Source organism: Flagellimonas olearia, assembly GCF_009184425.1.
In the GTDB taxonomy this organism is placed as follows: domain Bacteria; phylum Bacteroidota; class Bacteroidia; order Flavobacteriales; family Flavobacteriaceae; genus Flagellimonas; species Flagellimonas olearia.
Map to the genome: position 1 here is coordinate 1,151,214 of NZ_WELG01000002.1, position 57,671 is coordinate 1,208,884.

Annotated in this window: 50 protein-coding genes and 1 tRNA gene (2 of these 51 cut by a window edge); 29 read left to right on the forward strand and 22 right to left on the reverse strand. The window is 44.5% G+C overall.

All coding sequences use genetic code 11. The annotated features are described in order from the left end of the window. From F8C76_RS14575 to F8C76_RS14595, 5 genes are all read right to left on the reverse strand, one after another. Positions 1-258, reverse strand: the 5' end (the start) of a protein-coding gene (locus F8C76_RS14575; RefSeq protein ID WP_152132412.1) for an SDR family NAD(P)-dependent oxidoreductase. It extends 513 nt beyond the left edge of the window; 258 of the gene's 771 nt are visible here — the first part of the coding sequence; its start codon is at positions 256-258; its stop codon lies off the left edge, out of view. A 13-nt stretch (positions 259-271) separates the two neighbouring features. Beyond that, entirely contained in the window at positions 272-1,879 is a 1,608-nt protein-coding gene (locus F8C76_RS14580; protein WP_152132413.1) for a sulfatase family protein, read from the reverse strand. Continuing rightward, positions 1,876-3,216 (reverse strand): alpha-L-fucosidase, encoded by a 1,341-nt coding sequence (locus F8C76_RS14585; protein WP_152132414.1) that lies wholly within the window; start codon positions 3,214-3,216, stop codon positions 1,876-1,878. Before F8C76_RS14585 ends, F8C76_RS14580 begins: the two co-directional genes overlap by 4 nt. Continuing rightward, complete coding sequence (locus tag F8C76_RS14590) at positions 3,213-4,529, reverse strand: L-fuconate dehydratase (RefSeq protein WP_152132415.1); 1,317 nt, start codon at positions 4,527-4,529, stop codon at positions 3,213-3,215. Before F8C76_RS14590 ends, F8C76_RS14585 begins: the two co-directional genes overlap by 4 nt. A gap of 103 nt (positions 4,530-4,632) precedes the next feature. Further along, on the reverse strand, positions 4,633-5,502 hold the full coding sequence (locus F8C76_RS14595; protein WP_152132416.1) for an AraC family transcriptional regulator: 870 nt from the start codon (positions 5,500-5,502) through the stop codon (positions 4,633-4,635). 400 nt (positions 5,503-5,902) lie between these two features. On the opposite strand from F8C76_RS14595, the gene F8C76_RS14600 reads away from it, so the two are divergent. From F8C76_RS14600 to F8C76_RS14610, 3 genes are all read left to right on the forward strand, one after another. Then, complete coding sequence (locus tag F8C76_RS14600; RefSeq protein ID WP_129655754.1) at positions 5,903-7,624, forward strand: GMC family oxidoreductase; 1,722 nt, start codon at positions 5,903-5,905, stop codon at positions 7,622-7,624. 3 nt (positions 7,625-7,627) lie between these two features. Continuing rightward, positions 7,628-8,341: a gluconate 2-dehydrogenase subunit 3 family protein gene (locus F8C76_RS14605; RefSeq protein WP_152132417.1), complete on the forward strand. Its 714-nt coding sequence runs from the start codon at positions 7,628-7,630 to the stop codon at positions 8,339-8,341. A gap of 137 nt (positions 8,342-8,478) precedes the next feature. Beyond that, positions 8,479-9,447 carry a sialidase family protein gene (locus F8C76_RS14610; RefSeq protein ID WP_249042427.1) on the forward strand — a complete coding sequence of 323 codons (969 nt, stop codon included), beginning with the start codon at positions 8,479-8,481 and terminating at the stop codon, positions 9,445-9,447. 4 nt (positions 9,448-9,451) lie between these two features. On the opposite strand, the gene F8C76_RS14615 is transcribed toward F8C76_RS14610, so the two are convergent. Beyond that, positions 9,452-10,183 (reverse strand): LytR/AlgR family response regulator transcription factor, encoded by a 732-nt coding sequence (locus tag F8C76_RS14615; RefSeq protein WP_129655750.1) that lies wholly within the window; start codon positions 10,181-10,183, stop codon positions 9,452-9,454. Further along, a complete protein-coding gene (locus F8C76_RS14620) occupies positions 10,180-11,262 on the reverse strand; it encodes a sensor histidine kinase (RefSeq protein ID WP_152132418.1) in 1,083 nt (360 codons plus the stop codon). Before F8C76_RS14620 ends, F8C76_RS14615 begins: the two co-directional genes overlap by 4 nt. Positions 11,263-11,457: 195 nt before the next feature. Here F8C76_RS14620 and F8C76_RS14625 point away from each other — a divergent pair, with 195 nt between their 5' ends. From F8C76_RS14625 to nagB, 5 genes are all read left to right on the forward strand, one after another. Then, positions 11,458-12,552, forward strand: a complete 1,095-nt coding sequence (locus tag F8C76_RS14625) for a carbohydrate-binding family 9-like protein (RefSeq protein WP_249042428.1) — start codon at positions 11,458-11,460, stop codon at positions 12,550-12,552. A 72-nt stretch (positions 12,553-12,624) separates the two neighbouring features. Next, entirely contained in the window at positions 12,625-13,044 is a 420-nt protein-coding gene (locus tag F8C76_RS14630) for a glycoside hydrolase family 20 zincin-like fold domain-containing protein (protein ID WP_170284038.1), read from the forward strand. 557 nt (positions 13,045-13,601) lie between these two features. Next, positions 13,602-16,718 (forward strand): SusC/RagA family TonB-linked outer membrane protein, encoded by a 3,117-nt coding sequence (locus F8C76_RS14635; protein ID WP_152132420.1) that lies wholly within the window; start codon positions 13,602-13,604, stop codon positions 16,716-16,718. A gap of 13 nt (positions 16,719-16,731) precedes the next feature. Next, positions 16,732-18,423, forward strand: a complete 1,692-nt coding sequence (locus F8C76_RS14640) for a SusD/RagB family nutrient-binding outer membrane lipoprotein (RefSeq protein WP_152132421.1) — start codon at positions 16,732-16,734, stop codon at positions 18,421-18,423. A 301-nt stretch (positions 18,424-18,724) separates the two neighbouring features. After that, positions 18,725-20,647, forward strand: coding sequence for a glucosamine-6-phosphate deaminase (nagB, locus tag F8C76_RS14645; RefSeq protein WP_152132422.1), 1,923 nt, complete (start codon positions 18,725-18,727; stop codon positions 20,645-20,647). A gap of 71 nt (positions 20,648-20,718) precedes the next feature. Here nagB and F8C76_RS14650 read toward each other — a convergent pair whose 3' ends face one another. The 8 genes from F8C76_RS14650 to dnaE all read right to left on the reverse strand — a co-directional run bounded on the left by F8C76_RS14650 (position 20,719) and on the right by dnaE (position 29,345). Beyond that, a complete protein-coding gene (locus tag F8C76_RS14650; protein WP_249042429.1) occupies positions 20,719-21,381 on the reverse strand; it encodes an NAD(P)H-dependent oxidoreductase in 663 nt (220 codons plus the stop codon). A 1-nt stretch (position 21,382) separates the two neighbouring features. Beyond that, positions 21,383-22,114, reverse strand: coding sequence for a GNAT family N-acetyltransferase (locus F8C76_RS14655; protein ID WP_152132423.1), 732 nt, complete (start codon positions 22,112-22,114; stop codon positions 21,383-21,385). After that, on the reverse strand, positions 22,111-22,560 hold the full coding sequence (locus tag F8C76_RS14660) for a DMT family transporter (protein WP_152132424.1): 450 nt from the start codon (positions 22,558-22,560) through the stop codon (positions 22,111-22,113). Before F8C76_RS14660 ends, F8C76_RS14655 begins: the two co-directional genes overlap by 4 nt. Positions 22,561-22,595: 35 nt before the next feature. After that, positions 22,596-23,219, reverse strand: a complete 624-nt coding sequence (locus F8C76_RS14665; protein WP_152132425.1) for a Crp/Fnr family transcriptional regulator — start codon at positions 23,217-23,219, stop codon at positions 22,596-22,598. Between the two features lie 108 nt (positions 23,220-23,327). Continuing rightward, a tRNA-Asp gene (locus F8C76_RS14670) sits at positions 23,328-23,401 on the reverse strand. Between the two features lie 125 nt (positions 23,402-23,526). Further along, positions 23,527-24,456, reverse strand: a complete 930-nt coding sequence (locus tag F8C76_RS14675) for a DUF58 domain-containing protein (protein ID WP_152132426.1) — start codon at positions 24,454-24,456, stop codon at positions 23,527-23,529. Between the two features lie 82 nt (positions 24,457-24,538). Further along, positions 24,539-24,856 (reverse strand): thioredoxin, encoded by a 318-nt coding sequence (gene trxA, locus F8C76_RS14680; protein ID WP_067037576.1) that lies wholly within the window; start codon positions 24,854-24,856, stop codon positions 24,539-24,541. A 103-nt stretch (positions 24,857-24,959) separates the two neighbouring features. Next, complete coding sequence (gene dnaE / locus F8C76_RS14685) at positions 24,960-29,345, reverse strand: DNA polymerase III subunit alpha (RefSeq protein ID WP_152132427.1); 4,386 nt, start codon at positions 29,343-29,345, stop codon at positions 24,960-24,962. Between the two features lie 152 nt (positions 29,346-29,497). Between dnaE and F8C76_RS14690 the strand changes: the two genes are divergently transcribed. The 6 genes from F8C76_RS14690 (at position 29,498) to F8C76_RS14715 (ending at position 35,569) form a co-directional block, all read left to right on the forward strand. Next, positions 29,498-30,922 (forward strand): sulfatase family protein, encoded by a 1,425-nt coding sequence (locus F8C76_RS14690; RefSeq protein WP_152132428.1) that lies wholly within the window; start codon positions 29,498-29,500, stop codon positions 30,920-30,922. Positions 30,923-31,039: 117 nt separating this feature from the next. Beyond that, positions 31,040-31,609 carry a 30S ribosomal protein S16 gene (locus tag F8C76_RS14695; RefSeq protein WP_152132429.1) on the forward strand — a complete coding sequence of 190 codons (570 nt, stop codon included), beginning with the start codon at positions 31,040-31,042 and terminating at the stop codon, positions 31,607-31,609. A gap of 10 nt (positions 31,610-31,619) precedes the next feature. After that, positions 31,620-32,150, forward strand: coding sequence for a ribosome maturation factor RimM (gene rimM, locus F8C76_RS14700; protein ID WP_152132430.1), 531 nt, complete (start codon positions 31,620-31,622; stop codon positions 32,148-32,150). A 47-nt stretch (positions 32,151-32,197) separates the two neighbouring features. After that, positions 32,198-33,628, forward strand: coding sequence for a sulfatase family protein (locus F8C76_RS14705; protein ID WP_152132431.1), 1,431 nt, complete (start codon positions 32,198-32,200; stop codon positions 33,626-33,628). After that, the gene (locus tag F8C76_RS14710) at positions 33,621-34,340 is read left to right on the forward strand and encodes a tRNA1(Val) (adenine(37)-N6)-methyltransferase (protein ID WP_152132432.1); all 720 of its coding nucleotides are present in this window, start codon (positions 33,621-33,623) and stop codon (positions 34,338-34,340) included. The genes F8C76_RS14705 and F8C76_RS14710 overlap by 8 nt, the downstream gene beginning before the upstream one ends. A gap of 50 nt (positions 34,341-34,390) precedes the next feature. After that, complete coding sequence (locus F8C76_RS14715) at positions 34,391-35,569, forward strand: acyl-CoA dehydrogenase family protein (protein WP_152132433.1); 1,179 nt, start codon at positions 34,391-34,393, stop codon at positions 35,567-35,569. 6 nt (positions 35,570-35,575) lie between these two features. On the opposite strand, the gene F8C76_RS14720 is transcribed toward F8C76_RS14715, so the two are convergent. Together F8C76_RS14720 and F8C76_RS14725 are read right to left on the reverse strand one after the other, a co-directional pair. After that, positions 35,576-37,873, reverse strand: coding sequence for an FdhF/YdeP family oxidoreductase (locus tag F8C76_RS14720; RefSeq protein ID WP_152132434.1), 2,298 nt, complete (start codon positions 37,871-37,873; stop codon positions 35,576-35,578). 6 nt (positions 37,874-37,879) lie between these two features. After that, entirely contained in the window at positions 37,880-38,248 is a 369-nt protein-coding gene (locus F8C76_RS14725; protein WP_129655714.1) for a DUF7009 family protein, read from the reverse strand. Between the two features lie 48 nt (positions 38,249-38,296). Between F8C76_RS14725 and F8C76_RS14730 the strand changes: the two genes are divergently transcribed. After that, positions 38,297-39,556, forward strand: coding sequence for a Y-family DNA polymerase (locus F8C76_RS14730; protein WP_152132435.1), 1,260 nt, complete (start codon positions 38,297-38,299; stop codon positions 39,554-39,556). Next, a complete protein-coding gene (locus F8C76_RS14735; RefSeq protein ID WP_129655710.1) occupies positions 39,553-40,002 on the forward strand; it encodes a LexA family protein in 450 nt (149 codons plus the stop codon). Before F8C76_RS14730 ends, F8C76_RS14735 begins: the two co-directional genes overlap by 4 nt. A gap of 163 nt (positions 40,003-40,165) precedes the next feature. Here F8C76_RS14735 and hutG read toward each other — a convergent pair whose 3' ends face one another. The 4 genes from hutG to hutH form a co-directional block, all read right to left on the reverse strand. Beyond that, the gene (hutG, locus tag F8C76_RS14740; protein ID WP_152132436.1) at positions 40,166-41,131 is read right to left on the reverse strand and encodes a formimidoylglutamase; all 966 of its coding nucleotides are present in this window, start codon (positions 41,129-41,131) and stop codon (positions 40,166-40,168) included. Positions 41,132-41,135: 4 nt separating this feature from the next. After that, positions 41,136-43,145 (reverse strand): urocanate hydratase, encoded by a 2,010-nt coding sequence (gene hutU / locus F8C76_RS14745; RefSeq protein ID WP_152132437.1) that lies wholly within the window; start codon positions 43,143-43,145, stop codon positions 41,136-41,138. 108 nt (positions 43,146-43,253) lie between these two features. Beyond that, positions 43,254-44,483, reverse strand: coding sequence for an imidazolonepropionase (hutI, locus tag F8C76_RS14750; protein ID WP_152132438.1), 1,230 nt, complete (start codon positions 44,481-44,483; stop codon positions 43,254-43,256). Between the two features lies 1 nt (position 44,484). After that, positions 44,485-46,062, reverse strand: a complete 1,578-nt coding sequence (hutH, locus tag F8C76_RS14755) for a histidine ammonia-lyase (RefSeq protein WP_152132439.1) — start codon at positions 46,060-46,062, stop codon at positions 44,485-44,487. A 218-nt stretch (positions 46,063-46,280) separates the two neighbouring features. Here hutH and F8C76_RS14760 point away from each other — a divergent pair, with 218 nt between their 5' ends. Then, positions 46,281-47,168, forward strand: coding sequence for a LysR substrate-binding domain-containing protein (locus tag F8C76_RS14760; RefSeq protein WP_152132440.1), 888 nt, complete (start codon positions 46,281-46,283; stop codon positions 47,166-47,168). Positions 47,169-47,216: 48 nt separating this feature from the next. Then, a complete protein-coding gene (locus F8C76_RS14765; RefSeq protein ID WP_152132441.1) occupies positions 47,217-47,771 on the forward strand; it encodes a nitroreductase family protein in 555 nt (184 codons plus the stop codon). Here the strand turns inward: F8C76_RS14765 and F8C76_RS14770 are convergent. Then, positions 47,768-48,280 (reverse strand): DUF456 domain-containing protein, encoded by a 513-nt coding sequence (locus F8C76_RS14770; protein ID WP_152132442.1) that lies wholly within the window; start codon positions 48,278-48,280, stop codon positions 47,768-47,770. The two genes, F8C76_RS14765 and F8C76_RS14770, sit on opposite strands and share 4 nt — an antisense overlap. Positions 48,281-48,466: 186 nt before the next feature. Between F8C76_RS14770 and F8C76_RS14775 the strand changes: the two genes are divergently transcribed. The 11 genes from F8C76_RS14775 to F8C76_RS14825 form a co-directional block, all read left to right on the forward strand. Then, positions 48,467-48,853 (forward strand): hypothetical protein, encoded by a 387-nt coding sequence (locus F8C76_RS14775; protein ID WP_152132443.1) that lies wholly within the window; start codon positions 48,467-48,469, stop codon positions 48,851-48,853. Positions 48,854-48,962: 109 nt separating this feature from the next. Further along, positions 48,963-51,188, forward strand: coding sequence for a TonB-dependent receptor (locus F8C76_RS14780; RefSeq protein WP_152132444.1), 2,226 nt, complete (start codon positions 48,963-48,965; stop codon positions 51,186-51,188). A 123-nt stretch (positions 51,189-51,311) separates the two neighbouring features. Next, positions 51,312-51,674, forward strand: coding sequence for a BlaI/MecI/CopY family transcriptional regulator (locus F8C76_RS14785; protein ID WP_129655690.1), 363 nt, complete (start codon positions 51,312-51,314; stop codon positions 51,672-51,674). Further along, a complete protein-coding gene (locus tag F8C76_RS14790; protein WP_152132445.1) occupies positions 51,671-53,557 on the forward strand; it encodes a M56 family metallopeptidase in 1,887 nt (628 codons plus the stop codon). The genes F8C76_RS14785 and F8C76_RS14790 overlap by 4 nt, the downstream gene beginning before the upstream one ends. Before the next feature lie 104 nt (positions 53,558-53,661). Further along, positions 53,662-54,138 (forward strand): hypothetical protein, encoded by a 477-nt coding sequence (locus tag F8C76_RS14795; protein WP_152132446.1) that lies wholly within the window; start codon positions 53,662-53,664, stop codon positions 54,136-54,138. 4 nt (positions 54,139-54,142) lie between these two features. Further along, positions 54,143-54,694 carry a crossover junction endodeoxyribonuclease RuvC gene (gene ruvC, locus F8C76_RS14800; protein WP_152132447.1) on the forward strand — a complete coding sequence of 184 codons (552 nt, stop codon included), beginning with the start codon at positions 54,143-54,145 and terminating at the stop codon, positions 54,692-54,694. A 51-nt stretch (positions 54,695-54,745) separates the two neighbouring features. Beyond that, positions 54,746-55,102 carry a four helix bundle protein gene (locus tag F8C76_RS14805; RefSeq protein WP_152132448.1) on the forward strand — a complete coding sequence of 119 codons (357 nt, stop codon included), beginning with the start codon at positions 54,746-54,748 and terminating at the stop codon, positions 55,100-55,102. Between the two features lie 34 nt (positions 55,103-55,136). After that, positions 55,137-56,270, forward strand: a complete 1,134-nt coding sequence (gene hemW / locus F8C76_RS14810) for a radical SAM family heme chaperone HemW (protein ID WP_152132449.1) — start codon at positions 55,137-55,139, stop codon at positions 56,268-56,270. Further along, positions 56,267-57,016, forward strand: a complete 750-nt coding sequence (locus tag F8C76_RS14815) for a cyclase family protein (protein WP_152132450.1) — start codon at positions 56,267-56,269, stop codon at positions 57,014-57,016. Before hemW ends, F8C76_RS14815 begins: the two co-directional genes overlap by 4 nt. Next, on the forward strand, positions 57,016-57,375 hold the full coding sequence (locus F8C76_RS14820) for a DUF4260 domain-containing protein (RefSeq protein WP_152132451.1): 360 nt from the start codon (positions 57,016-57,018) through the stop codon (positions 57,373-57,375). Before F8C76_RS14815 ends, F8C76_RS14820 begins: the two co-directional genes overlap by 1 nt. Then, positions 57,368-57,671, forward strand: partial view of a DUF4230 domain-containing protein gene (locus tag F8C76_RS14825; protein ID WP_129655671.1) — the beginning only. The gene runs 320 nt beyond the window's last position; 304 of the gene's 624 nt are visible here — the first part of the coding sequence; its start codon is at positions 57,368-57,370; the stop codon falls past the right edge of the window. Before F8C76_RS14820 ends, F8C76_RS14825 begins: the two co-directional genes overlap by 8 nt.

The window sequence follows — 57,671 nt, forward strand, 5'->3', positions numbered from 1 at the left end:
GACCAAAATGTTCACTTGGGGAATCCCGTTGATGACTTGCTTTACCTGTTGGTGATTGGAAACATCGCATTGATGAAAATATGCAGTGCCTCCCAAATCCTGGATTTCTTGGGCGGTTTTCTCTCCTTCTTCACTGTTGTACTCTAAAAGGTGGACCGTGGCCCCATTCTCGGCAAACTTTAGGGAAATAGCCTTTCCAATACCACTGGCACCACCGGTGATCAAAGCTATTTTTCCTTTTAAATTGAATGCGCTCATCTGTAAATTGGTTTTAGTTTGAAGCCGAACTGTTCGCGTCGGTAAATTGTACTATCTGTTTCCAAAGCTTCCCATTCAAAGGCATTTCGTTGGATTGGGTGTTGCCTGGCGTGCTTCGTCCATTGGCGATCAAGGATATCATCTCCGCTTTTAGTTCTTTCACAACCTCAGGATATTTTTCTTGAAGGTTTTCTTGTTCTGATATATCCGTGGTCAGGTCATATAATTGATACGCCGGAAGACCTTCCTCTTCTTTTGAATTTGGTTTAGGCGAACTCCACCCTCCCGAACCGGGGGCAAAAATCAATTTCCATTTTCCTTTTCGTAGGGCAAAACTCCCGTTTATGGAATGATGGACGATTGATGTGCGTCCGTAGTCGGATGAAGGGGAATCCAATAATAAGGGCAGCATGGAAAAACTGTCCTCACCTTCATTTTCCTGAAGTTGGATCCCAGTGATTTCTGCAGCAGTTGCGAAGAAATCCGTGGTGCAGATAGTCTGGTCCGAAGAGCTTCCCGGCTGCACTTTTTGGGGCCATTTTACAATGAAGGGAACCCGATGGCCTCCCTCATAGATATCGGCCTTATGACCCCGGAACACATAGCTGGGGTCGTGTCCTTTTTCAGCCAAAACGGCAAAATCCGCTTGGGGGGAACACCCATTGTCGCTGGTAAAGATGACCATGGTTTCCTCTTCAATCCCGGTTTCCTTTAAAACTTGGGCCAGTTGCCCCATATAATCATCGATCATCATCATGAAATCCGCGTAGGGATTGATGTTGCTCTTTCCTTGCCACTCCTCAGTGGGAAGGATGGGGGTATGTGGTGAAGGCAAGGCCAGATATAAAAAGAAAGGTTCTTCTTTGTTGGCTCTTTCCTTGATATGCGCGAAAGACTTTCTGAAAAAATTGGGAGTCACATCTTCATGGATGAAATCCTTGGAGGTAGGACCCTTGCGCCACCAGGTGTATTTGCCGGTATCTTCCGTGATGGAGTTCGGAACCATGGTGGCCTTCCCATTTTCAACGTAGACATAGGGGGCCATATCCAAAGAGCCCGAATGGCCATAAGTATAATCAAAACCAAGGCTGTTGGGGCCGTTGGTAATCGGTTTTGAAAAATCGATGTTGCTGAAATCTTCGTGGTTCCATCCTTCCCCAAGCGTGCTGTCGGTCGATTGAAGTGCCCAATCCCAGCCCAAGTGCCATTTTCCGATGAATGCGGTGTGGTAACCCTGTTTTTTGAGCAAGGAGGCCACGGTAGTCCTTTCGTTAGGAATGAGTGCTTTTGAAGCCCCGGTGAGCACGCCGCTTTTCAATGGGCTTCGCCAGTTGTATCGGCCAGTGAGAATGCTATAACGGGTTGGTGTGCATACCGCCGATGAGGTATGGGCATCGGTAAATTTCATTCCCTCTGCGGCCAGTTGATCTATGGCCGGGGTCTTTATTTTCCCATGCGGGTTAAAGGCCCCAATATCCCCATAGCCCAAATCATCCGCCAACACATAGATGATGTTGGGGCGTACCTGAACTTCACTGCTCTCCTTTACGGTCTTTTTGCAACCTAGGATGGGCAAAGCCAATAGCAGCAGTGTGGTTATATGTTTGCCATAGGTGATCATCTGAGGGTTATTTCCAAGATAGTATCTATGGGGTCTTGACGGTCTTCCGGAATTTTCAACAAAAGGCCATAATCGTTGAGTTCATGGGTCACTTTTTGCTGGGTACCGTAATAGGTTATCTGCTTGATCCGTTGGTTGAATCCTTCCATAAAGACCACGTCCTTGTTCTGCAACAGGTGCACGTAGATCGTTTTCCCTTTTTGGGTGGTAGCGTATTCATCGGTTGGGCCCGAAGGTCCCGCTTTGGTCCCGTAAATGGTCTCTCCATTTTTACGCAACCAGTCTCCCATTTGTTTTAGGGATTCCTTGTGCTCATCCTGGATTTTTCCATTGGGCATTGGTCCTACGTTCAGCAAAAGATTGCTACCATAACCGGCGGCTTTTACAATGTACTGTACCAGCTCTTTTTCGGATTTGTGTTTTCTGTCCTGAAGGTTGAAACCCCACGATCCATTGATGGTCTCACAAACTTCAAAGGGCAGTTGGCCTATGTCGGATTCCGAGGTGCCAAAGCCTGTGGTGTTTCTTCCGGGAAGGTCTTTTTCGAACATTTGAAAGTCTTCTCCTTCAATGGGGGCAATGTGGTGGTTGTTCCCGATCAGACATTGGGGTTGAAGGTCATGGATTAGTTTATAAATTTCATCATAGTGCCAATCCACCTTTAGTTTTCCAAATTTCTTGCCGTCCCATTCTTTTTGGTCCCAATGGCCATCAAACCAAATTCCACCGATATCGCCGTAATTGGTCAAAAGCTCTGTTAGCTGGGCCTTCATGAATTCAATATAGTCGTCCCATTCCCCTTCACCTCTTCCAGGAATGCCATTGCCTGTTCTTCCCCTTGGATAGTAATCATCCCGGTTCCAATCTAATAGGGAGTAATAGAAAAATAGTTTGATATCCTGTTTTCTGCACGCCTCGGCCAATTGCTTCAACACATCTTTTCCATAGGGAGTGCTGTCCACAATGTTGTAATCGCTTGCCTTGGTATCGAACATGGAAAAGCCATCATGGTGCCGGCTGGTGATGGTGATATACTTCATACCGGCATCCTTGGCCATTTTTACCCACTCGTCAGCATCAAAATCTATCGGGTTGAAAAAAGCAGGCAATTTTTCATAGGCATCAACGGGAATGTTCTGATTGTTCATGACCCATTCGCCATCGCCTAGAATGCTGTAGACTCCCCAGTGCACAAACAATCCAAACTTGGCTTCTTGGAACCATTGTCTGGCCTCAAGGTTTTCGGGAGAAGGTTGATAGTTTTGTTGACCTTGGCCATGGCCCAGCAGGCTACAAAAAAGGATTAGGGCAGTACAGATTTTTGCTAGATGTTTCATAGGGTTGAGGTTTGAAGGGTGTTCCACACTTTTCCATTGGGGAAGGCATGGTCTTCCAAAGATTGTTCTTTCATTTGGATGCTATACCCAGGCATACTGGGGGGCATGTAGGCCCCGTTTTTAATGACCACAGGGTCCAAGAAATGTTCGTGGAGGTGGTCCACATATTCAATGACCCGGCCTTCCATGCTACCACTAATGCAGATGTAGTCTATCATGGAGAGGTGTTGCACATACTCGCATAGCCCCACTCCACCGGCATGGGGGCACACGGGAATATTGAATTTGGCGGCCATGAGCAATATGGCCAGGTTTTCATTGACGCCACCGACCCGGCAACTGTCTATCTGGCAAATATCAAAAGACCCGGCCTGCATCAATTGTTTAAAAATGACCCGATTTTGGCAGTGTTCCCCCGTGGCTACTTTGATAGGGGCAACGGCCTTGGCGATTTTGGCATGTCCCAAGATATCATCTGGGCTTGTAGGCTCCTCGATCCAATATGGGTTGAACTTTTTGAGTTGGGCCATATTATCGATGGCTTCCTGCACATCCCATTTTTGGTTGGCGTCCATCATCAATTTAAGGTCATTCCCAATTTCTTCCCGGATAAGTGCCGCCCTACGCATATCGTCCTGTAGGTCGGAACCTACTTTCATCTTCATATGGGAAAAGCCTTCTTCTTTGGCTTCTCGGCATAGGCGTCTCACTTTTTCATCGGAATAACCCAACCAACCTGCTGAGGTGGTATAGGCAGGGTAGCCATCGCTCAATAGAGCATCAATGCGCTCTTTCTTGGTGGACTCCTGTTTTTTCAAGATCTCCAAGGCCTCTGCAGGCGTAATGGCATCGGTAATGTATGTGAAATCAACACAGGAGAGCAGTTCTTCTGGGCTCATATCCGCAATGAGTTTCCAAAGTGGTTTCCCCTCTGTTTTTGCATACAGGTCCCAAACGGCATTGACCAAAGCCCCGGTTGCCAGATGTATGACTCCTTTTTCAGGTCCCAGCCATCGCAATTGGCTGTCACCTGTGACCATTTTCCAAAAAGCGCCCATGTTGGCCGTAAAGCTTTCCAAGCTTTTGCCCACAACCAAATGGGACATGGCTTGGATGGCGGCGGCGCAGATTTCATTGCCCCGACCTATAGTAAAGGTAAGCCCATGGCCTTCCAGGTTCTTGGGATGGTCTGTTTTTAAAATGACATAGGCCGCCGAATAATCGGGGTCAGGATTCATGGCATCTGAACCATCCAGTGATTTGCTGGTAGGAAAGCGGATATCGCGCACTTCTAGGGCTGTTATTGTAAGCATAAAGATTAAACTAGTGTGAATCTTACCAAAATTAGAAGTGCTAGGGCTTATACGCTACCTCAAAAAGTACCGAATTCAGTACTTTTTTTGCCTTAATACAAAATCAACCGGATTTTTTGTAGGATTTGATGTAATCAGTAGGGGAAATGGCTTTTATGGCTTTGAACTGTCGATTAAAGTTGGAAATGTTATTGAACCCTGATTCATAAGCGGCTCCCGCAATGCTGTTCTCACTTTCAAGCAATAGCTTGCAGGCATATCCAATGCGTATTTCGTTGAGATAACGGGTAAAAGGTTTTCGGTGGATCCTTTTAAAGAATCGGCTGAATGCGGATGGGTTCATCCCGACCAATTCGGCCACATTGTTTAAGTTGACATCACTCTTGAAATTGTCAAAAATGTATTCGTATACTTTGCGGAGTCTTTCATTTTCAATTTGTCCAAAGCTGTTCACATATCCAATGCTGGACAATAACTCATATTCTTTATGTCTGGCCAATTGGTTCAGCAGCTCGATGAGGGCTATGGCTTTGGAAAAGGGGTCCAAGGAAAGCATGTTTTCAAAGGATTCGTAAATGGCTGCTGGAATGGTATGGAACTTAATACCCCTCAACGCGGTACGAAGCATGAGTCCAATATGTGAAAATTCAGGGGACTTGAATAAGTGGTCACCTAAAAAATCCTCGGTAAAATGGATGGATATGGCTTCGGCGGCATCAGGGACATCTTCCTCAAAATAGGATTCATCGTTTAACCACATATGGGGTAGGTTCTTCCCCAAGAGCACTACTTCTCCCACTTGGAATTTTTGGATGCTGTCACCGATAAACCGCGTGCCCGTACTCTTCTTGATCATCACCAGTTCCAACTCCGCATGATAGTGCCAAATCTTTAAAAAATGGGGATACCGGTTGTGCGTGATGGTAAAGGAAGAACCGGTATTGCTCCTGCGGTTTAGCAAGTGAAGTTTCATGGGATATCAATATCAATGCGCATAAATATACATATTATATAAAAACAAACCTGTTTAGGTAAAAAAAGTACACTTGAATAACCTTTGTAGGGAGGTGAATAGGATTGTTGTGGTTGGAGTCGGTAGAGGATTTTAATGAAAATTTATGTAAGCTGCTTTTTAAAGGTTTTATATACTTTTTTTATGCGTTAATCTATTTGAACCCGTCGTTGGTCTAAAAAATTAAAGATGCTTTGTTGAAAATTGGGAATATTATCAATATGCCATAAAAAAGTTGTTTTGGCTGTGAAAATTCAGGATTTTGATGTGCAATTATTGCCGTATTGAATTTTTACCCCTATTTTTCGTTCTTGGGGAGCCAATTCCTACATTTAATTCATAAAAAAGAAGTTTTGACGCAATGCAGATAATAGAAAATTCAACAGTCTATGATGCCATAATCGTGGGCTCTGGTGCAGGTGGAGGTATGGCCACAAAAGTATTGGCCGATGCTGGCCTGAAGGTGGCCGTGGTTGAGGCAGGTCCGTTTTTTGATCCTGCCGATCCAGAACAGAAAACCCAGCTAAGATGGCCCTATGAGTCACCCAGAAGGGGAGCCGGTACGGTACGTCCCTTTGGGGATTTTGACTCTGCCTACGGAGGTTGGGAAATTGAAGGTGAGCCCTATACCCATAAGGATGGGACCAAGTTCGATTGGTTCCGTTCACACATGTTGGGAGGGCGTACCAATCACTGGGGACGTATCTCTTTGCGTTTTGGCCCTGATGACTTTAAACATAAAAGTATTGATGGTCATGGAGATGATTGGCCCATAAGCTACGATGATGTAAAGCCTTACTACGACAAGGTAGACAAAATGATCGGAGTGTTTGGAACCAAGGAAAACATCCACAACAATCCTGATGGTTTTTTCCTTCCTCCCCCAAAACCAAGACTACACGAACTTTTCTATATCAAAGGAGCAAGAAAAACCGGTGTTCCGGTATATCCTTCCCGGATGTCCATGCTTACCAAGCGGATCAACAATGATAGAGGGGTCTGTTTCTACTGCGGGCAGTGTAGCCGTGCCTGTCAGGTATATGCCGATTTTTCGGCAGGGACCTGTTTAATTTTCCCAGCCCAAAAGAGTAGGGGACAGGTGGACCTGTTCGTGAACTGTGTGGTTCGTGAAGTAACGGTTGATGATGAAGGTAAGGCAACCGGAGTTTCCTATATCAATAAAGAAGATAGAAAAGAATATAAGCTCAAGGGCAAAGTGGTGGTATTGGGGGCTTCTGCCTGTAGTACTGCCAGGATCTTGATGAACTCCAAGAGTCCGCAACACCCCAACGGATTGGGGAACAGTAGTGATATTGTGGGTAAATATCTCCATGATTCCACAGGTGCGGATAGAATGGCTTTCGTTCCAGATTTGATGAACCGAAAGGTGTCTTACAATGAAGATGGGGTAGGAGGAATGCATGTGTACTCACCTTGGTGGGGCGATAATTCCAAATTGGATTTCCCAAGGGGCTACCATATTGAAATATGGGGTGGTATGGGTATGCCTAGTTATGGTTTTGGCTTCAATGTCAACGAGTTCAATAAATTCTTCGGAACTAAAGTCGGTGGATATGGGGATGTACTCCGTAGTGATGCCAAAAAATACTATGGTGCCTTGGTGGGCCTAAGTGGACGTGGGGAGTCCATCGCCTATAAGGATAACTATTGTGAGATAGACCCCAACACCGTGGATGAATGGGGTATCCCTGTATTGCGTTTCCATTATAAATGGTCGGAATATGAGCATAAGCAAGCCATTCACATGCACGATACCTTTGAGCAAATACTGACCAATCTAGGTGGAGAGGTGCTTGGAAGCAAGCCTGGAAAAGAGGCGGATTACGGTCTGCACACCCCGGGACGTATCATCCACGAAGTGGGAACCACCCGTATGGGAGACGACCCAAGAACATCGGTAACCAATAAGTACCAACAACTGCACGATGCGGACAACGTTTTTGTGGTGGATGCCGGACCTTTTGTGTCCCAAGCCGACAAAAACTGTACGTGGACAATTTTGGCACTCTCATGGAGGGCTTCAGAGTATATAGTAGACCAATTGAAAAAACAAAACCTATAGGACATGGATAGAAGGAAAAGTTTAAAATCGATTGTATTGGGTTCTGTGGCCGGAGGTTTGGCCATCAACGGATGTAAGCCCGGAGCAGAGGCCCCATTGGAAGAAGCTGCCATCGATTCCACAGCCGTAAAATGGCGTACCGATAGGGAAAATGAACATGTGGCCGAGTTGGAGCGGGAACGCTTTTTCAACGACCATGAAGCGGCCACCATGACCGTGCTTTGCGATTTGATCTTACCAGGCGGTTCTGAGTTTAAAAGCGCTTCAGATGCCGAGGTGGTTCCCTTCATTGAGTTCATGGCCAAAGATCTTCCGCAAATGCAGGTGGATCTTAGGGGAGGATTGATGTGGTTGGATCACAAGAGCAATACCGAATTTGGAACGGAATTTAAGTCGGCCACTGAAGAACAGCAAAAGAGTATTCTGGATGGGATTGCCTATTACGATCCAGATGTGCCTTCCAGTGAAAGACCCTTTGAGGTGAACTTCTTTTCTTTGGTTAGGAACCATACCATGACAGGATTCTATACCTCAAAAATTGGAATTGAGGAACTGGGTTATAAAGGAAACATGCCCAATGTTTGGGATGGTGTTCCCCAAGATGTCCTTGATCAGCATGGAGTGTCCTACGAACCTGAGTGGTTGGCCAAATGTGTGGACCAAAGCAAACGAAACATTGTTGCTGAATGGGACGAGGAAGGTAATCTCATTAGCTGATTTTGTTTTCACTAAATAATTCTTTAGCCTTGCACCATGCAGGGATATATAAAATAATAAGGCCCGGTATATGGACATTTGTATGTCTGTTCTGGGCCTTTGGTTTTTCCCAGGATCTTCCTGCTCCGAAAGTGAAGGTGCTTTCGGAAGAATTTATTTTTATAGAAGCTCCTTTTGCCCAGTGCCATGCTTCCACTTTAATTGGGATGGGCAATGGCTCGGTGATGGCTGCTTGGTTCGCGGGCACCCATGAAAGACACCCTGACGTAGCCATTTATACCAGCTCCAACACCAGCGGAAATTGGAGTTACCCAAAATTAGTTGCCGATGGGGTGGTCAACGATACCCTTAGATACCCTTGTTGGAATCCTGTGTTGTTTAAAAATAATCGGGATGAGGTTGTATTGTTCTACAAAGTAGGGCCTTCCCCTTCCACTTGGTGGGGCATGTACTCCATCATGGATGTCAATAAAGAGGCTTGGTCCAAATCCCATCGATTACCTGAAGGAATATTGGGCCCCATCAAGAATAAGCCTATTCAAGTTGGTGATGAACTTGTTTTGAGTCCGTCAAGCGTAGAAAGTGAAGAGGGTGCCATTTGGAAATCCCATGTGGAAATATCCGCTGATGGCGGCGCTACGTGGACCAAGTCCCATATCCCCTCAGAGGAAGGCGTTAAAACCATTCAACCTACATTGTTGCAACTCCCGAATGGAAATATAAAAGCATTGCTGCGTAGTAATCAGGATGTGATCATGGAGAGTGTGAGCAGTGATTCCGGGTTGACCTGGTCCATGGCGTCCACAACTTCCGTTCCCAATCCCAATAGTGGTATAGATGCGGTTTCGTTAAAGAAAGGGGGGTATTTAATGGTGTATAACCCCGGTGTTAGTGGTGAAGATTGGTCCAATGGCCGGGAAAAACTACATCTGGCGTATAGTGTTGATGGCAATGAATGGGCCGATGTCCTAATACTGGAAGACCATAAAGAAGGGGAATACAGTTATCCGGCCATCATCCAAGATGACCAAGGGATTATTCATATATCCTATACCTACGATAGGTCAAAAATCAAGTACATAAAACTACAGGTGGACCAGCAATAGTAATCTAATCGGTTGAATCCGATTTATTTCCTGGAGAGATGGATTGGTCTAAAATACGGGCCTTTACATCTTCAAGATAACTTCTGCCAATTACATATCGCTTTCCTCCGATTTCCACACTATTCCCTTCCAAGGCTTCGATTTTGTCCAAGGATACGGTGTAGGACCGGTGGATTCGTATGAACCTTTCGTTGGAAATCTCATCGGTAAAGGCACTTAGGGTTTTGTGCACCACATGGTTGCCATTGGTGGTCACAATCTTGATATAGTCCTTGAGACTTTCCACAAGAATGATCTCATCCAAGTGAATTTTCTTCATTTTTTTCTTATCCACCTTTACAAACACATGCTCCCGCAAGCCTTCCCATTTTGGATGTTTTTGGACATGGGCCACAGCTTTGTTCACAGCTTTGATGAATCGTGGCAAGGCAATGGGTTTTACCAAATAGTCCAATACTTCCAAGTCAAAACCTTTGGCGGCATGCTCGGCGTGGGCCGAGGTGATGACCACCATGGGTTTATTGTCCAAGCTGTCCAAAAAACTGAAACCGTCAATAATGGGCATGTTGATGTCCAAAAAGAGCAAATCGGGTTTGTGTTCCCTAATAAAGGGAAGACTGTCAATGGCATTGTTGAAAGACTTTATTTCCTCCAATTCCTTGATTTGGGAAATGTAGTTCTGTATCACCTTTACAGCCAAAGGTTCATCATCTATTATTACACATTTGAGCTTCATCTGAGCTTTAGCTTTAGGTTTACAATATATTCATCCAATTCTTCATGGATACCCAATTGGTATTCATCATCACCATATCGCAATTTCAATCTTTTCTCCACATTGGAAAGTCCAATACCCCCTGTTTTCTTTTTGATGGGCAACACAGGATTTTTGGGTCTTGTATTGCTGACCCTAAAGTGTAGAAACGTATCCTCTATCTTGATTTGGATGCTTATCCGAACTTTTCCAATGTTTTGGTTGGCTCCATGTTTAAAGGCATTTTCAATGAATTGGACCAATAACATGGGTGCAATTTTTTTTCCTTTGGGATTACCTATGACCTCAAAATCAAGTTGCAGGTTTTGGGTGTAGCGTATTTTTTCCAAGTCCAAGTAGTTTTGTATAAATACAATTTCCTTGGATAAACTTTGGTCCTTGTCCTTGGTCTCATACAATACATAGCGCATAAGATCGGAAAGTTTTATGATGGTCTCCGGGGTTTTGTCGGACTTTTCCAAGCTAAGGGAGTAAATGTTGTTTAAGGTGTTGAAAAAAAAGTGTGGCGATATCTGCGCCCTTAAAAATCGTAGCTCAGTTTCCAACTGTTCTTTTTCCAATTTGGCCACTCTTCCGGTCTCCCGTAACCAGTCCATGGTCAGTTTAATGGAGGTCACAAAAGAGATTACGTAGAGTTCCCCCAGCATCATAACTATAGTGAAGTTTAATGTGAGACTGTAAGTTGCAGGGCCCTCTGGCCAAACATTGTGACTGATCAGATAATAGGTGAGCAGGTATTTTATGTACACCATTAAAAAAATACTGGATACCAAGATGATAATGAAAGTGAAAAATTTTCGCTTGAATATGAATTTTGGAATCAGATAGTAAATGGTAAAGTAGGTAAGCGTAATATGAATGGGAAATCCCAAAAGGTTGGATTTGAAGGAATACAGATAGTCATTGTAGTAGCTGCCCCATCTCAAAAAATTAAAAGTAAAATAGATGGCCCAGAAGACAATATGGTGCCATGCCGTGATTTTATAATCTGCGACGGCATCCACCAAAAATTTATTCTTGAGCTGTTTTTGCAAATACATGAACAAAAGGTTGCTTTATTTTAACATTTAGCCTCGGATAGCTGTTATTGGTCTAATAAAGAGCCCTAAATACAGATTAAATTAGGAATTTTTACAAATATCCTGATTCGACTTCGGCCAGTTCCTTCCTTTTTCGCAAAGAAAGGAATTTATTTCTATTGTGGAATATTGGACAATAAGGGGTAGGGATCGTTAATGCGTAATACAAGAATACGGATGTTCGGAATGAAAGACATGGCTCAAAAAGTATTGGTTGGTTTATTTATGGTGGGATCTATGGTCAGTTGGGGCCAAAACATAGGAGAGCCTCGGTCCATGGTGGTTTATAAGACCAATGAACCCATGCAGATTGATGGAATGGCCAAGGAGGAAGTATGGGGTAAGGCCCAGATTTCAGAAAATTTTATTGATATCGAAGGGGTGAAAACTCCGACCTATCAAACCAATGTCAGGATGCTTTGGGATGAAAACTATCTATACTTCTATGCCGAACTCAAGGAGCCCCATGTCTGGGCAAACTTAAAGCAACGGGATACGGTCATCTTTTATAACAACGATTTTGAAATCTTTATTGACCCCGATGGGGATACGCATAATTATTTCGAATTTGAAATGAACGCCTTGAATACAGTCTGGGACCTTTTATTGACAAAACCGTACCGGGAGCCTGGGGCAATCGTGGACAGTTGGGAAATACTGGGTCTTAAAACAGGAGTGAATATAGAGGGTACCTTGAACGACCCGTCTGACATTGATAAGGGATGGAGTGTGGAAGTGGCCATGCCTTGGGCTGTTTTGAAAGAGACCAGTGGCAGTAATAAAGTTCCCGAAGGGGATTTTTGGCGCATCAATTTCTCCAGGGTCAATTGGGATTTTGACCTGATTGAAGGAAAATATTACCGTAAGAAGGATGCCAATGGTAAATTTCTAAGGGAATACAATTGGGTCTGGTCTCCCCAGGGGGTTATAAACATGCATGAACCGGAGCATTGGGGTTATGCTTATTTTTCACCCAACGAGGCTGGGAACCCGGATACCTTTGCAATTCCAAAAGATGAACAAATTAGATGGCTGTTGTATAGGTTCTACCGCGATCAAAAAAAGTTTTTTTCTAAAAACAAGAAATGGGCCCAGAAGCTAAGTGAACTTCCAACAAAACCTCTATTGGCCAATGGCACCAAAGTGGAGATTGATTTGGAGGTACACAGAGCCGGTTGGTCCATTCAAGCAAAGAGTCCGTTCACTGGAAAATTATACCTGATCCAGGAAGATGGGAAATACCATCCATAAACGCAACACCAAATGAGGATGCCTATTGTCATGGTTTTAGTAGTTGCCCTGTCGTTGTCAACATTATCTTGCTTGGACAACATAGGGGCGCCGCCAAGTGCGGTGCATGGCGAGATTGATGGCAATGGGCAATATTTTGAGTTTACCGCGGATACGCGCTATGTTCTTGACGAAGGATTTGGAGTTAGGGATACATCCTCGCTGGTGCTGAAATCCTTATTTCAAAAAGCAGCGGGCTGGGAATTAAAAGTGGAGGCGCATAGGCCAAAGCAAAATTATATTTGGCTTAAAATAAATCCTAGCTTGGAAGAAGGTGCGTACCTGTTGTCGGTTACGTCCAACTGCATTGTCGTGGAATCTTCATCCGGCGAAGGGTTGGTGAGGGCACAGGAAGATTTGGCGCAATTGCTTTCCAATAGAGTTGAAGAAGAGGAGGAAATGACTTGGAAAGTACCTGTCATGGAAGTCAAGGAAGGTTATACCAAGATTTGATCAAAATCCAAAGATGTTTTTAGGGCTAAAACCTAAGGTGCGGGCTTAAGTTTGCGGTTGTTTGTTCATAGCTCCTTGATGTTAAGCTATCAAGCGGAGTCATTGGTCTAAAAATTTTCAGTAAAAAGTACTTTTATTCCATATTCAAGGAGTAATCAGTATGAATACTTTAGTTTTAGTTAATTGCCTAAACACTGGTCGGTGCATTTTTGTTCCGACCAGTTTTGTTTTGTGAAAATAGCTTTCACCTTCCAAAAATCTGAGAGATTGAATGTAACTAACTGAAAAATAATGTATTTCAAAATCTTTTCTTCTGTTAAATTCCCTTTAAAAATTAAGGAAAACACAATATAACCTATGCTATTTTGTGGCTTATGTTTTTTTTATGCCGCCTATTTGTCATTTTAAGAAACAAAAATGCTCTTCGGCTTTTCACCTCCGTTGTTGGTCGAAATTTTTTCAGGAATCTTCAAGTATTAGGGATTTTCACCCCTTATGTTAACTTTTAGTTAATGTAAACTCGACTTTAATCTAACAATCAAAACAAAAAAACTAACATGATTCAAAAACTAAAGTATGTGTTTGTTTTTGCGGCGTTGCTCTCTATACAGGGGATTATGGCGCAAACAATTACCGGAACGGTTTCTGATGAAGCGGGTGTTCCGCTTCCTGGAGTCAACATTGTTGAAAAAGGAACCAGTAATGGTGTGTCATCCGATTTTGATGGAAATTACAGCATCACCGTAGCTGATGGTAGTGCTACCTTGGTGTTTTCATCTTTGGGGATGAGAACCATCGAAGTTTCGATCAATGGACGATCGACCATCAACCTAACAATGCAGGAGGATGCAGAGCAACTGGGAGAAGTTGTGGTTACTGCCCTTGGTATCAGTAGGGAGAAAAAATCATTGGGTTATGCGGTAACGGAAGTTCAGGGCGATGAGGTGTCTTTGGTAAAAGAGCCAAACGTGGTGAACTCTCTTGCAGGTAAAGTTGCCGGGGTCGTGGTTTCCAAGACCACTTCTGGTCCTGGTGGTGGTACCCGTGTGGTTATTCGGGGTAACAATTCCATTACAGGGAACAACCAGCCACTATATGTTGTGGATGGTGTGCCAATTGACAACAGTGGTTTAAGTACTGCTGGGGCTGGTGAATACAGTGTTCCGGATTTGGGTACTGGTGTTTCGGATATCAACCCAGACGACATTGAGTCAATTTCCGTACTTAAAGGTCCCAATGCTGCCGCTTTGTACGGGGCAAGGGCAAGTAACGGTGTGGTGATCATTACCACCAAAAAAGGAAAATTGGATACCGGATTGGGTATTTCCCTTACCTCAAGTGCCACTTTTGAAAGTCCGTTTATCCTGCCTAAATTCCAAAATCAATATGGGCGAGGAACCGATGGTCTCTTTCCACAAGTGGATACAGGAGCTCCATTGGCCAACCAAGTGAACACGGTAAGAAGTACCAGTTCTTGGGGTCCACGCTTTGATGGAAGCCAACAATTGGCCTACAATGGCCAGATGAGGGCGTATGAGGCTCAGCCTAACAATGTTGAAGACTTCTTTGAGACTGGGACAAGCTTTATAAATACTGTGGCATTGAGCTCAGGAAATGAGAATACTTCGGTTCGTTTCTCGTATACCAACTCTGATTTAGAGTCCATTTTGCCCAACTCTGGAGTGGATAGGGACAACTTTAACTTGCGTGCCTTCACCAATTTGTCTGACAAGTTGAGCTTGGATGCAAGGGTTACCTACTTCTTGCAAACAGCCAATAACAGACCAACACAAGGTACGGAAGGGGTTATGGCCTACCTATGGCCTTTGGCAAGGAACGTTCGCACCAACGATCTTAAGATTTATCAAGATTTGGACAATCCAATTGATCCAAGTGATCCATATCGGGTAATCGCCCCTACATCATCTGGAGGTAACCCATACTGGATTCTACAACATGATTCCAATCAGGATAGACGTTCCAGAATTACTGGTTTTGCCAAATTGCAATACGAGTTTACCGATTGGTTGTCTGCTTTTGTAAGGGTAGGTACCGATGCGATTACACAAGATACCGAGTCCGTTACCAGAACAGGACACCATTTCTTCCCTTCAGGAAGGGTAAATTACGGTAAGAACGATAGAACTGAGACCAACTATGATTTCTTGTTGATGTTCAACAAGGACTTGGGGGATAAGTTCAACCTTAATGCCAATGTTGGTGCAAATGCATTACGCTTGTCTAACATTCGTTCAAGCGCAAGGGGAGAGAATATCAAAATCCCTGGAAGACCTTTCTTGGACAATACAGAGGAATTGTTCGCTAGCCAGAGTGCCCTTATCAAAAAGAGCATCAACTCTGCGTATGGAGCACTTTCCTTGGCGTATGACAACACCATTTATTTGGATGTTACCGGTAGAAATGACTGGTCTTCTGCCTTGGCGGCCGAAAACCGTTCTTATTTTTACAGTTCTGCCAGTTTGAGTGTGCTGTTGAACGAAGCTTTTGATTTGGGAAGCAAGGTGAACCTATTGAAGTTGAGAGGTAGTATTGCCAATGTGGGTAACGACACCGATCCACAGCAGTTGGTGAACCTGTTCAGGATTGCAGCCAACGGATTCTTGGACAATGTTACCGTGAGCAGGGAAAAAACCTTGTTTAGCGAGAGTCTTCGTCCTGAGGATGTTACATCCACAGAATTTGGAGTGGAGTTCAGGGCTTTCAACAATAGATTCTTTGTGGATGCATCGTATTATGACATCAGTTCCAAGGATTTGATCTTTGATGTGCCATTGGATCCAGGGACTGGATTTGATGATTTCAGAACCAATGTAGGGGAAATCAGTAACAAAGGTTTTGAGATACTTATCGGGGGAACACCCATTCAAACAGAAAATTTCTCATGGGATGTTTCTGCCAATATTTCCCGTAACGAAAACAAGTTGATAAGCTTGATCGAAGGACAGGATCTTTTCCAGTTCAGTAGCAGTAACTCAGGAGTGGTTTCCACGGTAGCTAGAGTAGGTGCTGGATATGGGGATATTGAGGCAACTACTTGGGCAAGAAATGATGCCGGACAGTTGATCGTTACCGCTGAAGGTAGACCTGTGGCTACTTCGGAAAGAGAAAAATTTGGGAACTACCAGCCCGACGCTGCGGGTGGTTTTACCAATACCTTCCGCTACAAAAACTTTACCCTTAACTCCTTGATCGATTTTAGGATCGGTGGTGAAGTGTACTCAGCTACGGATGCTGGTTTGGATGCTGCAGGGGTTTCCGAAAGATCTCTTCAGTATAGAGAAGGAGGGATTCTTGTAGATGGTGTCATAGACAACGGAGATGGTACCTATACTCCCAATACAACTACCATCAGCGCCCAAGATTACTGGGGTGCGGTTAGCAATATTGGTTCCGAGTACGTATACGATCAAACCAATGTGAGATTGCGTGAGGTGAGCCTTACCTATAGCTTCCCTAAAAAGATATTGGAAAAGACCTTTATCAAAGGTGCTTCATTGAGTGCAGTGGGAAGAAACTTGTTGTTCATCTATAAGAACGTGGATAACTTTGATCCTGAGTCAAGCTATTCCACTTCCAACCTTGGTCAAGGGGTGTTGTTCTATGCACTTCCTACAACAAGAAGCTTTGGACTTACATTAAATGTAAACTTTTAAAAAATTTGCTACGATGAAAAAAATGAAATTTATGGTATTTGGCCTTCTGAGTATGGTCACAATACTGTCCTGTACGAAAAATTTTGACGAGATGAATACCGATCAAAATGGATTTCTCTCCACAGAGGTGAGTGCCAAGTTCTTTTTGACGGATACCCAGTACAAATTGTATTCTCCAGACCGTTTTCCTTATTGGAGGGCACATTTGATCCATGCGGATAGATATGCCGGTCACTTCACATTTGGATTTAATGGTAGTTGGTGGGCCGATGACTTGGGCTATACCTATAATGCGGGATACACCGATGCCGCTTATGGTTGGTTGGCCGGTTACTTGGGGAACATAAAAGGATTCACCGACTTTGTTAAGGAAGGTGGAGAACTTGAGAATGAGTACATGTATGCCATGGCTTTGATCATCAAGGGATTGTATTACCAAATGTATACCGAAACTTTCGGGATGGTTCCTTATACAGAAGCTGGTGTTGAAGGTATTTTAACGCCAAAGTACGATGATCAAAAGACCATTTATAAAGGTGTGATTGCCGAATTGGATGAGGCTATGGCCATCATTGGTTCAGCGGAACGTACCGGTCTTGGTGTGGATGATGCCGGTGAAAATGATGTATACTGTGGTGGAGATCTACAGAAATGGAAGCGTTTGGCCAATACACTAAAGCTTAGAATAGGAATGAGGGCTTTAGGTGCTCCTGGTGATGATTTTGCAGCATCTGCAATCAATGAAGCCCTTAGTGCTCCACTATTGGATGATACTACGGGTAGTGTTGTCATGAACAAGGATTTTGTGATCAGTCAATGGGCCGCAGCTGCTTATGGTGACGTTTGGTACAACTTCGGAACAGGTTCCGATTGGACGGTGAGCGGCACTTTGGTGAACTTGCTACAGGATAATAATGATCCTAGATTGGCTGCTTATGTGCAGCCTGCCAAGGGAGGTACCTTTAAGTTTGTGGATAATCCGGAAACCCCTGACCCGAGTTATCAGGAAAGGGTGGATTTTATCATCGGGGCCTTGGATGCTGCCGGAGCGGATTACACTACATCAATGTCTGGCGATACCACCATTGTTGAAATGCCGGCTGGTCAGTATGTAGGGCAACCATCCCGAATCAATGGGGATACTTATCCCTATGTTAGATATGATTTGTTCAGTATCCCTAGTGAGGCAGTGATCCAACAAAAAACTTCTTCGCAGGTGGATGGGTATCCTGAAATCATCCTTACCAGTGCAGAAGCCTATTTCTTGCAGGCCGAAGCGGTCTTGAAAGGACTTCAAGGAGCCACAGGGGATGCTCAGGATCTGTTCGCCAAAGGAATCAAGGAGGCCATGACCCTATGGGGAATTTCCGATGGTGATGCGGATATATATATCACTAATGAAGCTGCTGCGGATATCACAGTAGGTACCTTGGATGAGAAACTTGAGAAAATTGCCCACCAAAGATGGTTGGTAAGCTATACCGATGGTTTTGAAGCTTGGGCCGTTGTTCGTGATACCGGCTATCCTTCTGAATTGGCTGGAGGTGTGTCCGACCAGACCATTTTTGCCTTGGGTACACTGAACGGGGATTACCCACAACGTTTACGCTATGGTTCAGGGGCTCAGGATAACCCTAATTTCTCTGCAGTTGCGCCAGCGCAAGGAGACGACATGCAAGGAACCACCTTGTGGTTCGCACAATAAACCAAATGATGTGAAGTGGTCCATTAAAGGATTTCTCATAGTTTGAGTTAGTTTTATTTAATAGTTAATTTTGGGCGAAGGAAGAGGTTTTCTCTTCCTTCGCTTTTTTGTAGAGGTAGGACACCTGTGTGGAATGACAGGTTTGCAGATTCCCATTTTGTCCAATGATTGGGGAATTGAAATCTGGAATGCAACAAATGTGTTAAAAAGATAGCGTTATCATAACCTATTCCATTCCATTAAATAAGGACTTGGTGAAAAATTGAAGTATCTTTGTCAATTAACAATATAAGCAACTGTTATGGAAGTAGCCATAGAACCAAAATCAATTCAGTATCAACCTGCGGGCCAATTTGAAGACACACGCTTTGAAAAAATCCACAATGTTATTTTCAATGATTCCAAGACAGGGTCATTGGAAGTGGCCAAGGAAATTGCAAAGCTGATTCGGAAAAAGCAGGAGGCTGGAAAGAAATGTGTATTGGGATTGGCAACGGGATCATCACCCATTAAAGTATATGAAGAGTTGGTGCGCATGCACAAGGAAGAAGGGCTTAGTTTCAAGAACGTGGTCACCTTCAATTTGGATGAGTACTATCCCATGGAGCGGAACAATATCCAAAGCTACCATTACTTCATGCACCAGCATTTGTTCGATCATATTGATATTGATCCCGCTAATGTGAATATACCTGATGGTACCGTACCATCCGATAAACTTCAAAAATATTGTCGCAGCTACGAAAGCCAGATTGAGAAGGCTGGAGGATTGGACTTTCAATTATTGGGGATAGGCCGTACAGGACACATTGGTTTCAATGAACCAGGCTCGCACTTTAATTCTGCTACCAGGGACATTACTTTGGATCATATTACCCGAGTGGATGCGGCCCCCGCGTTCAAAGGACTGGAAAATGTGCCTAGAAAGGCCGTTACCATGGGGATAGGTACCATTAGAAAGGCAAAACGGATCGTTCTTTTGGCTTGGGGCCAGAACAAATCTGAAATTGTAAGGGATACCATTGAAGGGGAAATAAGCCCAGAGGTGCCCGCTACCTATCTTCAGGAACATTCCAATGCTACCTTTGTGTTGGATAAAGAAGCTGCTGCCCACCTTACCCGTATTGATACGCCTTGGTTGGTGCGCACTTGCGACTGGACCCAAGATCTTACCCACAAAGCTGTGGTTTGGCTAAGTTTGCAAAAAGAGAAGCCTGTATTGCAATTGACGGACAAGGATTATAACGATTCAGGAATGTCCGATCTGTTGAGTACGGAGCAATCCTCATATGAAATCAATATCAGGACGTTCAATCGCTTGCAGCATACCATTACCGGATGGCCGGGTGGGAAGCCCAATGCGGACGATACCAACCGTCCCGAGCGTGCCACGCCCGAAAAGAAACGTGTGATTATCTTCAGTCCACACCCAGATGACGATGTAATATCTATGGGAGGTACTTTTGATCGATTGGTTTCCCAAGGACATGAAGTACATATCGTTTATCAAACTTCAGGGAACATCGCTGTGGCGGACCATGAGGCTTTGAAGATAGCCGAGGTGGCCAACTCCATCACAAAGACAGATATATTCTCAAAAGTAATCGAGGACCTTAATGGAAAAACCGAGGAAGATTTTGATTCGGAATTGGTAAGAAAGATCAAAGGAAACATCAGGAGGAGTGAAAGCTACGGGGCTACCCGTTACATGGGGATTCCTGACAGCCAAGTGCACTTTTTGGACCTGCCATTCTATGAAACAGGGGCTATCCGTAAGAAGCCTTTGGGAGAGGATGACATCAAGATCATGAATGATATCATTGAGGAGATTAAGCCCCATCAAATTTATGCAGCAGGAGATTTGGCCGATCCACACGGCACGCACCGTGTATGTTTGGAGGCCTTGTTCGCTTCCTTAAAGGAATTGAAGGCCAAACCTTTCATGGATGATTGTTGGGTATGGTTGTACAGGGGAGCTTGGCATGAGTGGGAGATCCACGAGATAGAAATGGCGGTTCCCATGAGTCCGGCACAGGTGCTCAGAAAACGAAAGGCTATTTTTTATCACCAAACCCAAAAGGACGGGGTAATGTTCCAAGGAGAGGACCTCAGGGAATTCTGGGTAAGGGCCGAGGACAGGAATAAAGAGACCGCACAAAAATACCAGGCCCTGGGCTTGGCAAGCTATGCGGCCATGGAAGCCTTTGTGAGATATCACTACTAAAAACAAGAATTTCTTTATATCAAAAGGCCCCCAACAAAGTTGGGGGCCTTTTGATTTTTGCCATTTCAGCTTTAGATGCTTTCAAACAAAAGTTCCAAAGGCTTTCTGACTTTCGGTTGGTTTTGGGTTTTGTCATCGGGACTTCTATAACCAATAGGGGCCACTAGGGATGCATTCAGGCCTTTTTCGGTCAACCCTAATATCTCATTGTATTTTTTGGCTTCAAAGCCTTCCATGGGGCAGGCGTCAATTTGTAGGTCGGCACAAACGGCCAACAAATTGCCCAAGGCCAAGTAGGTTTGATGTTTGGTCCAAGAAGCTTGGGTTTCTTTGGATTGTGCCCCAATTTTCAACTTCATGAAATCCCCATAGCCTTTCAGGTCTTCCACGTTGAGTTGTCTTGCTTTCGCCGTAAGATCAATATATTGATCAATATGATGTGGTTTCACTTCAGCATAATTACAGAAAACAAATAGGTGTGAGGCGTCCACGATCTGACTTTGGTTCCATGATGCGGGCAATAATTTTTCGCGGGTCTCCCGATCTTCTATGATCAATACTTTGTACAGTTGCAGTCCATATGAAGATGTGGATAGCTGCACGGCACGTTTTATGATTTCAAGGTTTTCATCGGACACTTTTTGATCAGAGTCGAACTTTTTGGTGGCATACCGCCATTCCTGTTTTTGGATGAATTCCATTCCTGTGGTTTTAGGTATTGTACTAGATTGCATATCAGATGTTTTGTGTTTTCAATTGGTAGTTTTCCATTAAAAAATCATGGGTGAACCCCATTTTTAGATACATATTCTTGGCCATTTCCGAGGCCTGTAAAGTTGCCATTGATGCTCCTTGGTCTATGCCCTTATTTAAAACATGATGCATGATTTCGGTAGCATAGCCTTGCTTGCGTTGTTCAGGGTCAATGCCCAGGGCATGTACACCCAAGGTTTTTCCGGTAGTGTACATAATCACGGTGCCAACCAGTTGTTTTTTGTAATACACCAAGAAATAGGGAATCTTGCTTGCGGTTTTTAAGGGGGTTTCCGGACTTATCCTATAATGGAAGGCCCGATAAAATGTGCTGCTCCATGTTTCTGCCTCCAAATCTTGGGTTACACGGACAAATTCAATGCTTTTCTGGGTTTCAAACTTGCCTTCGAGAGAAAGACTCATTCCATACTGTAAGGATTTAAGGGAAAAGCCCGCTTCAGCTATTGATGAATTCTTTGTTGAATTCAAATTGAAGTGTGAAAAGGTCATGCCTTTGTTGCGCTCCATTTGAGCCTTGATTTTTTGCAGCGATTTTTCGGAAAGGACAGCATCGGTCCAAATCCGATTGGGCCACTGTGAATTTTCTATGGTTGAGGTATGAATACCCTCATGATTTTTATGACCATGAAACGTTTCCCCTGCGATGCTCCACAATTGGGTCAAGTTTTCAATATTTAATACTGTGGTGTTCATTTTGAATTGATTAAAAATATTCCAGTGATTAGGGCGCCAACGCCGATTAATTTTCTAGGGGTAAGAGGTTCAATGGGGAGATTCAACCAGCCAAATTTACCTGCCAAGAGGGAAAAGAGCAGTTGTCCGCATAGTCCCAAGGCAATCATTTTTGAAATTCCCAATTTGGGAATGGTATAGAAATAAAGTGAAATGCCTATCATACTGAACAATCCGCCTACAAACCATAAATACCAGGGTACTTCATATACTATTTGGGCCGATACTTCCCCTTTGTTTGTAAAAAATATAAAACAGCTCCCAAAAATGGCACTCGCAATGGAGGTAGATACCACTGCCACCACGGGATGTTTGGTCAAAGCACCCAATTGGGTGTTGAAACCGGCCTGAACGGCAAGGAAAACACCTCCTGTGAAAGCTAAAATATAAAGTACAACTAATTTCATGGGACAAAGGTCCGTAGGGTAATCGACTTTTGTCTTTACATATGTTGATTGGGGCTTTTTTCTTTGATTTTTTTTCGGATACGGCTCAATTGGGTAGGGGTAATGCCCAAATGGGAAGCAATGAATTGTAGCGGAATCCGAGCTTCAATATTGGGATGAAGGCTGATGAAATCAAGATAACGCTCCTTGGCCTCCCGTAGCACAATTTCAACCTCCCTTTTTTCCTTATCAATGACCCAATTCTTTTCAAGGTAGGAAATGTAAAAATTCTTGAGGTCCTGTTGGGAATCGATCAGCGCTCTATATTTATTGTAATCAAAACTGATAAGGACTGCTTTTTCAACTACTTTAAGTGCGAAGTGGGACGGCTCGTTTTTTAGGGCAGAGACCATGGAGCCCACTACATGGCCCTCCAAGAAAATATTCTTGTGGTATATGTCGCCATCCTTGCTCAGGTAATAGGAAACAATGGCTCCTTGCTGCAGAATATGGATATGTCTTGACGTTTCCCCAATGGAAAGCAATGTGGAGCCTTTGTCCAAATGCTGGATTCTGCCCATTGAAATCAACAAGGAAATGGATGTATCACTGACGGAGCTGTATCGATTGAACACGTCTGTGATAAATTCCCTATACGTTTCTATTGGATTATTCTCCATTTGGGCCTTAATAGGGAATCAAGGTACAGTTTTCTTCCAGAAAAAGGAAAGGAAGGGATTTACAGGATGTTAAAAACCAAAAAAGCCCCGAAAAATCGGAGCTTTTTGCGGTCTGGACGGGACTCGAACCCGCGACCCCCTGCGTGACAGGCAGGTATTCTAACCAACTGAACTACCAGACCAATGATTTTATCTTATTAGACTCTGACAACAGTCAGATTCAAATCTTGTTCATTTGCTTTTTTAAAGCGAGTGCAAATATACATTCTCATTTCGTATTCAACAAAACATTTTTTAAAAATAATGGCTAAACAAATTTTTGTCGTTCCACCATGAAGGTGTTCAGTACTTGGGATACATTGGAACGGACATCCACGCCCACATACTTAATCTTGTATTGGGCGCACTTCAACCGTAGGGCATTGGTGTAATTTTCTACTTCCTGGGTATATCTTTTTTTGATGTTCTCCGCATAGAGGTCTATATGGGTTCCGGTTTCCACATCCACAAAGCGTTTGGGGGTATTCTCAAAATTAAAGTTCATTTCATGTTCCTGATCCAAAAGGTGAAAAAGGACCACGGCGTGTTTGTTGTATTTTATATGGCGGAGTGCTTCAAACAGCTTCTCTTCCTCGATCTCGGTCTGGAACATATCCGAAAACAGAAAAATAAGACTGCGACGATGCATTTTTTCAGCAATTTGATGCAGAAAGGTATAGGTCTTGGTTATCTCGGATTTCTCCTTGGTTACGGAAACCTCGTTTAATTTGGAGTACAGCATCTGAAAATGACGTTCACTGCTTTTCTCGTTCGCGTAAAAATTATAGGTGTCCGAGTAGATACTCAGCCCTACGGCATCACGCTGTTTTTTTAAGATTTGCATTAAAGCGGCGATGGACAGAACACCAAAACCTATTTTATTGAGATTGTCAATGGATGGGTTTTTTACCTCTGGATAGTACATGGAGGCCGAGTTGTCCAAGATCATGTGGCACCGGAGATTGGTCTCGTCCTCATATCGCTTGGTGTAAAGGCGGTCCGTCCGGGCAAAAAGCTTCCAGTCCAAATGTTTGGTACTCTCCCCAGGGTTATAGATTTTGTGCTCGGCAAATTCAGCGGAAAACCCATGGAAAGGACTTTTGTGAATACCACTGATAAAACCCTCAACAATTTGATTGGCCAAAAGCTCAAGGTTTTTAAAAAGGGGTGCCTTATGAAGTTCTGATCGGATGTTCATAAACAGATTCTGATCTCAATATAAAACAAAAAAGGCTTGGCATTTGCCAAACCTTTTCTAAAATCCAAATAGGAATATTGTTTTACAGTGCCGCATCAATGGCGTCTGTGTATACTTTTTTGGGAGATACACCTACCTGACGGTTCACGATTTCACCATTTTTAAATACCAAAACGGTAGGAATGTTACGTACACCGTATTTGGCGGCAAATTGCTGGTTGGCATCAACGTCAACCTTTCCTACTACAGCCTTTCCTTCATATTCTTGACTTACCTCCTCGATGATCGGTCCGACCATTCTACAAGGGCCGCACCAAGCTGCCCAAAAATCCACTACGACAGGTTTGTCGCTTTTCAAAACTACTTCGTCAAAAGTTGCATCTGTTATTTCTAGTGCCATCTCATTTGTTTTATTGTTTCGCAAAGTTAGTCAAATATTGTGCATCATCCTTACCGTCAAAGTATTCGTTTTAATTATTGTGCCATCAGCATAAGCTATGGCGTTAATTTAACTTGTAATGGATGTCATTTTCCTCTAGGGCGGCCAAAAGCTCACTGTTGATCTTTACCTTCTGTTTTCTGCTGGATAGGTTCAACTTTATCTCATCCTGCATCTCGTAGACCACAAAATTCAGGGGGTGGTCACCCTGATGGGAACGAAGGGTGTCTTTCAGGGCCTGGATCCTGTTTTCCTGCAAACGGGCTATGTCCAGTTTTATGGTGAGTTTTCTGGCATAGGCATCCATGACATCCTGCAATTGTTTAAAGTCATTGAACTGCAAACGGGGTTCCCCTTTTTTTCCGGTTTCCCGGTTTACCCATCCTTCACGGACAAACGCTTTGATGTAGACAAAGGAGTTGATCATTAAAAAATGGCGGAATTTGAGATATTCTTCCCCAAAAATCCGGAACTCATGGGAATCGGTATAGTCTTCAAGGGTAAAGAGGCCCCAACCTTTTCCGTTTTTGGATACACGGTGCTGCACATCCGTAATGACTCCCGCCACCGAGAGTTCTCGGTTTACGTAGTCCTCCAAGTTGGTGAATGCGGATACGCTGCTATTGCAAAAAGCTGTGATCTCTTTTTTGAAATCATCCAAAGGATGACCAGAAATGTAGATGCCCACCACTTCTTTTTCCCTACGCAGTTTTTCCATGGTGCCCCAGTCCTCGCAGGGAGGTACCACGGGTTCTGGAATCTGCACCTCACTGGCATCTCCAAAAAGGCTCACTTGGGAAGAGTTTTCATTCTCTTGGAATTTTGCCCCATACTTGACGGCTTTTTCCAAAAAGGTGACCTCGTCCCCTTCATGATGGAAATATTGTGCCCGGTGAGTATCCCCGAACGAATCAAACCCACCGGCCAAAGCCAAGTTTTCGAAAGCCTTTTTGTTGGCGGCTCTCAAATCGACCCGCTTGGCCAAATCAAATACAGATTTATAGGCCCCACCTTCCTTTCTCTGCTCGACAATGGTTTCCACTGCGGAACGCCCCACGCCTTTAATGGCACCCATGCCAAAGCGAACGGCATTGTCCTTGTTTACGGCGAATTTGTAGTAGGATTCGTTGACATCCGGCCCTAAAACCTCCAAGCCCATACGCTTACATTCTTCCATAAAGAAGGTGACCTGCTTAATGTCGTTCATGTTGTTGGACAGCACGGCGGCCATGTATTCGGCAGGGTAGTGGGCCTTTAAATAGGCCGTTTGATATGCGATGTAGGCATAACAGGTGGAGTGGCTCTTGTTGAACGCGTAGGAGGCAAATGCTTCCCAATCCTTCCAAATTTTTTCCAGAACATCACGGGGGTGCCCATTTTTCTCACCACCATCCAAGAATTGGGGTTTCAATTTTTGTAGTAGGGCAAAAATCTTTTTACCCATTGCTTTACGCAGTACATCCGCATCACCCTTGGAGAAACCGGCCAGCTTTTGGGAAAGTAGCATCACCTGCTCTTGGTATACTGTAATACCGTAGGTTTCCTGTAAGTATTCCTCCATTTCGGGAAGATCATAGGTGATTTCTTCGTCCCCATGCTTACGTGCAATAAAGCTGGGGATATATTCCATGGGTCCCGGACGATACAGGGCATTCATGGCGATAAGGTCATCAAAAACCGTGGGTTTCAGGTTTTTCATGTGTTTTTGCATCCCGGGCGATTCGTATTGAAATATCCCTACCGTATCGCCACGTTGGAAAAGCTCATACGTTTTCTCATCGTCCAACGGAAAATCATCGGGAATCAAATCCACTCCGGTCCGTGCCTTTACGATTTTTACCGTATCCTTGATGAGTGTCAGTGTCTTCAATCCCAAGAAGTCCATCTTTAGGAGTCCGGCACTTTCTACAACGGAGTTGTCAAATTGGGTTACATACAGGTCAGAATCTTTAGCGACGGATACGGGAACGAAGTTGGTAATGTCGTCCGGAGTGATAATGACACCGCAAGCGTGGATTCCGGTGTTTCGCAAGGATCCTTCGAGAACCCGGGCCATGTTCACAGTTTGTCCTTCCAAATCATCCCCTTCAGAGATGTTCAGTAATTCATGGACCTTTTCCAATTCATCCGATCGGAACTTTTTACGTAAATCGGCCTCATCAACCCCAAATATTTTACCCAATTTGGACATGTTGGGGATAAGCTTGGCAATACGGTCGGCATCATTCAAGGGTAAATCCAGTACTCGTGCCGTATCCCGAATGGAAGATTTGGCCGCCATGGTACCATAGGTGATGATCTGTGCTACCTGATTGGAGCCATATTTGTTGATCACATAATCCATGACCCTTCCCCGGCCCTCGTCATCAAAGTCGATATCAATATCGGGCATGGATACCCTGTCCGGATTCAGGAAACGCTCAAAAAGGAGGTCGTACTTAATGGGGTCAATATTGGTGATGGTCAAGCAATAGGCCACCACCGAACCTGCTGCCGAACCCCTTCCGGGTCCAACGGAAACCCCCATGTTCCGAGCTTCACGGATAAAGTCTTCCACAATAAGGAAATATCCCGGATATCCTGAATTTTCAATGGTGGCCAGCTCAAAATCGATACGTTCCGAGATTTCAGGGGTGACTTCCCCATATCGTTTCTTGGCCCCTTCATAAGTAATGTGCCTCAAATAGGCATTTTCACCCCGTTTTCCTCCGTCTGCCTCATCTTCCTTGACCTTGAATTCCTCTGGAATCTCAAACTTGGGAAGAAGGATGTCACTGGCGAGGTCATAGGGAGTTATTTTGTCCACAATCTCTTTGATGTTGAGGATAGCTTCAGGAATATCCTTGAAGAGTTCCTTCATCTCATCTGAAGATTTGAAGTAATACTCTTGATTGGGCAGTCCATAGCGATATCCTCGACCTCGACCAATGGGCGTGGCCTGTTTTTCACCGTCTTTTACACAGAGCAGGATATCGTGTGCCTCGGCATCTTTTTTATCACAATAGTAGGTGTTGTTGGTGGCCACTAACTTTATGTCATGGTCTTTGGCCATCTGCACCAAAACCTGGTTCACCCGGTCTTCATCTTCCTGGCCGTGGCGCATCATTTCTATGTAGAGGTCATCGTCAAATTGTTCTTTCCACCACAATAGGGCTTCTTCGGCCTGCTTTTCACCAACGTTCAAGATTTTATTGGGCACTTCGCCATAAAGGTTTCCTGTCAGGGCAATCACATTTTCCTTGTACTGCTCCACAATCTTTTTATCGATACGGGGCACATAATAGAAGCCATTGGTGTAGGCAATAGAGGACATTTTGGCCAGATTTTGGTAACCTGCCTTGTTTTTGGCCATCAAAACAATTTGATAGCCGTAGTCTTTTACATTTTTATTGGTGTGGTCTTCGCAAACGTAAAATTCGCATCCCACAATGGGAGTGATTTCCTTTTCGGTGACAGGTTCTCCTTTTTCCTCCAGTTCGGCATTTCGCTCCTTGACACCTTTATTATGGGCCATGATTTCTTTCACAAAATGAAATGCCCCCATCATATTGGCATGGTCCGTTAGGGCAACGGCTGGCATACCATTGTTGGCGGTGGCCTTCACCAAATCTTTTATGTTGATGGTGGATTGGAGGACCGAAAATTGGGAGTGGTTGTGAAGATGCACAAAAGGGGCATCTTCCAAGGTTTCTATGTTCTCTTGGATTTCCGCTTCGGAAATGTCCCCGGTATCTTGTGCCCAAAGGGCATCTGTAATTTTTTTGGATGCCGCTTTTAGGTTGATGTGCTTTAATCCAATGAGTTGGATTTCCTGTGGATTGGCCTCGGAAAAACGCTCGAAATAGTCGGGTTGAACATCCAGTTCCTGGGCAGTGAACTGCTTTTTTCGAACCAATTCCAAGAAGCATCGCGTAGTGGCTTCAACGTCGGCGGTGGCATTGTGGGCCTCGGCAAAGGGCTCCCCGAATAGGAACTCATGAAGCTCGGTAAGCGTGGGCAGCTTAAATTTACCGCCACGTCCCCCGGGTATTTTACAGAGTTCCGCGGTATGTTCCGTACAGGTGTCCAGAACGGGGAGTTCGGTCAAGAGGCTGTCCATCCCTTTTCGATGGAATTCACACCCCATAATATTGACATCGAAACCTACGTTTTGTCCCACAACAAACTTGGTGCGTTCCAAAGCTTTTTTGAAAGCATCCAACACATGGTCCAATGATTCTCCTTCTTGCTCCGCCAAAGCCGTGGAGATACCATGGATTTGCTCAGATTCATAGGGGATGTTGAACCCGTCGGGTTGCACCAAAAAATCTTGATGCTCTACCACATTGCCCATTTCATCGTGTAGCTGCCACGCAATCTGCACACACCTTGGCCAATTGTCCGTATCGGTTATGGGGGCGTCCCAGCGCTTGGGTAATCCTGTGGTTTCGGTATCAAATATTAGGTACATGTGCTCGCCGTTTTCGGAGTGGAAAAATCAATGTCTAAAAATATACAAACATGAAGGTTTTATAAAATGTAGTTTTTAGGATTTATCAACTGATTTATGGAGTCGCGTTTTATACTGGCATTCCCTATATTTAAGGAATAAAGTCATTTTAAATGGGAATAGGTATCAAGTTATCGCGATTAATCGTACTTGCTTTTCACTGTATTTTTTGGGGAAGCTTTTTTAATGGGAATGCCCAAGAAGATTTAAAACGTCCTCCAAATTTCATTATCATTTTTGCCGATGACCTTGGCTATGGGGATTTAAGCGTATATGGAAACCCCACCATCCATACGCCCCATTTGGACCAAATGGCCTTTGAGGGACAGAAATGGACCAATTTTTATGTGGGTGCCAGTGTCTGTACCCCCAGCAGGGCAGCACTATTAACGGGAAGGCTACCTGTTAGAAGCGGGATGGCCAGCAACAAGTACCGGGTGCTCTTCCCGGATTCGAAAAATGGGTTGCCCGGCAGCGAGATCACCTTGGCTGAGCAATTAAAGAAGGCGGGGTATGCCACTGCCTGTATCGGAAAATGGCATCTGGGGCATAAAGAACGGTATTTGCCCACCAACAATGGGTTCGATTATTATTTTGGAATTCCCTATTCCAATGACATGGACCGGGTCGTGGACTATCCCCAAGGAGGCTATTGGAATCAGCAGAATAAGGATATCAAAACCGAACACTTCAATGTGCCCTTGATGTGTGGAACAGAAATCATAGAAAGGCCTGCCAATCAGAATACCATTACCAAACGATACACCGAAGAGACCATTTCTTATATCAAGGAGAATAAAGACAAGCCATTTTTTGTGTATTTGGCCCATAATTTACCCCATATTCCCTTGTTCGCTTCCCAAGAAGCGATGGGCAAGAGCAAACGTGGATTGTATGGTGATGTGGTCGAAGAGATTGATGACGGTGTCGGAAAAATTTTGAAGACCCTTGAATTGGAAGGGTTGGCTGAAAATACCATCGTGGTCTTCACTTCTGATAACGGTCCTTGGTTGCCTTTTAAAACGAATGGAGGTAGTGCCGGCTTGTTAAAAGCTGGGAAAGGAACCACATGGGAAGGCGGAATGAGGGAACCCACCATTTTTTGGGGACCAGGTAACATTAAGCCGGGATTGGTCACGGATTTAGGTTCTACGATGGACCTCTTCACCACGTTTAGCAAGATGGCCGGAGTGGAAATTCCGAAAGACCGAATCATGGATGGCGTGGATTTGAGTGCGACCTTGTTGTATAAGAACCCAAGCCCCAGGAACAGCATTTTGTATTACCGGGGCACTGATCTCTATGCAGCCCGATGGGGGGATTACAAAGCGCATTTTATTACGCAGGGGGCTTATGGGCAATTCGGTGAGCGAAAAGAACATGAAATACCTTTGCTCTTTAATCTGAACCATGATGCGGCTGAACAATTCAATATTGCAGAGGGAAATGATACCATCATCCAGCAAATCAAGGAGGTGGTCCGTGAACATCAAACAAAATTGGTAAGGGGCAAGGACCAACTGGCTGAAAGGGAATAGAAAGTTCATAGAAACATTGTGCATTAAAAGAAATCAAGTATATTTGCACCCGCTTAAGAGACAAGCGATTAAAAAGAATTAATAACAAGGGTCGGGCACCCTACAAATTAATGTGATATGCCAGTTAAAATTAGACTTCAGAGACACGGTAAAAAAGGTAAACCATTTTATTGGGTGGTTGCCGCAGATTCCAGAGCAAAAAGAGACGGTAAATTCTTGGAAAAATTGGGTACTTATAACCCAAACACCAATCCTGCCAGCATCGATTTGGATATTGATGGTTCTGTAAAATGGTTGCAAAATGGTGCGCAGCCTACCGATACTGCCAGAGCCATTCTTTCTTACAAAGGAGTTTTGTTGAAGCACCACTTGTTGGGTGGTGTTCGCAAAGGCGCTTTGACTGAAGAGCAAGTTGAGGAAAAGTTCAAAGCTTGGTTGGAAGAGAAAGAAGCTGCCGTTCAAGCCAAAAAAGATGGATTGAGCAAGGTTGAGGCTGAAGCCAGGGCAAAAGCTTTGGAAGCAGAGAAGGAAGTCAACGAGAAAAGAGCCGCTGCCGCTTTGCCAGAAGAGGAAGTAGCTGAAGAAGCTGCCGAGGAAACTACTGAGGCCGCTACAGAAGAAGTTGCTGCTGAAGCTCCTGCTGAGGAGGCTCCTGCCGCTGAGGAAGCTGCCAAAGAAGAAGAATAGAAAGAAGACGATGCGCAAGGAAGATTGCTTCTACCTGGGCAAAGTCGTCTCAAAATATAGTTTTAAGGGCGAGGTGTTGGTCAAATTGGACACCGATGAACCCGAAATCTACGAAAACATGGAATCAGTTTTTGTTTCATTGGGAAACAATCTGATTCCATTTTTTATTGACCGTTGCCGGTTGCACAAATCAAACTTGCTCCGTATCGATTTTGAGGAGGTAAAGGATGAGGCCACCGCGGATAAGATCATAGGCTCGGAACTGTACCTTCCCTTGGAAATGCTCCCACCACTTACCGGGAACAAATTTTATTTCCACGAAGTCATTGGGTTTGCATTGATGGATGAGGTCCATGGAAATATCGGGACCATAGTCTCCATAAATGACAGTGCTTCACAGGAACTGTTTGAAGCTGAAAAGGATGGGAAGGAACTCCTGATTCCCATCACCGATGATATCATAAAGAAAGTAGATCGCGAAAAGAAGGAAATCCATGTGAGAACACCGGAAGGTCTCGTGGAATTGTACTTGGATTCGTAAGATTTGCGGTTTTCACCTATATTTAGGGAAACCTTTTATTTTACGATATGTTTCGATATTTCTTTGTATTTCTTGTTTTAGGACTGATTTCTTGTGGAGAAAAGAAGGCTCCAGTCAAGGAGGAAGAGCGTTCGCCCAATATAGTATTGATTTTTACCGATGATCAGGGCTACCAAGATGTTGGGGTCTTTGGTTCGCCTAATATCAAAACTCCCAATCTGGACCAAATGGCTGCAGATGGGGTAAGAATGACCAACTACTATGCGGCCCAAGCCGTATGTTCCGCTTCCAGGGCTGGAATTTTAACGGGTTGCTATCCCAATCGAATCGGTATCCATAATGCATTGGGGCCTGGAAACACACATGGTATCAATGATACGGAGACCACCTTGGCCGAAATGTTGAAGGAAAAGGGTTATGCAACGGCCATTTATGGGAAATGGCATTTAGGGCATCACAAAAAGTTTTTACCCACACGCCATGGGTTCGATGAGTGGTTTGGAATTCCATATTCCAATGATATGTGGCCCTATCACCCACAGCAGGGAACCATTTTTAATTTTCCAGATTTGCCACTTTACGAAAACGAAACCGTAATCGATACGTTGGTGGAGCAATCCCAATTGACCACCCGGATTACAGAGCGTAGTGTGGATTTCATCAAAAGGAATAAGGACAATCCTTTCTTTTTGTACGTTCCGCATCCACAACCCCACGTACCCTTGTTCGTTTCGGAAAAATTTAAGGGCAAGTCGGAAAGAGGTTTGTATGGTGATGTGATTATGGAGATAGACTGGTCTGTGGGCCAGATCATGCAAGCACTCAAAGACAATGGACTTGAAGAGAATACCCTGGTCATCTTTACCTCGGACAACGGACCTTGGCTTTCCTATGGAAACCATGCCGGAAGTGCCCTCCCCCTCCGGGAAGGAAAGGGTACCGCTTGGGAAGGAGGACAACGTGAGCCATTTATTATGAAATACCCGAAAAAACTTAAGCCGGGTAGAACAGTAGATGTGCCCATGATGGCCATAGATATACTACCCACCATTGCCCATGTCACCGAATCCAAATTGCCAGAACAAGTAATCGATGGTAAAAATGCATGGTCCATTTTAACGGGTGAGCGTACAGAGCCCGTGCAAGATGCCTACTTTTTCTACTATCGGGTCAACGAAATGTTTGGGGTGCGGTATGGTAAATGGAAAATGTATTTCCCGCATCGCTACCGGACCATGGATGGTCAGGAACCAGGAAAAGATGGGCAACCAGGAAACTACAGATATGTTGATATGGAGGAAATTGAACTCTACGACGTAGTCAACGATGTTAGTGAGACCAACAATGTGGCCGAAGCACATCCCGAGGTTGTGGCTGAGATAAAGGTTTTGGCAGATAATATGAGACAACGATTGGGAGACTCACTTATGGAACAGGAGGGTTCTGAAACCCGAGAGCCGGGTAGGGTGAATGAGTAAGCCTTTTCAATTCAAACAATTCACGGTACACCAAGACTGCTGTGCCATGAAAGTGGGTACGGATGGTGTCTTGCTTGGGGCATGGACCTCTTTGGAGCACCAACCCGATTCCATCTTGGATATTGGCGCAGGGACTGGATTGATTGCCTTGCAAATGGCACAACGCTCTCCTGCCGAACTTATTGATGCCATTGAGTTGGATGAGGCCGCTTACGAACAATGTGTTGCCAATTTTGAAGCCTCAGCGTGGTCAGACCGGCTGTTCTGTTATCATGCGGGATTGGATGAATTTGTGGATGAGATTGATGACCAATACGATCTGATTGTTTCTAATCCGCCGTTCTATTCGGAGAATGTTTCCAGCGGGGATGCTTCACGGGATCAAGCCCGACAGAACAATTCATTACCCTTTGATGAGCTTATTGAGGGAGTGGCAAAACTTCTTTCAGATACTGGTGTTTTTTCGGTGATTGTTCCTTTTAAGGAAGAGAAAGGGTTTATTGCCATGGCCAAGGAATCTGGATTGTTCCCAAATAGGATTACTAGGGTGAAGGGAAATCCAAAGACTGACTTCAAAAGGAGTTTGATGGAATTTGGACGCTCCGAAACCAACACATTAGTGGATGAGCTCATCATAGAGGTCGAACGACACCAATACACAAAGCAGTATACAGATTTGACGAAATCATTTTATTTGAAAATGCAACAGTGATAGATTAAATTGTTAAATTTCAGCATAACTTTTAGATAAATTTTTTCCGAATGAAGCCTGATCTATTTGAAGCACCGGATTATTATAATCTTGACGACCTTCTATCTGAAGAGCATAAGTTGGTAAGGGATGCTGCCCGCCAGTGGGTGAAACGGGATATTTCCCCCATCATAGAAGAATACGCCCAAAAGGCGGAGTTTCCCAAACAGATTATCAAAGGTCTGGCCGAGATAGGTGCTTTTGGACCGTACATTCCAGAGGAATACGGTGGAGCGGGACTAGATCAGATCAGTTATGGCTTGATCATGCAGGAGATTGAAAGAGGTGACAGTGGGGTGCGTTCCACAGCTTCGGTACAGTCTTCCTTGGTCATGTATCCCATTTTTGCCTACGGATCTGAGGAACAGCGTAAAAAATACTTGCCTAAACTGGCCACGGGCGAATGGATGGGCTGTTTTGGTTTAACGGAACCCAACCATGGTTCCAATCCGGGGGGCATGGAAACCAAATTCAAGGATGCAGGTGATCATTATTTGCTTAACGGAGCCAAATTGTGGATTTCCAATTCCCCTTTTGCCGATATTGCCGTAGTTTGGGCCAAGAATGAAGAAGGCCGTATTCATGGTTTGATAGTGGAAAGGGGCATGGAAGGTTTTTCCACCCCGGAAACCCATAACAAGTGGTCACTTCGGGCCTCGGCCACGGGGGAACTTATCTTTGACAATGTAAAGGTGCCCAAGGAAAACCTGTTGCCCGGTAAAAGTGGGTTGGGTGCCCCGTTGGGTTGTTTGGATTCCGCCCGATACGGTATTGCTTGGGGCGCCATTGGAGCTGCCATGGATTGCTATGATACCGCTTTGCGGTATGCCAAGGAGCGCATCCAATTTGGAAAGCCCATTGCGGCCTATCAGTTACAGCAAAAGAAATTGGCCGAAATGATTACCGAAATAACCAAGGCCCAGCTGTTGGCATTTCGTTTGGGGCAATTAAAAAATGAAGGACGCGCCACCACGGCCCAAATCTCCATGGCCAAACGCAATAATGTGGACATGGCCTTAAAGATTGCCCGGGAAGCCAGACAGGTTCTGGGCGGAATGGGAATCACCGGGGAATATAGCATCATGCGCCACATGATGAATCTGGAAAGCGTGATTACCTACGAAGGTACCCATGACATCCATTTGTTGATCACTGGGGCTGATATTACCGGAATTCCAGCGTTTAAATAATTGACACTATATTTTTTCAACCGTTACCCTGATGGATTTGCTGATGGGAGTTTGGCTTTTATCTGCAAAATGATTGTGGGGGACCAACAAATTGGTTTCGGGGAAATAGGCGGCCATGTTCCCTTTGGGAATTTCATAAGGGATGACCAAAAATTGTTCCGCGGTCCGTTGGATACCATCATATTCACTATGTAGATTTACAACATCCAGTTTTTTCAGTTGATGCTGCTCCATGTCATCTTGGTTCATGAACACCACGCGACGCTCATTGTGAACACCTCTATAACGATCGTTCAATCCATAGATGGTGGTGTTGAACTGGTCATGTGACCGAATGGTCATCAGCAAGAATTCATCCATCTTTAGTCCATGGTCCGGCAATGTATTGATGGTAAGCTGTGCCATGCCGTTGGGCAACATTCTAAAGTCCCGTTCCCGAACATTGTTGGGTAGGTAATACCCAAAGCCTTTGGATTGTTCACTGGTGTTCTTGAATCCTTTTACGGTTTTATCGATCAAACTCCGGATAAGATCGTAATCCGCTCCCAAAGCTTCCCAGTCCATGGCATGTTTTCCTTTAAAATAGGTGTTTGCCATCAATGAGATGATTTCCGGTTCACTTTTGATATGCTCGGAAGCGGGTTTCAGCAAACCTTTGCTTTGACGTACTTTTCCTGTGCTGCTCTCCATGGTCAGAAATTGAACGGAGCCTTTCTTCTCATCTTTCTCCGAGCGACCAAAAGTGGGAAGCAAAAGAGCCGTTTTACCGGTAATCAAATGACTGCGGTTGAGCTTGGTGCTGATCTGTACCGTTAAGCTGCAATTTTGAAGGGCTTTGGCCGTGTATGCTGTATCTGAGGCGGCCATGGCAAAATTCCCACCCAAACAGACAAAGACCTTGGCCTTGTTTTCATGCATGGCATGGATGGCCTCTACAACATCGTATCCTCGTTGGGCAGGAGGCTCAAAACCAAGATGTTCACGAATCCGTTGGTTCAATCCTTTATTGACAAAGTGATGGATGCCCACCGAGCGGTCCCCTTGCACATTGCTATGTCCCCGAACGGGACACGTACCCGCAAATGGTTTTCCTATGGCTCCTTTCAACAGTAAGATGTTCACATACTCCTGAATGCACTCCACGGCATTCTTGTGTTGGGTGATGCCCATGGCCCAACAGACCACTATTTTGGAATTTTCGGCCAATAACCGGACGGTCTTATCAATTTTTCGCATGGAAACCCCAGTTCTCCGCTGAAGTGTTTCGTAATCGTAGCGTTTTAAATCTTTCAGTAATTCATCATAGCCGTCAACATATTCCACAATGAACTCATGGTCCAGAACATTGCTGTTTTTGGCATCGAGGGCCACCAATTTCTTTAAGATCAGTTTGGCGAGTGCAATGTCCTCGTTGATACGAACAGGAAGGTGCAGGTCCGCAATGGGCTGCCCCCCGCCCAACATGTCCGATACGTTTTGCGGGTTTTTAAAGTTTACCAGTCCTGTTTCCGCCAGAGGGTTGATGCTGATGACCTTTCCCCCGTTCTTTTTGCATTTTTCAAGGGCAGAGAGCATTCTAGGATGGTTGGTGCCCGGGTTTTGGCCCACAACCAAAATAACTTCGGCGCCATAGAGATCGTCCAAGGTTACCGAACCTTTTCCAATGCCTAAGGTCTCGGATAGTGCCACTCCGGATGATTCATGGCACATATTGGAACAATCGGGCATGTTATTGGTGCCCAAGGCACGGGCAAACATACCATACAAATAAGCGGCTTCGTTGCTGGATCGCCCCGAAGTATAAAAAATAGCCTCGTTGGGGTCGTTTAACTGATGGAGTTCATCAGATAGTAAATCATAAGCCTCCTGCCATGCAATGGGTTCGTAATGTAACTTTCTTGGCCTGAGCACCATGGGCTCTATGATTCGCCCCAACTTGTTGAGTTCATAATCGCTGAGTTGGGACAGTTCTTCCACGGAATGCTTACTGAAAAATTCGGCACCTATATGTTCATGGGTGGCTTCGTCGGCCAGCGCCTTGGCCCCGTTCTCACAATATTCCGCAACCTTGGAGGGGTGTTCGGGAACGGGCCACGCACAGCTGGGGCAACGAAAACCGTCTTCTTGGTTCATCTCTAGCAATGCCTTCATGGAGCGTACAATGCCCATTTCCTTGAAGCCGTGCCTTAGGGCTTCTTTTACCCCCAAGAAGCCGGCAGCGGTATGCATGGGTTCCTTAAGGCGCAATCCGGTAAATTGGATATCGCCCGTAAGGGAAATATTTCGTTTAAATTCTTTTTCCATGAGGGTTCAATGTTGCAGTTTGGGGTTGGGGTAATTGTCCGATTGGTCTTCCATGGTATTGTCCAAACAGGTAAAATCCTTCTCGAGGAGGAGGTGGAGTTCCGTTCCGTTCTTGGTAATGAAGGTGTGTTCAAATCCAATACGTTCATCCAAATCCCAGTTTTTTGCCAGCTGTTCGGAAACACTTAGGGTAATCCGGTTGTTTTCATACGAAGACGAGAGGGTCTCTTCAGTTTTACTGAGTTGTACCGCATAGCGGAACAGATTTTCCCCGAAAGAGGTGGTCTCCATAAAAAAACCTTCTTCACAAAGCTGTTTTACTTCGCTCTGAGTCAGTCTAAAACGTACCGAATTGCCCCGTATTCTAATTTTCATCACAACAGATTTGCTAGGTAATTTAGCAAAAATCGAGTACTTTGAGGCATGTTTGCGTTGGTGGATTGCAATAACTTCTATGCGTCATGTGAGCGGGCCTTTCAGCCTCAGTTCAACAGTACTCCTGTGGCCATTCTTTCCAATAATGACGGTTGTTTTATCTCGCGTAGCGATGAGGCCAAGAAATTGGGCCTCCCCATGGCGGCCCCAGCATTCAAGTACAGGAAGTTCTGTGAAGAAAATGGGATAAAGGTGTTTTCGTCAAACTATCCTTTGTATGGTGACATGAGTACCCGGGTGATGAATATTCTGGGAACGTTTACCCCGGACATGGAAGTGTACAGTATTGATGAGGCCTTTTTAAAGTTTGATGGATTCAAGGACTACGATTTTGAAACGTATGGAAGGGAGATACAATACAAAGTGCAGAAATGTACGGGAATCCCCATCAGTATAGGGATTGCTCCAACCAAGGCGCTGGCCAAGGTGGCCAATAAGATTGCCAAAAAATTAAAATCCAGGACTGGAGGGGTTTTTGTGATCAAATCCGAAGAAGGTCGGATAAAAGCACTCAAATGGTCAAAAATAGAGACGGTTTGGGGTATAGGCCATGGAAACTTAAAACGACTTCAAACCAGAAATGTTGAAAACGCCTTTGATTTCACCCAGTTGCCCGATGAATGGGTAAGAAAACAAATGGCCATTGTTGGGCTGCGGTTGAAAAAAGACTTGGAGGGCATACCTACCTTGGATTTGGAAGATGATGCCCGGGATAAAAAAGCGATTGCCACCACACGAAGTTTTGAAAGTACATACTCCAATATCGAGGATATCCGGGAGCGGATTTCGACCTTTGCGAGCAGTTGTGCCGAAAAACTTAGAACCCAAAAGAGCAGTTGTAACCATATTGTGGTCATTTTAAGAAGTGACCGGCACAAAAAGAACGAACCCCAGGACAGGGGCACTGCCATTATAACCTTGCCCTATGCCACGGATTCCAGCCTTACCATTGGCAATTATGCAGTCAGGGCGGTAGATACCATTTTCAAAACTGGGGTCAAGTACAAAAGGGCAGGAGTGATCGTATCTGGTCTGATTCCCACCAACGAGCGGCAGTTAGACCTGTTTTCATCAGAAAACCCAAAACATCATAAAATCATGCAGGTGATGGACAGCATGAATGATAGGTATGGGGATTACAAGATGAAAATAGCCAATCAAGATTTACAGCGAACCTGGAAAATGCGTCAAGAGCATCTTTCCCCAAGATATACAACGGACATCAATGACATCATTGTAGTAAAATGACCTCAAAAAAACCTCAAGAAACCAATTCGCTCACGTTTTTTACCCCAGATGATGAGCAAAGCTTGGACATCCCCATTTCCAGAAATACCGTCTCCGCTGGGTTTCCATCCCCGGCCGAGGATTTCAAGCAAAAACGGATCAGTCTGGACAAAACTTTGGTCAAGAACAAGGAAGCTACGTTTTATGCAAGGGTCAGTGGCCAATCCATGGTAGGTGCTGGGCTCGATGATGGGGATTTATTGGTCATTGACAGAAGTTTGGAGGGGGAAAACGGAAAAATAGCGGTTTGTTTTTTGGAAGGGGAATTTACCGTGAAACGATTGCTGATGGAAAAGGATTCCATAACACTAATGCCGGAAAACAAAGCGTATAAACCTATCAGGGTATCCAAGGATAGTAACTTATTGATATGGGGAATAGTGACTTACGTTATAAAGGCGGTTTGATGAAAAAAATCGCCTTCGACCCCATTAATCGAAAACCTTTGCTATCTTTGTCTTGTTGTGTTGGATTCCAGTCGCGATGATTGGAATCAGGTTGAAGCATCAGCCGATGCTCGCCAATGAAAGGCTTTCCATTTGGAAGGCTTTTTTTGTTTTCCTCCCTTTTTTAGTAGATGTTATGGGCCACATAATGCATCAAGGAAGCGGCCAATTTGGCCGTTTGTGAATCAATGTCGTAGGTGGGATTCATTTCGGCAATGTCCAGGCTGATCAACTTTCCAGAACCTATGATCGTTTTTAAGCACTCCAAAACAATATGGGGGGTAAAGCCCATGGGAGAGGCGGCACTTGCCCCTGGCGCATAGGCTGATGAAAACCCGTCCAGGTCAATGGTCACGTACACATGGTCCACATTCTTGACAAAGGCATTGATCCATGTGGTGATTTCCTCCAAAAATGGGATTTGGAAGGTGTCAATAAGAATGTAATTGGCCTTAAGGTCACGAGCGGTTTCAAATAGGATACGGTCATTTGCATCTTTGCGAATACCCAAACAGAGATAGTTGAAATCAATGTCTTTCTTTTGGCAATCCTTGGCAATCTGGTAAAAAGGCGTTCCCGAATTGCTTTGTTCCGTATTCTTTCGAAGGTCAAAATGCGCATCAAAGTTGATAATACCAATGGTTTGGTTCCCTCCCTTTGCATCCAAATAGTTTTTGATGCCCCTATAATGTCCATAGGACATATCGTGACCACCTCCTAAAACAATGGGAAACTGTTTTTTCGTCAAAAGGGAAGTGACGGCATTGGAAAGGGCGTCCTGTGCAGCTTCCATATCGTCATCGGTACAACTGATGGAACCCACATCCTGTAGCAATATATGGCTCGCCAGATGATTGGGCATTTTCCCGAAACTACTTTTAATGGTATCTGGACCATTCACAGCGCCAACCCGTCCTTGGTTACGCCGGACCCCTTCGTCACAGGCATATCCCAAAAGGGCAATCGATTTTTTATGGGGTTCCGAAAGTTCGGTCAGGGGAGTGCAATGTACCTTTTCGTGCAGGTATAACCATTTGTTGGAAACCCTGCCTGTCCAAAGGTCTATTTTCGGGGGGTCGTAGTACTTCATCGCATTAAAAAAGATGGTCCAAAATGTCGGAATCCACAAGATAGGGCAAAGTTACCTTTAAATTTGGGGTGCGGTCCATTTCTCGTTCAATGGCAAACCGTGCTTCTTTGTTTCTGGCCCAGCTTCTACGGGAAATTCCATTGTTTACATCAAAGAACAGCATTTTCTTCAAGCGGATGGAAGCTTCTTCGGAACCGTCGAGCACCATGCCAAATCCACCGTTGATTACTTCGCCCCAGCCTACGCCTCCACCATTATGGATGGAAACCCAAGTGGCGCCCCTAAAACTATCGCCTATCACATTTTGGATGGCCATATCGGCGGTGAACTTGCTGCCGTCGTAAATGTTGCTGGTCTCCCGAAACGGAGAATCGGTTCCACTTACATCGTGATGGTCACGACCCAATACTACGGGAGCACTGATTTCCCCATTAGCAATAGCCGTGTTGAAGGCATCGGCAATCTTGCTTCGTCCTTCTGCATCGGCATATAGAATTCGCGCTTGAGAGCCGACCACCAATTTGTTTTGCTCCGCTTCCGAAATCCATTTGATATTGTCCTGCATCTGCTGTTGGATTTCTTCGGGAGCTTCGGATTTTATCTTTTGCATCACCTCAAGGGCAATGGCATCTGTTTTTTGAAGATCTTTTGGGTCGCCAGAGGTGCAAACCCATCGGAAGGGACCAAATCCGTAATCGAAACACATGGGTCCCAAAATATCCTGTACGTAGGAAGGGTATCTAAAGTCGATGTTATTTTCAGCCATCACATCCCCACCCGCTCGGGAAACTTCCAATAGAAAGGCGTTGCCGTAATCAAAAAAGTAAGTGCCTTTTGCGGTGTGCTTGTTGATGGCATTGATTTGTCGGCGTAGCGATTCCTGTACTCTTTCCTTGAATGCTTCGGGATTGTCTACCATTAAGGTGTTGGATTCCTCAAAAGAAAGTCCAACGGGATAATAACCACCTGCCCAAGGATTGTGTAAGGAGGTTTGGTCTGAACCTAAATGAATGAAAATGTCCTCTTCGTAAAAACGTTCCCAAACATCTACCACATTACCGATGTAAGCCAAAGAAACCACTTCTTTGTGAGCTAAAGCTTCTTTAGTGCGAACCACCAATAGGTCCAAATCCACCAACAATTCATCCACCCAACCTTGGTCGTGTCGTTTTTTGGCAGCCTCGGGGTTGACCTCTGCACAAATGGTAATTCCTCCTGCAATATTCCCTGCTTTGGGTTGGGCACCACTCATACCACCCAATCCAGCAGTCAAGAAAATCTTGCCCTCTGGAGATTCGTCTTTGTCCAATACTTTTCTGAAAGCGTTCATTACCGTGATGGCGGTTCCATGCACAATGCCTTGTGGGCCAATGTACATGTACGATCCTGCCGTCATCTGCCCATATTGAGTCACGCCAAGGGCGTTGAAACGTTCCCAATCATCAGGTTTGGAATAGTTCGGAATCATCATCCCATTGGTGACCACGACTCTAGGCGCTTCTTTGGATGAAGGGAAAAGTCCCATTGGGTGACCTGAGTACATGTTCAGGGTCTGTTCTTCGGTCATTTCCGCCAAATATTTCATGGTGAGCAGGTACTGAGCCCAATTTTGGAACACTGCGCCATTGCCTCCATAAGTGATCAATTCCTCGGGATGTTGAGCCACGGCAGGGTCCAGATTGTTCTGGATCATCAACATAATGGCAGCAGCCTGATGCGTTTTCGCTGGGTAATCCGAAATAGGTCGTGCATACATTTCATAATCCGGCTTAAATCGATGCATATAAATGCGACCGTATGTTTTTAGTTCCTCGGCAAATTCTGATGCGAGTTCTTTGTGCCAAGCTTCGGGAAAATAACGTAGCGCATTTTGTACGGCCAGTTTTTTCTCTTCTTTGGAAAGGATGTCCTTTCGTTTTGGAGCGGGATTGCCATTACTTGGATAGGCTTTGGTGGTAGGTAATTCCGAAGGGATTCCTTGAAGAATTTGTGATTTGAAATGATCTTTTTTCATTAGTAATAAAAATGATTTGTTATTCCTGCGAAAGCAGGAATCCAAAATAGGGTAGTGGATTCCGCATCTCGCTTCGACTACGCTCAGCAACCGAGCGGAATGATAAAGTTATTGGCAAACGTTAATTCCATTTTTCCATACCATACTTGGTTTTAATTGCCCTTGGTGGTAGGTGATTTCTTGGTAATTATCTGTTGGGAAAACCACAAAGTCGGCTAGTGCACCTGCCTCCAGTTTTCCACGATCTTCCAATCGTAATGCTGCGGTAGCCCTGAAGGTAATTCCAGCCAAAACTTCTGTGTTGGACAATTTTTCAAAGGTTCCCAAAATACTGGCTTGGGTCAACAAGTCGCCCATGGGGGCGGAACCAGGGTTATGGTCACTGGCAATGGACAAAGCGCCACCGAAATCCAAAATTTTACGGGCTGGGGTGTAGGCGCATCCCAAACCGAGGGATGCTCCTGGCAAAGCTGTGGCAATGGTGTTGCTTTTGGCCAGCAATTGAATTTCTTTTTCGGTGCTGGCCTCCAAATGGTCAGCACTCACAGCATCAAAATCGACGGCTACTTGACTTCCTCCTATGGTGAATTGGTCGGCATGTACGGTAATGTCGAATCCCATTTCCTTTGCTTTTTGAAAGTAGGGTTTGATTTCTTCAGGGGAAAAAGCACTTTCTTCCACAAAGGCATCCACGCGATGGGCTAGATCTTCAGTCTTGATGATAGGGAACAATTCATTGATGATGACATCTAGATATTCTTGGTCTTGATTCCAATCTTTGGGTTTCATGTGCGCCGCCAAACAAGTTGGGACCAAAGTAGCGTTGGAGGTTTCATTGGCCTGTTTGATGGCACGTAGCATTTTCAGTTCTTCATCCACGGAAAGGCCATAACCGCTTTTCACTTCAATGGTGGTGACCCCATTTTTGAGATGCCTTTTGCTTCTGGAAATGATGTCCTTGACCAATTCTTCCTGCGAAGCTTTTCGGGTTTGGGTCACTGTGTCCCAGATACCACCACCTGCCTTGGCAATTTCCAAATAGGTTTTTCCTGCATTACGGAAGGCGTAATCGCGTGATCGGGTACCGCCAAAACAGATATGGGTATGTGAGTCCACAAACCCCGGTAAGCAAACATGGTCACCTTCGATGTGGTGCACATCGACATCACCAGATTTTAAGGCGTCAAAAACCCCAACCTCGAGGATTTTCCCATCAGCAACCAAAATACCCCCATTTTCGATGATGGGTAATTGCTCATCTTTGAGAGCTCCTTTTAAAGGAAGTCCCGTCATGGGGAGCAATTGGGTGAATGGTCCTATTAAGAGTGGTTTGTTCATTTTAGTATGTTTCAAATTCGTCGAGATGCGGTGCGTCCCAAGTCAGTTCTTTTTCTTTCATTACCGATTCCACCAAATCTATGATCTCTCGGTTTTGAATGATTTCAATTCCTTTTTCAATGTCATCTGCAAAAACTCGGTCGTTTTCGGCAAAAGCGACCTTGGTTCTTAGGAATGTATGGATTTCATCCAATAAAATGCCTGATTTTAAGGGTTTTCTATATTCGAAGGCCTGGGCTGAGGTCAACAATTCAATAGCGAGGATTTTTTCCACATTCTCAATAATATTGAGCGCTTTTCTACCGCTGATGGACCCCATACTTACATGGTCTTCCTGTCCCAAAGAGGTGGGGATGCTATCGGCACTGGCGGGGAAACACAAACTTTTGTTCTCGCTGGCCAAAGCCGCAGTAGTGTACTGTAGAATCATATAGCCGGAGTTGATTCCCGTATCGTTCATCAACAATTTGGGAACTCCGGGACTGTTGCCTTCAAGGGCCAAATAGATGCGTCGGTCTGAGATATTTCCAATTTCCGAAGCGGCCAAAGCGGCATAATCCAAAGCCATGGCCAAAGGCTGTCCGTGAAAGTTTCCACCGCTGATGGTAAGTTCATCATTGATGATGACGGGATTGTCGGTGACCGAATTCAATTCGATTTCCAACAATTCCTTCAAATGCAACCAAGCATTTCGGGATGCGCCGTGTACCTGAGGTATACAGCGAAGGGAGTAGGGGTCCTGCACCCGTTCACAGTCAATATGGTCCTCCAGAATCTCGGAACCTTGAAGTAGCGTACGAATTCTACCGGCCACATGTTGGTTACCTTTGAAAGGTCGTAATGCATGTAGTTCTTCAAAAAAGGGTTTCATGGAACCTTGTAGGCCCTCTAGCATCATGGCGCCGATGATGTCCGCATGTCGTAAACAATGTTGCAATTTGTGTACGACCATTACCCCATGAGCGGCAATAAATTGGGTTCCGTTAATCAGGGCTAGCCCCTCTTTTGGACCCAAATCGAGGGGTTTCAATCCCGTTTGGTTAAAAAGTTCCTGGGTGGGGATAGTCTTTCCTCGGTATTCCACTTTGCCCAAACCAATCAAAGGCAGAAATAAATGGGACAGTGGGGCCAAATCGCCAGATGCCCCTACCGAACCTTGGGAGGGAACTACTGGAATGGCATCGTTTTCCAAATGCCAAAGCATGCGTTGCAGGGTGGTTTCGGCAATGCCCGAAAAACCTTTGGCCAAAGCATGGATTTTAAGAATCAACATAATTTTAGCCAATTCGGTGGAAATGGGGTCTCCCACACCCACGCTATGACTTTGCAGTATATTGGATTGAAGGATTTTGGTATCGGCTTTGGATATCTTGGTGTTGCACAATGGGCCAAAGCCTGTGTTGATGCCATATACGGTATCTCCCTTTTCCACGATACGCTGTACCCGCTCGTAGCTTGCGTTCACATTTTTTAGACATACTTCGGAGAAAACACCTGTAATAGTGCCATGGGCCAACCCCAAAGAAATACTAGCCGTTAAATGGTCCTCGCCAAATTGAAATGTTCGGTCTATTGCCATGTTTTTAAATTAGTTTACTAACAGATTGTCTGCAATTGCTTATGGTGAAGTGTCACTTCGAGCGCAGTCGAGAAGTTATAGGACCCAATGTCTTAAAAGTGAGGTCTCGACTGCGCTCGACCTGACAACTTTTTGTTTACATGATACATCACTGTTATTCAAAAGTATCAATTAGGTTTAATAATTACCAATACTTATTTTTGTAATAATCAATAAGTATGAATTATCAAATAGAACTTCGACATTTCATTTATTTTTTGGCTGTGGCCGAAGAACTGCACTACAGAAAGGCGGCGGAACGGTTGTTTATTTCCCAACCTGGTTTGAGTACACAAATCAAGCAAATGGAGGGGATATTGGGCACCCAACTTTTTGTGAGGGACAAGAAAAAGGTGAGTTTGACCCAGGCAGGGGAGTTTTTAAAAAAAGAGGTTGAATTTATCCTCAATCACCTGGACCAGACCAAAAAACAGGTAAAACTCATTGGGGATGGACAATTGGGAGAGGTGCGTATTGGTTTTTTGGGTTCCGCCATGCAAAATGTGGTGCCGAACTTATTATTGGGGCTGAAAGAAAAGTATCCTACCGTACATACCACCTTGGAAGAACTTTCCAACCGGGCGCAGATCAATGCGATATTGGCCGATCGATTGGATTTGGGCTTTGTACGATTGTCACGCGTACCCAAGGGACTGGATGTAAAACCTGTTTTTGAGGATACTTTTTCCTTGGTATTGCCCGAGGACCATCCTTTGGATGCAAAGCATTTCAAGAACATCAATCAAGTGGCGGATGAGGATTTTATCCTTTTTTCCCAAGATTATAGTCCTATGTATTACGATACGGTACTGAGTATTTGCGAGGATAGTGGATTTGTGCCCCATGTTTCCCATAAATCGGTTCATGCGCAGACCATTTTTAAATTGGTGGAGAATAAATTGGGGATTGCCATCGTGCCCACAACGCTTCAGCATGGTTTTCAAATGAAGGTGAAATTCATAGAAATGAAGAACATAAAGCAACGAGCCGTATTGAGCATGGTCTGGAAGACCGATAATAGAAATCCTGCACTTCAAAAATGCATGGATTTACTTATGAAATTATGATTCCAACATTTTGGGGAGTAACTTTGGATTTCATCTAAAAGAATAGCTATGATTTTTGATTTGATTAAAGAAAGAAGAAGCATTTTTCCTGCCCAGTATATAGATAAGCCCATCGCCAAGGAAACCCTAGAAAAGATTTTGGAAGCGGCCAACTGGGCCCCAACCCACAAGAAAACAGAACCATGGCGTTTTAAAGTGCTGACAGGGGATAAGAAACAGGAATTGGGGATTTTCCTTTCCAACAAGTATGAGGAAGTGGACCCCAAACCAAAACAGGTCACAATCAAAAAATTACAATTCAACCCGTCCAATTCGGCTGCGGTGATTGCCATTTGCATGCAGCGAGACCCTATGGAAAGTCTTCCCGAGTGGGAGGAAATCGCCTCTGTGGCCATGGCTGTCCAAAATATGTGGTTGTGTTGCACCGAATTGGGCATAGGCTGTTATTGGTCTTCTCCGGGACTCATTAAATACATGGATGAATTCTTCAAATTGAATGAGGGGGAAACCTGTTTAGGATTTTTCTATATGGGGTATTACGAGGGTGATGTGGAGTTGTCCGCTAGAACTCCAATTACAGAAAAAGTGGAGTGGTTGGATTAACTGAAAGTGAAAATGTCCCCCGCATATTTTACGGCAATGTAGACGTAAAAAATGGCGTAGAAAACAGTCAACACCAATTTCATAAAGGTGCCCGTTAAAAAGCCCAAAAACGAACCAAATGCCGCCTTAAGGGCGGTTTTTTGGTTGGCCTTGTTCAACAATTCACCCACCAAAGCACCGATAAAGGGCCATATAATAATTCCGAATGGGCCAAAAACAGGAAAAAAGATGGCCACCAACAACCCAACTATGGTTCCCCACATGCCCGCTTTACTGCCACCAAATTTTTTGGTGCCCATGGCGGGAATCACGTAGTCCAGAACTGTGATAGTGATAGCTATGACAAAAGTAACTCCAAGGACCCACCAGTTATCGGGGACAGCCTTGGTCAGATATAATAACAATAGTCCAACCCAACTTATGGGCGGTCCGGGGAGTACAGGCAAAAAACTGCCCAATATCCCAACCAGCATCAGAACAAATCCCAAAATCAATAAGACAATATCCATGGTATGGTGTTTATGGTTAGACAAATGTAGGGCACAATTGTTACAAAGAAAGTGGAATAAAACCGACTTGGTAAAGATTTCGTAAGTAGATTTGAAACCCAGAAAGCAATGCTTTTGAAACCGATACCGACATATTCCAAATCCAGACTCACACGAGCAAGTTGCCTTGCACTATGCCTTTTTTATTTGGTGGGACTTTTCAATGGACTTGTGATCGAAGTATTGCACGAAGCATCCCATGCTCTGGATACCGGCACCCATCAACATGGGGGAGAAGGACATCATAGTTTTTTTACAGATCATCAAACAATTGATTATTCGTCCTTGGAGGCCATGGCGGGCCACTCTCACGAAGCTTTGGAGGCCTTAAAGGATTTATTGGAAGCCAATCAGCCTGATGAACAAAAGTCGAAAGATGAGGTCACCTTTACTTTGGATAAACATTTTGTTGAAGAAACCCGTATTACATCGGAAATAAATACACTGCAAGTCAATGATAGAAATTGGGCGTATCAGGGCATAACTTCTTTTTGGCACCAAAGTGTGACAACTCCCCCTCCCAAGAACTGCTGAAAAAAGGCTAGGCCAATTTTTAAGAATAGGTTCCAATCCTCTTTGGAACGGGTCTAGTGTTTCCATAGTTCAGATCTATTTATATAAATCAAATTAAAAAGACAACGACATGAAATATTTTATGGCGGTATGTTCCCTATTGGTCATGGGGGCAATTGCCGCGCAAGATTATAAGGGTCAATTGGTAACTGCCGATGGCTCCCCGTTGGAAGATGCGGGCATATTCAATAAGACCAATGGCCAACACAGCCATACTGACGGAACCGGGCATTTTGTTTTGGACCGCACCTCGGTGAACGATACCATTTATTTTTCGAGATTGGGCTATGCCACCCAAACTAAGGTGGTGCGTCCTGAAGATCTACAACAACCCGTTCGGATTGTACTCAATGAAAGTTCCATTTCCCTTGATCAAGTGGTGTTGGTTTCGGAGGTTAATGCCTTGAGTCGCCTAGTGGATGTGGATGTAAAGACCAATCCCGTGAAATCATCCCAGGAAATCCTTCGAAAGGTCCCTGGGTTGATTATAGGGCAGCATGCTGGAGGCGGTAAGGCCGAGCAAATATTTTTGCGCGGTTTTGATGTGGACCACGGTACCGATGTGGCCATCAATGTGGACGGGATGCCGGTGAACATGGTCTCGCATGCCCATGGTCAGGGGTATGCCGACCTTCACTTTGTGATTCCGGAAACCATTGAAAACGTCAACTTTGGCAAGGGGCCATATTATATGGAACAAGGTGATTTCAACACGGCCGGTTATGTGGATTTACGGTTGAGAAAAAGTCTATCAAATAGTATGGTGTCCACCGAAGTGGGACAGTTTGATACACGACGGTTTCTGGGGATGTTCAATGTGTTGGAGCAAGGGAATAGCAATGCTTATTTGGCTTCCGAACTGTATCTGACCAATGGCCCGGTGGAATCGCCCCAGAATTTTAATCGCCTTAATATTTTGGGAAGATATCGCTATGCCTTGCCCGGCGATCAGGAGTTGTTGTTGACCGCTTCGCATTTTCAAAGCAAGTGGGATGCCTCGGGACAGATTCCGCAGCGAGCCGTTGATCAAGGATTGATAAGTCGTTTTGGCTCCATTGACGATACCGAAGGCGGGCAGACCAGCCGGACCAATTTTGTGGTAAACCACAATAAGAATTTGAGCGATGGAAAATCGCTCAACACCATGGCTTTCTTGTCGCAATATGATTTTGAACTGTATTCCAACTTTACTTTTTTTCTGGACGATACAGTAAACGGAGATCAAATCAAACAATATGAAGATCGTATGATGTTGGGGGCCAGGACCGTATTCAAAAACAATACGGCGCAATTGGGATCCACAAATTTTAAATACCAGGCGGGGATAGGGTTTCGATACGACAATGTGGATGACAATGAACTCTCCCATACCTTGAACCGACAAGAACTTTTGGAACGATTGGCCTATGGTGATGTGGATGAGGTAAATAGCTATGCTTTTGCGGGGGCCTCGGTGAAGTCCGGGAAGTTTACGTTTGAGCCGGCCTTACGGTTGGATTATTTCAAGTTCGATTATGTGAACAAGCTCAGTGAGCTGTATGACAACCGAAGTGAGGAAAAAGTGGCCTTCAGTCCCAAGTTCAATACTATTTTTAGTCCAACGGCAAACACCCAGTTCTTCCTAAAAACCGGGATGGGGTTCCATTCCAACGATGCCAGGGTCGTAGTCGCCAATCAAGGCGAGGATATTCTTCCTACGGCCTACGGTGTGGATTTGGGAACCATCCTAAAGCCTGTGGACAGGCTAGTGTTGAACGCTACCGTTTGGAGCTTGTTCTTAGATCAAGAGTTTGTGTATGTGGGGGATGCCGGTGTGGTGGAACCCAGTGGCAAGACCCGTCGATTTGGATTGGAAGTGGGAGCCAGGTATCAACCTTTTGAAGGGCTTTACCTCTATACCGATGCCAACTATACCCATGCCAGAAGTACGGAAGAGGCCAATGGGGAAGATTACATTCCCTTGGCTCCGGATTTTACCGTGGTAGGTGGATTTACGGCAGGGACCGAACAAGGGTTTTCAGGGGGACTGAATTATAGATATTTGGACGACAGACCGGCCAACGAGGACAATTCCATTGTGGCGGAAGGCTATTTTGTGACCGATGCCACCTTGAATTATGGTTTGAACAACTGGACGTTCAGTGTAATTGTGGAAAACCTGTTCGATACAGAATGGAACGAGACCCAATTTGCTACAGAGAGTAGATTGTTCAGTGAACCTAGCCCCGTGGAAGAGATACATTTTACCCCGGGAATGCCTTTTTATCTTCGAGGAAAGGTGAGCCTTACCTTCTAAAGAAAAATCCGCTGGGGAGGTATACTTCAGCGGATTCTTTTTGAACTTTTTAACTATAAAATTAGTTTAAACTAAAAGTTTAGTTATATTTGTTTTATGTTGAACTAAAAAATTAGTTGAAAAATGAAACAACTCACCAAAGCAGAAGAAGAAGTGATGCAACTCCTCTGGCAATTAAAAAAGGCCAATGTAGCAGCCATTCTGGAGGAACTGCCCGAACCGAAACCCGCCTATAACACCATTTCTACCATTGTTCGGATCTTGGAGGACAAAGGTTTTGTGTCGCATGAAAAAGTGGGCAAGGGGCATGTGTATTTTCCCTTGGTCCAGAAATCGGAATATAGCAACCAAAGACTGAACACTTTGGTTGATGGGTATTTTCAGGGTTCCTTCTCCAGCATGGTCTCTTTTTTTATGAAGAAGAACGACATCAGCTTGAAAGAGCTAGAAGAGATCATGAAAAACATTAAAGACAAGGAGCAATGATTACCTATATCTTGGAGTGTCTGGTATTTCAATTGGTCTTTCTATTGGCCTATGACCTTTTTTTGAAGAAAGAGACCTTTTTTCAGTGGAACAGGGTTTATCTCTTGGTCACTTTCGTTCTGTCTTTGGTGTTGCCTTGGGTCAAGATAGAGGCATTCAAGACGGTTATGCCCCAACAGTTTGCCGAAATCCCGGTATTAATGTACCAATTGGATGGAGTGGTATTGGGAGCGGAAAACGCAAGCCGGTTTTGGGAAGTGTTGCCATGGTACTATTGGGTAATGGGATTGGGAAGTATTATCGCCGCCTGTTGGTTGGGGTATAAGTTGTTTCAGATCATAAAACTGAAGAAGAACGGGGTTGTGGAGCATCACCCGGATTTTACCAAGATCACGGTAAAAGAAAGCGTATTGGCCTTTTCATTCTTCAGGAATATTTTCTTGGGTGGAAATATTGAAAAAGAGAAAGAAGTCCGCATTATTGCCCATGAACTGGTGCACATCAAGCAATGGCATTCCCTAGATCTTCTCTTTTTTGAGCTGGCCCGAATCGCTTTTTGGTTCAACCCTTTGGTCTATGTGTACCAAAACCGAATGGCGGAACTGCATGAATTCATTGCCGATGCCAAAGCGGTGAAAGAGCATAAAAAAGCACATTTTCAAATGCTGTTATCCGAAGCGTTCCAAACACAGAACATCAGTTTTGTCAATCAATTTTTTAATCAATCATTAATCAAAAAACGAATAGTCATGTTACAAAAAAAGAAATCAAAAGCCATTTGGCAGCTAAAGTATGTGGGATTGCTCCCCCTTGTTTTGGGGATGTTGGTGTACACTTCATGTGAGAATGAGACAAACCCAGATGAGGATAATTTCATCCAAGCCACTGCAAAGGCAACTGAGCTTTCGTACTCCCAACTTTATGATAAATTAAAGGAATTATCGGAGAGTGGTAAAGAATGGGAGTTCATCCTAACCAATGAGGATGGGTCCTATGCGCGCTATAAAAAATCCAACGATGGTTCGTACATCGAATTTGATGGTGCTGAAGATGTCATATATGGAACAATGGCTGTTGTTTTTGACGAGAATAGGGATAGGCCTAATTCAATTTACGGGTTAGACGATAAAGGGATGAGTATACCTATTGCATTTGTGGATGAAGCTCCAATTTTCCCAGGTTGTGAAGATGCAGTGGATAGAAGGGCATGCTTTGTGAAAAACTTGCAAGAGCATATCCGCAAGCACTTCAATTACCCTAAGGAAGCTCAGGAAAAAGGTATCCAAGGCAGGGTAAATGTAATATTCATTATAGACACTGAAGGTAGGATTGTGGATATCAGAAAAAGGGGGCCTAATGAGTTATTGGAGAACGAAGCTGTACGGATTATAGAAAAACTACCCCAAATGCAACCAGGTAAGCAAAATGGCGAAGCGGTAAATGTTCCGTTTTCAATCCCTATAGCATTTCAACTTGAAAATGGACCAGAGGGAGGAATAGATGGTGATATTAAAAAAATTGCCCAAAGAATTGTTGATAGGCCCAGGTTTTCCGACATTGACGAAGCTCCTATTTTTCCAGGATGTGAGGATGCGACCGACAAAAGAGCATGTTTTTTAGAGCATGTTCAAACCCATATACGGAAACACTTCAATTACCCTAAGGAGGCCCAAGAAATGGGAATTGAGGGGAAAGTCTATGTGATTTTCAAAATAGATGCCAATGGGGCCATTGCGGATATCAGAACTAGGGGCCCCCATGAATTGTTGGAGGCGGAAGCGGAGCGGATCATAAAACGATTGCCGGTCATGCAGCCCGGAAAACGAAAAGGAGAGGCAGTGGATGTTCCTTTCTCCATACCCATAACCTTTAAACTTCAGTAGTCGTAATAGTTGGAAGTAGGGAGGCCTGAAACATTTTCAGGCCTCTTTGCTTTTACCATTCTTCGGTAAAAAGTCGTAATTTCAGCCAAATTCTCGGGGCTGTTATGCAGAAGTACATGTTGTTATTTTTTTTTGGTTTGCTGGTTTCCTGTGAACTCTTTATGTCCAAGGAAGAACAGACCCAGAAAGTGGTCAATGAGAAACTGTTGGCCATAGACTGGAACGATGTGGACCAATACCCCCTTTTTGAAGATTGTGATGAAATGGCCACAAAACCTGTCCAGCGGGATTGCTTTCAAAGTGTGATGATGGACTATTTTTCCGAAGCACTCTCCGGCTTGGAATTTCAGGTGGATAACGATATGAACGATACGGTCTACATTGATTTTCTCATTGATGAACACGGTTTTATCTCCGTGTTGAACGTAGAGGAAAAGAACACCGTGCTCAATGAAATATCGGATTTTAACTTACGGGTCTCCGAACGCCTGAACGATTTGACCACCGTGGCCCCGGCCCTAAAACAGGGGAACCCTGTCGGTCTTCGATTTAGACTACCTTTGGTACTAAATACCCAATAACGATTTGGCAACAGAAAAAATCATTTTAGGGATAGACCCGGGAACCACCATTATGGGGTTCGGGATCATCAAGGTCATCAATAAACAGATGCATTTTGTACAGATGAACGAGTTGATGCTCAAAAAATACGACGATCCCTATACCAAGCTCAAACTAATTTTTGAACGTACCTTGGAGCTCATCGACACCTACCATCCCGATGAAATAGCCATTGAGGCCCCATTTTATGGAAAGAACGTACAGTCCATGCTAAAGTTGGGCCGTGCGCAGGGTGTGGCCATGGCGGCGGGGCTTTCACGACAGGTCCCCATCACCGAGTACATGCCTAAGAAAATCAAAATGGCTATTACCGGAAATGGAAATGCCAGCAAGGAACAGGTGGCCAAAATGCTTCAAAGTGTCTTAAAATTAAAATCGCTCCCTAAGAATCTGGACAGTACCGATGGTCTGGCCGCTGCGGTATGTCATTTCTACAATGAAGGCAGGGTAGAAGTTGGGAAAAGTTACACAGGCTGGGAGGCTTTCATCAAACAAAATCCAGATAAAATTAAGTAACAATCTACAATGACCAATTAACAATAAACAATACCCAAATGAACCTACTTTATGAAAAACCAAAATCCCTTATTGGAAAAATCTTATGACTTTGCCTTGCAGACGGTCAGTTTGTATAAGCGCATAGTTGCATCAAAAAAAGAGTTTGTGTTGTCCAAGCAAATGCTACGCTCAGGAACATCCATCGGAGCAAATATCAGTGAGGCCAATGGCGCAATTTCCACCGCTGATTTTTCGGCGAAGATTTCAATAGCCTATAAAGAAAGTTTGGAAGTGAAATATTGGTTGTCCCTCTTAAAGGATGCCGATTACGTTACTAAAACAAATGCCAATAAATTGATTGCGCAAGCTGATGAACTATCGAAAATCATGTTCTCCATCCTAAAAACCACAAAAAGGGCGAAATGATTATTGTAAATTGTTTATTGCTAATTGACAATTGATGTCCGGGATATATCTTCACATACCTTTTTGCAAGCAAGCATGCCATTACTGTGATTTCCATTTTTCCACACAATTGAGAAAAAAGCAAGCCATGGTTCAGGCCATTGCCAAGGAACTTGTTTTGCGGAAATCGGAGGCCGATGATGTCGTGGAGACCATCTATTTTGGAGGAGGTACCCCCTCGGTGCTTTCCAATGAAGAGATTGAATTTCTGATCCAAACCGTATATGACCATTACAAAGTAATGGACCGTCCTGAAATCACCTTGGAAGCCAATCCGGATGATCTCTCCAGCCATCAAATCATCCAACTCTCCAATAGTCCCATAAACCGCCTCAGCATCGGCATCCAATCGTTTTTTGATGAAGACCTGAAACTGATGAACCGGGCCCATAACGCTTCCGAAGCTGAAAAATGCATTCAAGAAGCCACCGAATATTTTGACAACATCACCATCGACCTGATTTACGGCATCCCGGGAATGGATAATGACCGGTGGAAGGCCAACATCCAAAAAGCCCTCGATTTTGGATTGCCCCATATTTCCAGCTATGCGTTAACGGTGGAGCCACGGACCGCTCTCCAAAAAATTATTGAGAAAGGCGTAGTACCCGATGTGGACGACGAACAGGCCCAAGAACAGTTTTACATTCTGGTGGATATGTTGGAAGCCCATGGTTTTGTGAACTACGAAATTTCCAATTTTGGGAAATCGGGTTTCTTCTCCAAGAACAATACGGCCTATTGGCTGGGGAAAAGCTACGTGGGGGTAGGTCCATCGGCACATTCGTTTGATGGGAAAAACCGAAGTTGGAACATTCGCAACAACCCTACCTATATTAAAAAAATTACCGAGGGGCTATTGCCTACGGAAATCGAGACGCTTTCCCAAACGGACCGCTACAACGAGTATGTAATGACGGGCCTGCGTACCATTTGGGGTGTTTCTTTGGAGAAAATCGAAAAGGAGTTCGGGGTTACCTACTTGGACTACCTAAACCTACAAGCCCAAAAATATGTAGCTCAAGGATTGTTACAACTCGCAGACGGCAAACTGTTGGCCACTAAAAAAGGAAAGTTTTTGGTGGATGGGATTGCGTCCGATCTTTTTATGGTTAACTTGGAAAAATGATTGCAACCATAAAACACAATTCCAAGAATTACAAGATAGATTTGGCCAGCCCTTTGGATATTTCCATTCCCTTGACCGGGAAGAAAACCAATGTGAACGCATGGTATTTGGGTCCGCCCAAGATCGAGGCCCATCAAGAAGGGGATTTTGTGGGGAGTGTGGCCCAAGGGGCGCCGGTAAACTTTAACGATATCTGGTTCAACCCCCATTCCCATATTACCCATACCGAGTGTCTGGGCCATATCACCGAAGCGTTCCATTCCATCAACGAGAAAATGAAACGGTTTTTCTTTCTGGCCGAAGTGATCACCGTGGCCCCGGAACAGCAGGGAGAAGATTTTGTCATTTCCGAAAAGCAGCTCAAATACGCCTTGGGAAACAAGAAAAGGGAGGCGCTGGTCATTCGCACCCTGCCCAATCTTGGGGATAAACGTTCCAAACAATATTCAGATACCAACCCGCCATATCTTTTGGAAGAAGCGGTGCACTATTTGGTAAAAAAGGGAGTGGACCATTTGTTGGTGGACCTTCCTTCCGTGGACAAGGAACGGGACAACGGGGAGTTGTTGGCGCACAAAGCCTTTTGGAATGTAAATGGGAAACCGAGGAAATCGGCAACCATTACCGAGTTCATCTATGTGCCCAACACGGTATTGGACGGGACCTATTTTTTGGACCTTCAGGTGGCCCCTTTCGAGAATGATGCCAGTCCCAGCAGGCCCATTTTATATAAAATCGAAGACTAGTGGGAACAACCTTAAAATTGGAAGAGGTGATGATGTTCGTTTTGGGCATCTATCTTTTTAGTCATCTGGATTACGCTTGGTGGTGGTTCCTGATTTTGATTTTGGCCCCGGACATTGGTGCACTGGGCTACCTTTTCGGGAACAAGATTGGGGCGTTTACTTACAATTTATTTCATCATAAGGGAGTGGCTATTTTGGTATATCTGGTGGGAAGTTACTTTTCAATACCTTTATGCCAGCTCATCGGGATCATCTTGTTTTCCCACTCGGCCTTGGACAGGGCCTTGGGCTACGGATTAAAATATGAAAAGGGGTTTAAGTTTACCCATTTGGGTGAAATAGGGAAAAAGAATGGGTGATATCATCGATGTACTTCTTGGATTGATACTAGGCGCCATACTCATGTATTGGCTGTTTTCGTTGTTCCGGAAGAAAAGGAGCAAAGAACTCACCAAACAGCAGTCCACGGTGTTGTTGGACAAGATCAGGAGTGTCTGCAAACTGGTTTCGGTGGAAGGGGATTTCGCTGAAATTTACCATTACGAAAACACCAAAGACCGATTCATGAGCCTGTTGCGAAGCAAGAAAAAGGCGTTGATTGTCGTCAAGGCAAAGGCACATATTGGGTACGACCTCACCAAATTGGACCTGAAGG

Excerpts from the sequence above, each read along its gene's own strand:
- dnaE (WP_152132427.1), bottom strand. The coding sequence starts at position 29,345 with ATGTACCTAATATTTGATACCGAAACCACAGGATTACCCAAGCGCTGG.
- F8C76_RS14650 (WP_249042429.1), bottom strand. The coding sequence starts at position 21,381 with ATGCAATCTAGTACAATACCTAAAACCACAGGAATGGAATTCATCCAA.
- F8C76_RS14795 (WP_152132446.1), top strand. The coding sequence starts at position 53,662 with ATGCAGAAGTACATGTTGTTATTTTTTTTTGGTTTGCTGGTTTCCTGT.
- F8C76_RS14660 (WP_152132424.1), bottom strand. The coding sequence starts at position 22,560 with ATGAAATTAGTTGTACTTTATATTTTAGCTTTCACAGGAGGTGTTTTC.
- F8C76_RS14595 (WP_152132416.1), bottom strand. The coding sequence starts at position 5,502 with ATGAAACTTCACTTGCTAAACCGCAGGAGCAATACCGGTTCTTCCTTT.
- F8C76_RS14695 (WP_152132429.1), top strand. The coding sequence starts at position 31,040 with ATGCCAGTTAAAATTAGACTTCAGAGACACGGTAAAAAAGGTAAACCA.
- hutG (WP_152132436.1), bottom strand. The coding sequence starts at position 41,131 with ATGAAGTACTACGACCCCCCGAAAATAGACCTTTGGACAGGCAGGGTT.
- hutI (WP_152132438.1), bottom strand. The coding sequence starts at position 44,483 with ATGAACAAACCACTCTTAATAGGACCATTCACCCAATTGCTCCCCATG.
- F8C76_RS14675 (WP_152132426.1), bottom strand. The coding sequence starts at position 24,456 with ATGAACATCCGATCAGAACTTCATAAGGCACCCCTTTTTAAAAACCTT.
- F8C76_RS14690 (WP_152132428.1), top strand. The coding sequence starts at position 29,498 with ATGGGAATAGGTATCAAGTTATCGCGATTAATCGTACTTGCTTTTCAC.
- F8C76_RS14715 (WP_152132433.1), top strand. The coding sequence starts at position 34,391 with ATGAAGCCTGATCTATTTGAAGCACCGGATTATTATAATCTTGACGAC.
- F8C76_RS14620 (WP_152132418.1), bottom strand. The coding sequence starts at position 11,262 with ATGTATTTGCAAAAACAGCTCAAGAATAAATTTTTGGTGGATGCCGTC.
- F8C76_RS14790 (WP_152132445.1), top strand. The coding sequence starts at position 51,671 with ATGATTACCTATATCTTGGAGTGTCTGGTATTTCAATTGGTCTTTCTA.
- F8C76_RS14765 (WP_152132441.1), top strand. The coding sequence starts at position 47,217 with ATGATTTTTGATTTGATTAAAGAAAGAAGAAGCATTTTTCCTGCCCAG.
- nagB (WP_152132422.1), top strand. The coding sequence starts at position 18,725 with ATGGAAGTAGCCATAGAACCAAAATCAATTCAGTATCAACCTGCGGGC.
- F8C76_RS14585 (WP_152132414.1), bottom strand. The coding sequence starts at position 3,216 with ATGAAACATCTAGCAAAAATCTGTACTGCCCTAATCCTTTTTTGTAGC.
- F8C76_RS14780 (WP_152132444.1), top strand. The coding sequence starts at position 48,963 with ATGAAATATTTTATGGCGGTATGTTCCCTATTGGTCATGGGGGCAATT.
- F8C76_RS14605 (WP_152132417.1), top strand. The coding sequence starts at position 7,628 with ATGGATAGAAGGAAAAGTTTAAAATCGATTGTATTGGGTTCTGTGGCC.
- F8C76_RS14655 (WP_152132423.1), bottom strand. The coding sequence starts at position 22,114 with ATGAACACCACAGTATTAAATATTGAAAACTTGACCCAATTGTGGAGC.
- rimM (WP_152132430.1), top strand. The coding sequence starts at position 31,620 with ATGCGCAAGGAAGATTGCTTCTACCTGGGCAAAGTCGTCTCAAAATAT.
- F8C76_RS14730 (WP_152132435.1), top strand. The coding sequence starts at position 38,297 with ATGTTTGCGTTGGTGGATTGCAATAACTTCTATGCGTCATGTGAGCGG.
- F8C76_RS14705 (WP_152132431.1), top strand. The coding sequence starts at position 32,198 with ATGTTTCGATATTTCTTTGTATTTCTTGTTTTAGGACTGATTTCTTGT.
- F8C76_RS14720 (WP_152132434.1), bottom strand. The coding sequence starts at position 37,873 with ATGGAAAAAGAATTTAAACGAAATATTTCCCTTACGGGCGATATCCAA.
- F8C76_RS14805 (WP_152132448.1), top strand. The coding sequence starts at position 54,746 with ATGAAAAACCAAAATCCCTTATTGGAAAAATCTTATGACTTTGCCTTG.
- F8C76_RS14725 (WP_129655714.1), bottom strand. The coding sequence starts at position 38,248 with ATGAAAATTAGAATACGGGGCAATTCGGTACGTTTTAGACTGACTCAG.
- F8C76_RS14600 (WP_129655754.1), top strand. The coding sequence starts at position 5,903 with ATGCAGATAATAGAAAATTCAACAGTCTATGATGCCATAATCGTGGGC.
- F8C76_RS14615 (WP_129655750.1), bottom strand. The coding sequence starts at position 10,183 with ATGAAGCTCAAATGTGTAATAATAGATGATGAACCTTTGGCTGTAAAG.
- F8C76_RS14815 (WP_152132450.1), top strand. The coding sequence starts at position 56,267 with ATGATTGCAACCATAAAACACAATTCCAAGAATTACAAGATAGATTTG.
- hemW (WP_152132449.1), top strand. The coding sequence starts at position 55,137 with ATGTCCGGGATATATCTTCACATACCTTTTTGCAAGCAAGCATGCCAT.
- F8C76_RS14590 (WP_152132415.1), bottom strand. The coding sequence starts at position 4,529 with ATGCTTACAATAACAGCCCTAGAAGTGCGCGATATCCGCTTTCCTACC.
- F8C76_RS14785 (WP_129655690.1), top strand. The coding sequence starts at position 51,312 with ATGAAACAACTCACCAAAGCAGAAGAAGAAGTGATGCAACTCCTCTGG.
- F8C76_RS14580 (WP_152132413.1), bottom strand. The coding sequence starts at position 1,879 with ATGATCACCTATGGCAAACATATAACCACACTGCTGCTATTGGCTTTG.
- F8C76_RS14640 (WP_152132421.1), top strand. The coding sequence starts at position 16,732 with ATGAAAAAAATGAAATTTATGGTATTTGGCCTTCTGAGTATGGTCACA.
- trxA (WP_067037576.1), bottom strand. The coding sequence starts at position 24,856 with ATGGCACTAGAAATAACAGATGCAACTTTTGACGAAGTAGTTTTGAAA.
- hutH (WP_152132439.1), bottom strand. The coding sequence starts at position 46,062 with ATGGCAATAGACCGAACATTTCAATTTGGCGAGGACCATTTAACGGCT.
- F8C76_RS14710 (WP_152132432.1), top strand. The coding sequence starts at position 33,621 with ATGAGTAAGCCTTTTCAATTCAAACAATTCACGGTACACCAAGACTGC.
- hutU (WP_152132437.1), bottom strand. The coding sequence starts at position 43,145 with ATGAAAAAAGATCATTTCAAATCACAAATTCTTCAAGGAATCCCTTCG.
- F8C76_RS14635 (WP_152132420.1), top strand. The coding sequence starts at position 13,602 with ATGATTCAAAAACTAAAGTATGTGTTTGTTTTTGCGGCGTTGCTCTCT.
- F8C76_RS14770 (WP_152132442.1), bottom strand. The coding sequence starts at position 48,280 with ATGGATATTGTCTTATTGATTTTGGGATTTGTTCTGATGCTGGTTGGG.
- F8C76_RS14625 (WP_249042428.1), top strand. The coding sequence starts at position 11,458 with ATGCGTAATACAAGAATACGGATGTTCGGAATGAAAGACATGGCTCAA.
- F8C76_RS14760 (WP_152132440.1), top strand. The coding sequence starts at position 46,281 with ATGAATTATCAAATAGAACTTCGACATTTCATTTATTTTTTGGCTGTG.
- F8C76_RS14665 (WP_152132425.1), bottom strand. The coding sequence starts at position 23,219 with ATGGAGAATAATCCAATAGAAACGTATAGGGAATTTATCACAGACGTG.
- F8C76_RS14735 (WP_129655710.1), top strand. The coding sequence starts at position 39,553 with ATGACCTCAAAAAAACCTCAAGAAACCAATTCGCTCACGTTTTTTACC.